Consider the following 56734-nt stretch of genomic DNA (forward strand, 5'->3'; position numbering starts at 1 on the left):
GGGTGTCGTCGTCGCGGCCGCGCAGCAGGGCGCGGTCCTCGAGCTCGTCGAGGAGCGAGCGCAGCTCGCGCCTCGACCACGGCGAGGCGCGCGTCGACGCTCGGCTGCGGGCGGGCGTCGAGACGGGCGTCGAGGTCGACTTCCGGGCGGAGGGTGGCCTCGAGTGCCGTGAGGTGGCTCGCCGCGCGGTCGTGGGGCGAGGCCGGGACGAGGGCGCGCCTCACGAGCGTGCGAGCGAGGGTCGACGCACCGATGCCGAGCTCGTCCGCGCGGGACGAGAGCGCCGCGAACTCCTCCTGCGTCAGCCGCACGGAGAGGACCTTGGTGCGCTCGGGGGCGCCGGCGGCGGGTGGGTGCTGCTGGCTCACGAGTCCTCCTGCGTGTGACGACGTCATGCATTGTCAGTGGTCGACCCTGTCGTGGTCGTCATGAGCACCGCACCGCACGCCGAGGCCGAGCGCTCGGTCGCCGTGCTGGACGAGATGGTCCGCACGGTCCGGTCGCCGGCTCGCGGCTGCCCGACCTGGGCGCTGTCGGAGGGCGAGGTCTGCGCGCTCGTCGGGCGTGCGCAGGAGCTGCGCGAGCTGTGCCAGACGCTCACGGCCGTGCTGGCCCGCGAGGCGCACTCCCGCGGGCTCGGCACGGACGACGGGTTGTCGCTTGCCGACTGGCTGCGGGGTCAGGCCGACGGGCTCGGTGCCGCGCGCTTCGACGGGGCAGCAGCTGCCGCCGTGGCCAGGGTGGGCGCCGCCCTGCGCGACAGCCGGTGGGAGCGCCTGGCCGAGCGCGTGGAGGAGGGGGGTGGGCGTCGGGGCGGCCGCGGCGATCCTGCGGTTCCACGACGACGTGGCGCCGGTCGCCGACCCCGAGCACCTCGCCGGCATCGTCGACGCGATGGTCGAGGCCGCCGACGTACTGACCGCGCGCGAGCTCGCCCGGCTCGTCGCCCACGCGCGCGCCACGGTGAGGCCACCGGCCGAGCGCGACGCCGAGGAGGCCGGCCTGCGCGCCGGGCGTTCGCTGCGCCAGGTGCGCACGACCACGGCCGGGTTCACCGACCACCGGATGCGCCTCGACCCCGAGGGGGCGGCGATCGTCGAGGCGGCCATCGACCCGCTCTCCGGCCCCCGGCCCGACCTGTCGCCCGACGATGTCGACAGCCGGTCGGCGGCCACGCGCCGGGCCGACGCCCTGCTCGAGATCACCGGCCGGGGCGTCGCGGCGCCCGAGGGGGTGACCCGGTCGCCGCGCGCCACGCTCGTCGTCACGATGACCCTCGAGGCGCTGATGGACGCACTGCGCGGGGTCGGGGTGCTCGACACCGGCGGCGTCGTGTCACCCTCCACGGTCCGGAGGCTGGCGTGCGAGGCCGGCATCGTGCCCATGGTGCTCGGAGCCCCGTCCGAGGTGCTCGACCTCGGCTACACCAGGCGACTGTTCAGCCCGGCCCAGCGCCGGTTCCTCGCCGCCCGCGACCAGGGCTGCAGCTTCCCGGGCTGCACGGTGCCTCCGGCGTGGTGCGAGGCGTACCACATACGCTCTAAAAGTGGTTCCATTGAACTGCCGGGAGGAGCAGGGGGACATGACGCAGAAGCGGGCGGCCATCTACTGCCGCATCAGTGACGACCGACGCGGTACGGAGGCCGGTGTGACGCGGCAGCGCGAGGACTGCCTGGCACTGGTCGAGCGGGAGGGGTGGGAGCTGGTCGCCGACGGCGAAAGTGACACCTTCACCGACAACGACATCTCGGCATTCTCTGGACGCAAACGACCGGCCTACGAACGGTTGGTCGAGGCGGTGACCGCTGGTGAGGTCGACTACATCGTCACGTGGCACAACGATCGTCTACACCGACGTCTTGTGGAGCTCGAGGCGCTCATCACGCTGGTGGAGCGCACGCGCGCCAAGGTCGCAACCGTCAAGGCTGGAGATTTCGACCTGGCGACACGGCACGGGATCAGGCAGGCCCGGCTCGCCTTGACTCTGGCGAGCGACCAGTCGATGGCCACCCGTGAGCGGGTCCAGCGCGCCATGCTCCAGCGCGCCGAGCAGGGGAAGGTGCACGGGCGGCTGCGCACCTACGGCTACCGGGGGCGGCGCAACGGCGATGGCAGCCACACGCTGGAAGTCGTGCCCGAGGAGGCGGCGATCATCCGCGAGGCTGCGCGCCGAGCTCTCGCGGGCGAGTCCCTACTGAGCATCGTCAAGGACCTCAATGCTCGTTCCGTCCCGACGCTGTCGGGCGCGCTGTGGTCGCGCCCCACACTGCGCGGCATCTTGATCAGTGCCAGGGTGGCTGGTTGGCGCGAGCACACCCCCGGGCGGAGCAACCGGTCCGACGGATCGCTCTGGCGGGGTGGGGAGTTCGTAGCTCGCGCTGAATGGGAGGGAATCCTGACGCGACAGCAGGTCGAGCGGCTCCGGCGGCAGCTGACGGACCCAGCGAGAGCAGCTCGGGTGAACGGTCGGACCTACCTGCTAAGTGGCGGGCTGGTGACCTGTGGTCTTTGCGGGACGCCGATGCGCGGACGACCGACCAGGGCGGGAAGGCGCGAGTACCACTGCGCGCGTCAACCGGTGGGCAACGGCTGCGGGAGGACGAGCATCAAGGCGGAGGCGCTGGAGGCTTATGTCTTCGACCAAGCTCGGTATGCGGTGGCCGGAGGCGAGCTGGTGGCTCGGCTGAGCCAGGGCAACCAAGACGCAGCTGAGGCGGTGGCACTGGTGGCCGCTCTAGAAGCTGACCTCGCCGGGCTGGGCGAGGACTTCGGCAGCGGGCGGATCTCGCGCGCGGAGTGGATGGCTGCGCGAGAGCCGCTCATGGCGCGGCTGGAGGCTGCGCGGCGCGAGCGCGCCCGGCGCGAGGACGGCGAGGCTCTCGCCCTGGTCGCGGGTGGAGCATCGGCATGGGACCGACGATGGCGGGCGGCCGAGCGCGATGGGCTGCTGGACCGCCAGCGCGCCATGCTGCGCGCTGTGCTGGTGCGCATCGCCATCGGTCCTGGCATCCCTGGGCGCACGCGCTGGCGGGACGCTGACGGTCGAGTCCAGACGTTCGATGCGGACCGCGTCACGCTTGAGTGGAGGGCCTGACGCAAGGCCACTCTCACGCCGCGACCAGCTCGCGCGGCCGCGCTGCCTACGGTGCGGCCACGGGTCTCTGATGTGCCGGAAGACTCGCGAATGCACGAAAAGACCAAGTTTGTGAGGAGAGCACAAACGCGGGTCGCTCCTGGCCGCTCCTGGCCGCTCCTGGCGACCTATGTCGTCTCGGCCGAACCTTGGTTGGCGTCTGGCCACAGTTGGCGGACTTGAAGTGGCAGCCAATTGCTGCCAATTCCACTGTCCTGCAACGGTTTTCGCTTGACCCGCTGATCACCAAGCGCGACAGTTGGTCCCATGGGGACACGTAAGACTGGTGAGGTCTTGAACCCGGGTGATGCACTCAGTGGGCACCTCACGCTGCAGCAAGGTGCGGCCTACCTCAACTGCTCGGTGCAGACGTTGAAGCGCCGTATCGAGGACGGCAACCTGCCCTGCTACTGGTTGGACCAACGGACCCGACTCGTTAAGCGGGCTGACCTCGACACGCTCGTCATCCGCAGGATCGTTCGGCGTTGAAAGCCGCGCCGCATCCACATGACCGGCCCGGAGGGCCCGCGCACGGGCTGACCGCTGCCGAGGTCCAACAACGCTGTGTGGAATCCCGAGCGGCGCAAGGCCTTCCGCCGAAGGTGCAGGACTCGACCGTGCTCGATCGCCTCGTGGCGCTCCTGCATCTCGACCGAGAGGTATCGCGATGACTGACGACCTGCAAGCCAACCGCGACGCTCGTGAGGAGCGCCAGGGTTGGAAGCGTCCGCGCACCGAGCGGAGGCTCCCCATCCGTACTTCGTTGAGATCGATCGGCACCGGGTGGTCTGCCGCGAGTGCACATGGTTCTGGGAGCGTCTCGGCGCACCGTTCCTGGTCCTGAGAGCAGCGGGTCAACGACACCGTGACCGCATGCGCGAGCAGACACGCGCGGGTACGCCATGACCTGGACACGGATCTCGGACGACTTCACGGAACGCCCCCACGTGATGGTGCTGTCCGACGCGGCGTTCCGGTTGCACGTCGAGGCCCTCGTGTACGGCAACCGCAACGGCCTCGACGGGGCGTTGTCGCAGGCTGCTCTGGAACGACTCGGACAACGTGCGACCAAGCGCATAGTCGGCGAGCTTGTCGCCGCCGGCCTCTGGCACGTCACGGAGGGCGGCTGGCAGGTCGAATGGGTGGAGCAGGAGAGGGCGGCACAGGTCGAGGCGCGACGTGCGGACGACCGGGCGCGCACCCAACGATCACGCCTGCACGCCAAGGGCGACCACTCATTGTGTGACCCGAAGCGGTGCTGGGTTCTGATCGGACGTGATCGTGAGGTCACGCGTGACACCACGCGTGAGTCACATCCTGAATCACGCCCCTCCCAGTCCCTCTCCCACTCCCGTCAGGGGAGTGGGAGAGAGGAGAAGGGGCACGACGGGCTCGACGCTGACGCGTCACCCGACGCTCCCCAGGACCACGAGCTGACGGAAGAGCTTCCGAGCCCTTGGAGACCGGTCGGGGACTGTGAACACGTCGGCGGCGGTCGGACGTCGGACGGGTCTCGGGCAAGCCGAAGTGCCAGGAGTGCCGAGACGAAGAACGCGCGCGTCACATCGCGGCGGCGCGTTCGGGGGGTAAGCGAGGCAGCATGCTCGAGCTAATCGGAGGTGTACACGGTGAGCGATCGGACCGCGAGGGCGCAGCGCGTTGAGGTTCTGCGCCGGGCGCTGAGGGAAAACCTCGGAGAGGAAGACGATGGCGTGACCGTGCTCCTGGCGAGCGCTGACGCAGGCATAACCACGACGGATCTGACCGAGGATTACGTGCACGAATACCGGGCGACGTGGATGCCGCCTCCGCATGACGATGAGCCGATCGATGAGTGATCGCGACAATCGGTATCGCCACCAGCGCGACCGATACCGGGCGGTGCTCGTCGAGGTGGTCGCCGTAGCTGTCGTCGGCGGCACCACCGTCGCGCTCGACTTCGTCCCTCGGGAGCCACGCCTTCACGACGACATTCACCATCGCGCACGACAACTGCGCGCGTAACTGGATCGGCTGGTCCGACACCAGGCATGATGTTTCTAGGGCAGAGCTGACCGTAGCCACCCGGCCGGAGCCGCGAGCCGTCGAGCCGTGTGCATGGCGAATCTCATTCGCATGCAAAGGACTTCGACATGACTGACACCATTTCCCGCACCTCGCTCGCCGGCCGCGTCTACCCGCCGGAGGTCGCCGACTTCGTGGCAGACGCCATCGTCGGGGCGCGGCGTTCGCCAACTCGCTGACGCCGCGCCCGAGCCGGGGCAACCTCACGATCCCCGTCATCAACTCCATCCACGGCGCGTGGGTCGAGGAGGGGGCCGACATCCCCCGACGTGGACGTCACCACCGACGCCGAACTCGTCGTCGTGAAGAAGCTCGCGGGCATCCCGATGCTCACACGGGAAGCGTTCGAGGACGCCACCTTCCCCATCGCCGAAGAGGTGCAGCGTGTCGTGCGCGACGCCTTCAGCCACGACCTCGACCTGGGCCTCCTCTATGGCGATGGCACCGGAGCCAACCCGTTGGGCGTCGTAGCCCGAGCCATCGAGGCCACAGGCGCGACCCTCGTGGGTGCCATTGCGGCCGCGAAGGGCGAGATCGGCGACAGCGGCGGACAGGCCACCCACGTGGCGCTCTCCCCGTCGACGGCGGCCGCCGAGGAGGGCCGCGCGGGCAGCGACGGTCACCCGGTCTACCCGAACGGGCTCGGCAACCTCGGTGGCCTGGAGGTCGTCCGGGTGCCCGGCCTGACTGAGCCGCTGGTGTACGACGCCAGCCGCGTCTACCTCGTGAAGGCTCGCGACTGGCGGGTCGAGCAGTCGACGGACTACGCGCCAGCGTTCAAGGGCGACAAGGTGGCGCTGAAGGTCTCCGGCCGTTTCGGCGCAGGGCTGCCGGCTTCAGTCAAGACGATCCGACGACTGAACGTGATGGCAGCGTGACGCATTGAGCCGACCTGCCTTCAGGGGACGGGTCGACGCTGCTCGAAACTTTAAGGACTCGTGGCGCGCGCACTTGCACTGTCGGTGCCGACGTGGAAGATTCCTCTTAGCGGACTGACCCATCCTCGACGATGGCTTAGGCCCGCGCTCACCCCCCGTGCTACGGCGCGGGGGGTTTCACGTTGGCCAGACAACAACGCCCGGTTCAGCTGTGCGCGCGAGGACGCCGGTTGCAAGTTTGTTGGCGTCCGCAAAACGCGCATCTCCCAACTCCCCCCACATGGTCGGGGGGCAAACGGTGGCGCGCTTAGGGTTGGGTGGAAAGACCGTCCGGAACGCGGCGTACGCGCTCAGATCCGCCAACTGGATGAAGAAGGACTGACTGCTGTTCCGGGGCACCGGGTCGTCGAGTATGAGTCGTGCCGGAAGGCTCAGGTGACCGACGCCGAAGGCACTCCCGGGAGTATTCGCACGTCGCGCCTTTCGAGCCAGTCCTCTGATTGCATGGCTGTCCCCCTCGTCATGGATCACCATGATGGGTTCCCCTGATTTGGTGCTCATCCGCTCCAGTCGCTGGAGGAGGAAGCCCCAGGCGATATCGCGGGGGTTGCGCCAGACTTGGATCTTGGTCTTGTCGATGACTACGGCGAAGACCTGCAGCCCCAGTTTTGGTGCGAGCCTCATATGCATGCGGTAGATGTCATGCCGTATGCCCTCGCCAAACCCGAAGCGCTTGAGGTCGCCTCCGCCGCGCAGCAAGTAGTTCGCCTTGATTTCGTCACGCAGAAGGATGCCGAATCTGGCGCGTACGAACCGTCGGAACTGCAGGAAGTTGTCGAAGACGTCTGGCCATGCGGTGTCCCGAACGAGCACGCATCCGAGTGTGTACGTATTCGATCCGTTGGTCTGGCCAGAGTCTCCCGACTCGTCGATGTAGGCGAGTAGCACACGTTAGATAGTGCAGCATCATCGCCTTGTTCGCACGCGAGGCACCTACCCGGGTCGGCGCGGAGACCTCATTCTGCCCTGTCAGTCGGAAAAGCGCCCCAGCGTCCATCCGGAAATCTCCGCCAAACGAAGACGGAGGTAGCCAACGTTAAGGGGGGTGCCTCCACTCGTGATGACACGGGCGTCCCTCATGTGGACGTACAAAACAGGAGTGAGGTCGTCGTCGTCGTCCAAGGCTCCCATCTGAGGGGCGTAGATGTCCTTGAGCGCCTCGCGCACCGGTTCAGGCATGTTCCCGGACGTGATCCTGTTGGTCGTCTCCTGCAGCCACTCTCTGGCAGACATGATGTTGCCGTCGATGACCTGCCCTGACAGGACAAGCACGAGGGGAATGGTCGTGGTGGCGCTCTTCATGTTGGCGAGCGCCTGGAGCAGCCGCAGCGCGTGGTCGCCCCGGACAACCTCAGCGTCGACGGCCGGGTCCAGATCCGAGCCGATGCCGCCGTCGGGGGCGTCGTCAGGAGTCGTCGTGTTTTCATCCATAACAGGCGAGCTTAGAGGCGACGTACGACAGTCGAGCGTTGCCATGGATTTGAACGTCGTTCAGCGCCAGCAACAACTCGCGGCCATGTCGATTCGCTTGACCGGGGGTCCTGTCCAGGCGCGCTGGCTACGGGACCTCCCCACCCCCTGGGACGGCATACCGGTACGCGATCGCGGTGAGGTTGTCATCTTCGGGCGACCAAGGCGAGTGGATACACAGGGTGCCCCCGCTTGCGATAGGAACTGGCCCGGTTCTGTCGAGGTCGATGGTGGTGACGACCGCGAGCATCGTGTGGGGGTGGTTCTCCCTATGAAGCTCGACTTCATTTCGGGTCAACACCACCTCTTCGCCGAGGGAGGTGGTCCCCTTCACCTCGACATACAGGCGATCACCATTCCGCCTCGCATCCAGATCGAACGATGAGGTGGCTCCAACATCTTTCACGGTCCAGCCTTCGGATCGAAGGTGCTGGCTCACGACTGCTACGGCGCGGCGCTCGATAGCCGACTTCTCCTGGGCGGTGAGCCGAAAACCTTGCCCTCGGCCCCGGCGACCGGCCGCCTGGTTCGTGGCGCTGACGGCATCGGCAACTTCTGGGGAAAGTTCGCCAGGCAGGGTGGGGGAATGATCCGCTTCGAAGTAGAGGCGCGCGAGCGTGCGAACCATGTACTCGAGGTCGCTGGCTAGCTGACCCTCGTCGGGGATGTGGTCGATGTCGTAGGCGATCGCCTTCACAGTTCCGGGTCCGTAGCTCCGGCCGAGCCGCGTTGTGGCTTCGAGATCGATGTCGTCTACGGCGTCTGGTCGTTGAGCCAACTCGTGACCAACTCGCCCGCGCGCCCATTCCACGCGGGATCGGAGCATCGCCAAGGGCCTCGGGCGTAGTTCGCTGCCATCCAGCTCCGTCGTGCCTTGGCCCAGGGTGAGGTAGAGGCGATCGCCCTTCGCGCTGAACAGGTACACCACGTACCAGCCTTCAGTGGCCGACGGGGATCGGCTTTCTGAATACACACGAGCCCAAGGGATCTCGGTCTTGCGGCCCATGCCGTCCTTACCTTCTACGGCAAGGTCTCGGACCTGCGGGGGTAGGAAAGGCAGTAACGCGTCTACGCGATCGCGCATCCAAGAGGCGATCTCATGACGGACCAGCACCCCTCGCCGCTCCATGGAAGGCGTGTTGGCAGCACTCCACTCGGTTTGAAGGAGCAAGGTTTCTTCCAAGAGCTCTCGCACAATGCTGGAGCCTAGGACGTTCGGTGACTCCACGCCGTGAGCAACCCGTTGAGCACTCGCACCACCAGGCGCTCGGCGAGTCATCCGCCTGTCATGGCGCTGGTGTGGCACGGTCTGCCACCGTGTCCGAAACAGCAAGCAACATGGCAACCTTCTTCAACGCGCTGGGACCAACGCTCCTAGCACTGGGAGCTGGGATGCAGGCGAAGTTCGCTGCAGACCGCAGTAGAGGCCGGCATCGCGATCCGAAAAAGGGATGGGAGCGGTGGAAGATCACCCTCGGCTGGGGGCTGATTCTGACGGGTTCGCTCTTTGTGGCGGCCGCACCGGTCTGGACGGCCATACGGGCCGCCAGCGCCACGGCATAGGGGCTCCGACTGTGGGCTAGGGAGCTCTGACCTGCGCAAACTCGAACCAGTTTGCGGAAGTGTGTGTCACCACGTGCTGCACTGGCTGTACGGCGGGCGCACCGACGTGGGCAACGGGGCGCTGCTGTGCGGCCGGCGCCACACCGTCGTGCACCGACGACAGCTCACGGCCACGGTCACGGCGACGGGTGTCACCTGGCAACTCTGGCTGCCGCGCCCGGTTCCCGACGCCTCCGTCGATGCGAGGGCGGGAGCCGGCGGCGTGCCGTTGCGACGCCGGCAGGACCGGAGCCGGTGGCGCGCTGCACGTGGGCCCGCCACGCACGCCCGACGGGAACCGGAGCCGGAGTCGCGCTGCACGTGCGGCCACCACGCACGCCGCCCGCCTCCCCACGGGGGAGGCGGGCGGCATACGTCTTCGGGTGCGCGGTGAGGCGTCGGTCAGCCGGAGGCCATGCCGGTCTTGATGAGGTCCATCACCGAGCTGTCGGCGAGGGTCGTCACGTCGCCGACCTCGCGCCCCTCGGCGACGTCGCGCAGCAGGCGCCGCATGATCTTGCCGGAGCGCGTCTTGGGCAGCTCGCTGACGATCATGATCGAGCGGGGCTTGGCGATCGGGCCGATCTCCTTGGCCACGTGGTTGCGCAGCTCCTTGACGAGGTCACCGCCCTCGCCCGGCTCGTCGGCCTCCTCGACGAACTCCTGGCGCAGGATGACGAAGGCGCAGACGGCCTGCCCCGTCGTCTCGTCGTTGGCGCCGACGACGGCCGCCTCGGCGACCTTCGGGTGCGACACGAGGGCGGACTCGATCTCGGCCGTCGAGAGCCGGTGGCCCGAGACGTTCATGACGTCGTCGACGCGACCCAGCAGCCAGATGTTGCCGTCGGCGTCGTACTTCGCGCCGTCGCCGGCGAAGTAGTACTTCTCGCCGAACCGCGACCAGTAGGTCTCCTTGTAGCGCTCGGGGTCGCCCCAGATGCCGCGCAGCATCGACGGCCACGGCTTGGTCAGCACGAGGTAGCCGACCTGCTCGGGCGTCGTGAAGGGCTGGCCCTCGTCGTCGAGGATCTCGGCGCTGATGCCGGGGATCGGCTTCTGTGCCGAACCCGGCTCGAGCGTCGTGACTCCGGGCAGCGGGCTGATCATGATCGCGCCCGTCTCGGTCTGCCACCACGTGTCGACGATCGGGGCGCGGCCGCCGCCGATGTGCTTGTGGTACCAGAGCCAGGCCTCGGGGTTGATCGGCTCGCCGACCGAGCCGAGCAGCCGCAGCGAGCTCATGTCGAACTTCGCCGGGACGTCGGAGCCCCACTTCATGAAGGTGCGCACCGCGGTGGGGGCGGTGTAGAGGATCGTCACCTTGTAGTCCTGCACGATCTCCCACCAGCGACCCTGGTGCGGGGTGTCGGGCGTGCCCTCGTACATCACCTGCGTCACGCCGTTCGTGAGCGGCCCGTAGACGATGTAGGAGTGTCCGGTCACCCAGCCGATGTCGGCGGTGCACCAGTAGACGTCGGTGTCGCGGTGGACGTCGTGCACGACGGCGTTCGTGTAGGCGGCCTGCGTGAGGTAGCCGCCCGTGGTGTGGAAGATGCCCTTCGGCTTCCCCGTCGTGCCGGACGTGTAGAGGATGAAGAGCGGGTGCTCGGCCTCGAAGGCCTGCGCCTCGTGCGTCGGCGCCGCCTTCTCGAGGGCCTCGTGCCACCAGACGTCGCGGTCGTTCCACGCGGTGTCCTGACCCGTGCGGCGGACGACGAGCACGTGCTCGACCGACGTGTCGCCGTGGTCGAGCGCCGCGTCGACGGCCGGCTTGAGCGCCGAGGGCGCGCCGCGCCGGTAGCCGCCGTCGGAGGTGATGACGACCTTCGCCTGCGCGTCGTCGATGCGCGAGTGCAGGGCCTCGGCCGAGAAGCCGCCGAAGACGACGGAGTGCGGGGCGCCGAGGCGGGCGCAGGCGAGCATCGCGACGGCGGCCTCGGGGATCATCGGCAGGTAGATGGCGACCGTGTCGCCCTTGCCGACGCCGAGGTCGGCGAGGGCGTTCGCGGCGCGCTGCACCTCCGCGTGCAGGTCGGCGTACGTGATGTCGCGGGTGTCGCCCTCGGGCTCACCGACGAAGTGGATGGCGACCTTGTCGCCGCGGCCCGCCTCGACGTGCCGGTCGACGGCGTTGACGCACGCGTTGAGCTCGCCGTCGGCGAACCACTTCGCGAAGGGCGGGTTGCTCCAGTCGAGCGACTCGGTGAAGGGGGTGCTCCACGTGAGGTAGGTGCGGGCCTGCTCGGCCCAGAACCCCTCCGGGTCGGCTGCCGCCGCGTCGTAGAGGTCGGCCGTGCCGTTCGCCTGCGCGGCGAACTCGGGCGGCGGCGGGAAGGTCAGTCCCTCGTGGACGAGGTTCTCGAGCGGCTCTTCGCTCACGGTGTCACCCTTTCGCATCGACGATGGTGCGGTCGTGCCGTCCGCGCGTCAGGCAGTCAGGCGCGGCGGTCGCCACAACTCAAACGCAGGCTAGTTCGCGCTTCAAGGCCGGAGTGAGGCGGGTCTCATCCCTACCGGCCAGTAGCCCGTCCAACGGTCCCGCTCCGAGGACGAGCGGTCGGGTGCCCCGGTGACCGTCGCCGTATGCCGGACGCGCGGGCCGCGCTTGCGGCGACGCCCTCGCCCACGGCGGCCGCCTCCCATCCGTGGGCGGCGTCGTCGTCGAAGATGAGGTGTGACCGACCTGACGTACCGCCTCGTCGTCCGGGCAGCCCGGGGCCTCTTCCGGCTGCTCGGCCTGCGCATCGAGGTGCGGGGGGCCGAGCACCTGCCCACCCACGGCGGCGCGGTGCTCGCGAGCAACCACGTGAGCTTCCTCGACTTCCTCTTCGTCGGTCTCGTCGGCACCCGTCGCGGACGGCTCGTCCGGTTCCTCGCCAAGCAGTCGGTCTTCGCGCCCCCGCTCGTCGGCGCCGCGATGCGTGCCATGGGCCACATCCCCGTCGACCGGGCGCACGGCGAGATCGCCCTGCGCCGCGCGGTGGCCGCCGCCGGGTCGGGCGAGGTCGTCGGGCTGTTCCCCGAGGCGACGATCTCGCACGCCTGGACGCTGCGGCCCTACCGTCCCGGCGCCGCCGCGGTCGCCACCTGGTGCGGCGTCCCGCTCCTGCCCGTCGTCGTCTGGGGCGGCCAGCGCGTGCTGACGGTGGGTGGGCGCGTCGGCCTGCGGCGCGGCATCCCGGTGACCGTGCTCGTCGGCGAGCCGCTGCACCCCGCCCCGGACGCCGACCCCCGCGTGGTCAGCGAGCAGCTGCGCGAGGCGACCGCCGCGCTGCTCGAGCAGGCGATGGACGACTACCCGGGGCGCCCGCGGTCCGCGGCCGACCGCTGGTGGCTGCCGGCGTCACGCGGTGGCACGGCGCCGACCCCCGAGGAGGGAGCGCGCCTCGACGAGGAGGGCATGCGCCGGGCCGACCTCGCCGCGGCCGGGCGGGCCAGGCGGCGCGGTCAGTAGCTCATCCCCATCACCGCCCGCACGGTGGCGAGCGTGCGGTCGGCCACGGCCGCGGCCCGGGCGTTGCCCTCGTGCAGCACCGAGGTCACGTAGGCCGGGTCGCGAGCCAGGTCGGCCCGTCGCCTCCGGTGGTCGGCGAGCGACTCGTTGACCGCCTCGGTCACGAGCTCCTTGAGCGCCCGGGCGCCGCCGTCTCCCACCCGCTCGGCCAGCACCGCGGGGGGCTCGTCGAGGAACAGCCCCGCGATGGTGAGCAGGTTGGCGACGGCCGGTCGGCGCTCGGGCTCGAAGGTGATGCGGCGCTCGCCGTCCGTCACGGCCGCCCGGATGCGGGCCGCCGTCTCGTCGGCGGTGTCACGCAGGTTGACGACGTTGCCCCGGCTCTTGGACATCTTCGTGCCGTCGGTGCCGAGCAGCAGCGGCACCTCGCCCAGCAGGGCCTCGGGCTCGGCGAACACGCCCTCGCCGCCGGCATACCTCTGGTTGAAGCGGCGGGCGATCGCGCGGGTCAGCTCGAGGTGCGGCAGCTGGTCGCGCCCCACCGGGACGACGCGGCTGTGGCAGAAGAGGATGTCGGCCGCCTGGTGCACCGGGTAGGTGAGCAGCAGCCCCGACAGGGGGCGGCCACCCGAGAGCGCGAGCTCGTCCTTGACCGTCGGGTTGCGGCGCAGCTCGGCGTCGGTGACGAGCGACAGGAACGGCAGCATCAGCTGGTTGAGGGCCGGCACCGCGCTGTGCGTGAAGATCGTCGTGCGGGTGGGGTCGATGCCGGCCGCGAGGTAGTCGACGACGAGCCCGTGGACGTTGTCGCCGATCGCGCCGACGGCGTCCCGGTCGGTCACGACCTGGTAGTCGGCGATGACGACGAAGGTCTCGGCTCCCTTGTCCTGCAGGCGCACCCGGTTGCGCAGGCTCGCGAGGTGGTGGCCGATGTGCAGGGGGCCGGTGGGGCGGTCGCCGGTGAGCATCCGGAAGCGGGCGGGCTCCCGGGCGGCGTGCGCGTCGATGAGCTCGTCGAGCACGCGGCTGCGCTCGCGGGCCACGGCGTAGGTGGCGCTCGCCTCCGCCTCGGCCGCGTGGGGGACGTCGGGGACGGCAGCGGGGACCGCGGGCTCGGCGGGGGCAGTGGGCGCGTGGGACGAGGCGGGGACGGTGGTGGGCGTCGGGGTGTGGGACACGGGTCTCTCCTGTCGGGTTCGAGAGCCCACGGGAGGAGCCGGTGCCGGCCAGGGCACGCGCACGGAGCCGCCCGTGGGCGGCTCCGGTTGTCGGGTTGGTTCGATGGGCCGCCTCAGCTGGGCAGCCACCACGCTCCGATGAGGGCGGGTCGGGTCATCGAGCTCATGCCGTGAGTGTACTCACGCCCCGCGCGCCGCCCTGCGGTCCCGGAGGGCGGACCGGCGCTCCTAGGCTGGGTCGGTGCCCGAGCCCAGCCCCGCCCAGACCGCGCTCCTCGACCAGCTCGAGCTGCTGCTCGAGCTGCCCGACGTGCGGGCGCGCGCCGACGACGCCCGCGAGGCGTGCACCCGGCTGCGCTTCCACGAGGCGCTGCGGCGACGGATCCCCGAGGCCGCCGCCGAGTCGCGCGTGCGCGGGGCGCGGGCCAGCGCCGCCCTCGACGGTGCCGACTTCCCGGTCGAGCTGGTGCGGGAGCTGATGAGCGGCGCCCGGGACTGGCCGCTCGACCCCGACCCCGGCCTGCAGGTGCTCCGGGGGGCGATCGCGGCGACGGCCGAGAGCGAGCGCGTGGTCTCGCTCGTGCGCACGGCTCCGCTGCAGGCGCTCGCGCGGCTGCACGTCGCGGCCGCGGGGCCCGGCCTGTCGGCGGGGGTGCAGGACGCGGCGGCCCTCGGCCGGCCACGGGTCGGCGACGAGGGCTGCTCCGAGCTCGTCGACCTCGGGCCCGCCCCGGCCGCCGCGACGGTCGCGGCGCGACTGTCCGGCCTCGCCGAGCTCGTCGTCGCGACGGCCGGCAGCAGCCGCGTGCCTGCGGTCGTCGTGGCCGCGCTCGTGCACGCGGAGGTGGCCGCGATCCGCCCGTTCGTCCACGGCAACGGGCTGGTGGCCCGGGCGATGGAGCGCGCGGTCGTGCAGGCGTACGGGCTCGACCCGACGGGGGTGGCGGTGCCGGAGGCCGGGCACGTCGCCCACGGTGGTCCGGCCTACGTCGGCTCCCTGGCCGCCTACGCCTCCGGCGGCACCCGGGGGGTGGGTCTCTGGCTCGTGCAGGCGGGCGAGGCCGTGACGACGGCGGCGGGCGAGGGCGAGCGCGTCAGCGACGCCGTGCGCGCGGGCCGGCTGAGCTGACCCGACGATCCGTGCGGGGTGTCCACCACCATGGACAGTTTCTCGGCGCCGGACAGACCGGACAGCCCGTGGGGCTGTCGCCACGCCGACGGCGTGGAGTAGAACGGAACCAGGAACCACATCGCCGAGAGGCGTAGATCCGGATCCACGCAAGACAGAACGACACGAGAAGAACCCGCGTACCCACGCGAGAGCAGTTCCCTTGGAACCGTCCACCCCCGGGCGCACAACCGGGGCGACACTACGAGATTGCACGCCTGGTAGCACGGTCCTTCTCTGGAGGCCTCCCGACCTCGGTCGGGAGGCCTTCGCTCGGTTCGGACGACGGCCCCGTGAGCCGGATCTGCGGGGTCCATTCGGGCGTGGCGACAATTCCGAAGAAATCACCGCGTGTCGGGACATCTCGGTTTGCAATCTGTAGAGGGAGCGTCCACAGTTGATGGTGGTGCTCCCCGTGAGGGTCGAGCGCCGCGCGATCTGGCTCCTCCCCCCCGGTGCCAGTCTCGTGAGGTGGCCTCCGTCTTCCCCCGGACGGAGGCCACCGCCATGTCCGGATGCGCGCGCTCCACGTAGTTGTCCACACCCCATGGGCTCGACCGCGGGTTGTCCACCGGTGCAGGGCCGTGGCTGTCGCCGCGCGGGTGCCCCGCGCCACCGTGGGCGGCATGGGAAACGTCATGGCGTGCCTGCCCGCCTCCGGGGGTGTCGGCTCCACCACCCTCGCAGCCGCCGTCGCCGTGCGAGCCGCCGCAGCCGGGCTGGGGGTGGTGGCGCTCGATCTCGACCGGGCCGCCGGCGCCCTGGACGTCGTGCTCGGGGTGGAGCAGGACCCCGGCTGGCGGTGGGCCGACCTCGAGGGCGTCTCGGGCGTCGTCGACGGGGCCGCGCTCGCCCGCCGCCTCCCGACCAGCTGCGGCGTCGCAGTGCTGTCGGGCGCGCGTGCCGACGGGTGGCGGCCGCCCGCGGAGGATCCATGGCTCGACATCGTCCCCGACGTGGTGGCCGGGCTGTCCGAGAGCCACGACCTGGTCGTGGTCGACCTGGCGCGCGACGTCGCCGTGCTCGCGGCGATCGGGCTGCTGGTCGACGTGGCTGTGGTGGTGCTCGGCTCCGGCGTCTCCGAGCTGGCGGCGGGAGCGGCCGTCGTGCCGGGCGTCCGGCGGGTGCTCGCCACGGCCCGTGAGGCCGGCCGCCCGTGGGAGGAGCAGCCGCTGCTCCCGATCGAGCCGTGGGTCGTCATCCGTGGACAGCGGGTCGAGCCCGACCTCGAGGACCTCGTCACCGACGAGCTCGACGTGCCTGTCGTGGCGGTGGTCGGTGACGACCGGCGACTGCGGGACGAGCTGGCCCGCGGCCTGCCGCCCGGGGTCCGCGGTCGCGGCGCGGTCGTCCGCGCCGCCGACGAGCTCCTCCTGCGACTGACCGCCCAGCGGGCCGCGGCATGAGCCGGGGACGCGGCGGAATGGGCCGGGGGTGCGCGGTCATGAGCGGGAGCGCGGGGTCATGAGCGGGAGGCGTGGGTCGGACGAGGTGGTCGCGAGGACGGCGACCTCGCCCGGGTGGCGGGGGTGGTCGCGATGACGCTCACCCCGGCGATGTGGCAGCGGGTGCGCGACGGGGTCGGCCCCGACGGCACGGCCGTCGCCGGGGTGGCGGCCGAGGAGCTCGGCCCTCTGGGCGCCCAGCGGGTGGCGGCCTCGCGCGCCGCCCTGTCGTCGCGGGTGCTCGGTGCCGGTCCGCTCGAGCGCTGGCTCGTGGAGACCGCGGTGACCGACGTCGCCGTCAACGGCGACGGCCGGGTCTGGGTCGACCGGGGCCACGGCATGGAGTGGGTGGGCGACCGGCTGGCCCCCGACGAGGCGCGCACCCTCGCCGTGCGCCTCGCCGGCCTCGCCGGACGCCGACTCGACGAGTCGAGCCCCTGGGTCGACGGCCAGCTGCCCGACGGTGCGCGGCTGCACGCCGTGCTGCCCCCGCTCGTCGAGGGCGGGCCGCACATCACGATCAGGGTGCCTCCGCGCCGGCCCGTCGACCTGGCCGAGCTGCGGGCCCGCGGCATGCTCCCGCCCGAGATCGAGGTGGTGCTGCGGGCCGTCGTCCGCCGTCGACTCGCCTTCGTCGTGTCCGGTGGCACGGGCGCCGGCAAGACCACCCTGCTCGCGGCGCTCCTCGGCAGCAGCGACCCGTCGCAGCGGATCGTCGTCATCGAGGACGTCCGCGAGCTGAGCATCGACCACCCGCACCTCGTCCGGCTGGAGGCTCGGCCCCCGAACGTCGAGGGCGCGGGCGAGGTCACCCTGACCACCCTCGTGCGGCAGGCCCTGCGGATGCGCCCCGACCGCGTGGTGGTCGGCGAGGTGCGCGGGGCCGAGGTGCGCGAGCTGCTGGCGGCGCTCAACACCGGGCATGAGGGCGGCTGCGGCACCGTGCACGCCAACGCCCCCGGCGACGTGGTCGCGCGCTTCGAGGCGCTCGGCGCCCTCGCCGGCCTCGGCCCCGGCGCGGTCCGGTCGCAGCTCGGGGCGGCGATCGACCTCGTCGTGCACGTCACCCGGGCCGACGGTGGGCGACGGGTCGCCGCCGTGGCGGCGCTCTTCCGGCGCGAGGGCGAGCCGTGCGTCGTCCCGGCCCTGGAGTGGGACGGCCACGGCCGGTCCGTGCCGGGTGCCGCCTGGCCTGCCCTGGCGGCCCGGCTCGAGCTACCGACCGACCTCGCCCTGGTGCAGCAGGTTCCGGGCGAGGCCGTCTGGCGCGGCGAGGCCGTCGGGAGGGGTGAGGCCGTCGGGAGGGGTGAGGTCGGCGTGCAGGGCGAGGTGGAGGTGGTGCCGGCCGGGCGACGAGTGGGCGAGCCCGGGGTTGCGGATGCGCCGTGGGACTCGGGGTCGACGTCGTGAGGGCGGTCGAGATCGTGGCCGCTGCGCTGCTGGGCGGCTGCGTGCTGCTCTGGCCGTCGCGCCCGCGGCCGTGGCAGGCGGGTTCGCTCGGCTCGCCCGGACCCGTGGCACGGCAGGCGTCGGAGGAGACCCTCGGTGGCTGGCGTCGCATCTGGCACGAGGACCCGGTGGAGCTGTTTCGCCGATGGCGGCTGCGACGTCGCAGCGACGCCGTCACCGATGCCGTCGTCGAGCTGTTGCGTGGCATCGGCCCTGCGCTCGAGGCCGGACTGCCGCCCGCCCGGGCCTTGGCCCTCGCCGCGGAGGCGTTGCTCGGGCCGGGAGCCCTGGCCGGGCCGGGAGCCGTGGTCGGAGTGGTGGCCGGGCCGGGGGCGGGGGCTGGCCCGGAATCAGTAGCGGGGCTGGGAGCGGTGGCTGGACCGGGGGCGGTGGCCGGGCTGGGAGCCGTGGCCGGGCGCGGGGCTCGACCCGTGCCGGAGGCCGTGCCGATGGTCGAGGCCGGGCGAGGGGCGCCGGCGGGCGGCGAGCGAGTGGCGACGAGTCGCCCCGTGGAGGCATCGGTGCGTCTGCTCGTCTCCGAGCTCGTCGAGGCGACCGGTCGCGGTGAGTCGGTGGCCGCGGTGTGGAGCGCGTGGGCAGGCCGGACCTCGTCGCCCTCGCTCGCCCTGGTCGCCTCGGCGTGGCAGCTGACCGAGTCCACGGGGGCACCGCTCGCGCTGGCCGTCGAGCGGGCGACCCGTGGGCTGCTCGATGCCCGGTCCCGTCGTGGCCGTGTCGCCGTCGCCGTTGCCGGGCCGCGCGCGTCGGTCACGGTGCTCACGCTCCTGCCGCTCGCGGGACCGCTCGTCGGCCTCGCGTGCGGCATCGACCCCCGCACGCTCTACCTCGGGTCGCCGCTGACGCTCACCTGCCTCGGGCTCGGCCTCGCGCTGGTCGGCGCCGGCCGCGCATGGTGCACCCGGATGATCCGCACGGCGGTGCGAGCGTGAGCTGGTCCGTTGCTCCGGCTCCCGCGCCCTGGGCTGCGGCTGCGCTCGTCGGCCTGGCCGTGCTCGTGCTGCTCGGTGGCCCGGGCCCGCACGGGTGGCGCCGCGCACTCGGGAGGCAGGGCAGGCACGGCGCCGACGGCGCCGACGGCGCCGACGGGGCGGCGCGGCGGCAGCTGCGGGGCGCCCCGCGGTCGGGGCGCTCGGGAGCCCGGCCGATGACGGACGACGAGGTCGCGAGCGCCCTGGCCCTGCTCGCGCTCGCCTACCGGTCGGGCCTGCCGACATGGGACGTGCTGGACGCGGTGGCAGCGGCGTCGACCGGGCCCGCCCGGACCGACCTGCGCCAGGTCGCCACGGCGCTGCGCTGGGGAGCGACCGAGGCCGAGGCCTGGGACTCCGTCGGGCCGCTTTGGACTGCGGCGGCCCGGGCGCTGGCCGTCGCGCACTCGGCAGGGGTGCCGCCCGGCCCGCTGCTCCTCTCGGCCTCCGACGACCTCCGGGCAGCCGAGCTGGAGCGGGTCGAGGTTGCCGCGGCGCAGGTCGGCGTGCGGCTCGTGGCCCCGCTCGGACTCGTGCTGCTCCCGGCCTTCTGCCTGACCACCGTCGTGCCGCTCGTGCTGGCGCTCGCGGGCGACCTGCTCCGGCCATGACGACCACCGTTCCCGAGGCGACGGGCCCCGGGACAGAGAGGAGAGACCGATGAAGCACGGAATGGCTCGGCTCGAGGCGGCGCTGCGCCGCCTCGGGCGGCGCGATCGGACGGGGCTGCGGCGGCGCCGCGTCGGGTCCGGCGCTCGAGCAGGGCTCGGCGGCGGAGCAGGCCCAGCAGGACGAGGAGCTCGCGCGGGACGAAGAGGTCGCGCAGGACGAGGAGGTGGAGCACGACGGCCGTGGGAAGTGGGCATGACGACGGCCGAGTACGCGGTCGGGATCATGGCGGCCTGCACCTTCGCCCTCGTCCTGCTCGGCGTCGTCCGGTCCGACGCGGTGCGCAGCGCGCTGGCCGGGATCGTCCAGAGCGCGCTCCGGCTGGCCGGCTGAGGCGCGCGGTGGACCGGAGGGCGTCGGTGGCCGTTCGACCCGTCCGCGCCCGTGCCCGGCTCGGGGCGAGGCCGGGGCGCGTCAGGGCGGAGGTCCCGGTCCGGCGTCGCGATTGCGGGATGGTGACGGCCGAGCTGGCGGTCGCGATCCCGGCGGTCGTCCTCGTGCTGGCCCTGTGCCTCGTCGCGGTCGGGGCGGCGGTCGACCAGATCCGCTGCGTCGACGCGGCACGGCTCGCGGTCCGGGCGGCGGCCCGGGGCGACACCGTCGCCCACGTGCGGGCGCTCGCGGCCGAGGCGGCTCCAGCGGGCGCGACGGTCGCGGTCTCCGCCCGGGCGGGCACGGTCCGCGTGTCGGTCCGGGCGCGCACCCGCTCGTGGGCGGGCCTGCCCACGTGGCAGGTCGTCGCCGGCGCCGAGTCGCCCGTGGAGGACGCTGCGTCGGCCGTTGCCGCCGCGCCCGACCAAGGCGGCCGGGCGTGAGAGCGGGGGCGACGGCGGACGGCGCACGACCGTGGCCGGCGGTCGGGCCCAGCCGCGCGAGTCCGCCGCCGTGGCCGTGCGACCGCGGTGCCGCGACCGTGCTGGCCCTCGCCCTCGTGGCCGTCGTCATGGTGCTGGGCATCGGGTCCCTGGTCATCGCCTCGGCCGTGCTGGCGAGCGGCCGGGCTCGACTGGCCGCAGACGTGGCGGCACTGGCCGGTGCGCGGGCTGCCCGCGACGGGGCCGATGCCAGCCGGGCGTGCGCGCTCGCCGGTCAGGTGGCGCGCACCAACGACGCCACGCTCAGCGCCTGCTCGCTCGCGGGTGAGCGGCTCGAGGTCGCCGTCAGCGTGCAGCCGGCGTGGTGGCCGGCCGGCGCGATCGCCCGCTCCCGCGCCGGGCCTCCGAGCTGAGGCGTCTGCGACAGGCCAGCGGTCGTCCCGGGCGTCAGCGGCGTGTCTGGGCCGCTGGTGGTCCCAGAGAGCAGCGGTTTCCCTGGGGTCAGGAGTTCTGTCGGCGTCAGCGGTTGTCCCGGGGACAGCAATGGTCCCTGGGTCAGCCGTTCTGTGGGCGTCAGCGGTTCTGCCAGGCGTCGGGCGTCGTGAGCAGCTGGCGCACGCGGTCGGGCAGGGCTCCGGTGCGCAGGTCCTCGAGCGAGGTCTCGTCGAGCACCTCGCGCAGGCTGGCGCGCACCGCGACCCACAGGCTGGGCAGGTGCGCCGCGACGCCGTGGTACTCGGTCTCGTGCGGTCGCAGGCCCCGCACCTCGGCGAGCGGGCCGTCGACGGCCCGGAACACGTCGCCGACGCTGATCGCGCCGCGTTCCCGGCTCAGCACGTAGCCGCCGCGCGCTCCGCGGCGGCTGAGCACGAGATCGGCCCGGCGGAGGTCGGCGAAGATCGCCTCGAGGAACTTCCTCGGAAGGTCCTGTCGCGTCGCGAGAGCGTCGATGCTGATCGGGCCCGAGCCGTCCGCATCCGCATCGGCGAGGATGAGCATCGCGCGGACCGCGTAGTCGACTCGTGCCGAGATGTCCACGACTGCAGTGTGCCGTACCGCCGTACGCCCGCACGAACCGCCCGCCGACGCGTCGCGCCCCGTCAGATGGCGAGCGCGGCCGTCTCGACGACGCTCGAGCGCCCGATCGCCCGGGCCGCCACGACCTCTCCGGCGCGCAGCTGCAGGTCGGCCGCGTCGCGGCGCGAGACCTGGGCTGCGAAGTGGGCGCCGTCGTCGGTGCGCAGGTCGACCCGGACCTCGAAGCCGAGCGGCACGACGCGCTGGACGGTGGCCGTCACGACGCCCGGGGAGCCGGGCACGTCGGCGTCGAGCGCCAGCGCCGTCGCGAGGTCGCGCTCGATGACGATGTCGTGCGGACGCACGAGCTGGTCGCCGAGGCGCGAGACGGAGCCGAGGAAGCTCATGACGAAGTCGTTGGCGGGGCGTTCGTAGAGCGTCACCGGGTCCCCGACCTGCTGGATCCGTCCCTTGTCGAGCACCGCGATGCGGTCCGCGACGTCGAGCGCCTCCTCCTGGTCGTGCGTGACGAGCACCGTCGTGACGTGCACCTCGTCGTGCAGGCGGCGCAACCACTGGCGCAGGTCGGTGCGCACCTTGGCGTCGAGGGCACCGAACGGCTCGTCGAGGAGCAGCACCTGGGGGTCGACGGCGAGGGCCCGGGCGAGCGCCATGCGCTGGCGCTGCCCACCGGAGAGCTGCGCGGGGTAGCGGTTGCGGAAGCCCTCGAGCCCCACGATCTCGAGCAGGTCGTTCACCTTCGTGTCGATCTCGGCCTTGGGCCGCTTGCGGATCGAGAGGCCGAACGCGACGTTGTCGCGCACCGTCATGTGCTTGAAGGCGGCGTAGTGCTGGAAGACGAAGCCGATGCCGCGTCGCTGCGGCGGCTCGTTGGTGACGTCGCGGCCCTGGATGGTCACCGCACCGGAGTCGAGGGTCTCGAGGCCCGCGATCGAGCGCAGCAGCGTCGACTTGCCCGACCCGCTCGGCCCGAGCAGCGCGGTGAGCGACCCCTTGGGGATCTCGAGGCTGACGTCGTCGAGCGCGGCGAACGAGCCGTAGTTCTTGCGGGCGTGGGTGACGGTGATCATCGGTCGCTCCTCTTCCGGTCGAGCACGGTCATGAGCAGCAGCACGACGAGCGCGATGCCCATGAGCAGGGTGGCGGCGGCATACGCGCCGTAGGTGTTGTGGTCGTCGATGTAGCGCGAGTGCACGAGCAGCGTCAGCGTCTGCGAGATGCCGGCGAAGCCGGAGGAGACCATGATCACCGCGCCGAACTCGCCCAGCGCGCGGGCGACGGTGAGGACGACGCCGTAGGTCAGGCCCCAGCGGATCGCCGGGAGGGTGATGCGCCAGAAGGTCTGCCAGCCGTTGGCGCCGAGCGTCGAGGCGGCCTGCTCCTGGTCGATCCCGATCTCGTGCAGCACCGGCTCGACCTCGCGGACCACGAAGGGCAGCGTCACGAAGATCGTCGCGATGACCATGCCCGGCAGCCCGAAGATCACCTTGAAGCCGGCGTTGTCGAGGGCCCCGAACCAGCCGGCCGAGCCCCAGAGCATGATGAGCGCGACGCCGACGACGATCGGCGACACCGCGAACGGCAGGTCCACGACGGCCTGGAGCAGGCCCCGACCGCGGAACCGGCCGCGCACGAGGGCGAGCGCCGTGGCCACGCCGAAGACGACGTTGATCGGCACCGTGATCGCCACGATGAGCAGCGACAGGTTGAGGGCCGACTGGGCCGCCGGCGTCGACACCGACGTGAGGAAGGCGGGGATGCCGGGGGCGAAGGTGCGCCAGAGGATGACGGCGATCGGCACCCCCACGAGCACGAACAGGTAGCCGAGCGCGACGACGCGCAGGGAGAGACGGGTTCGCCGGGAGACCTTCATGCTGCACGCTCCTCACGTCGCTGGGTGCGGCTCGCGAAGGCCCGCAGGGCCAGCAGCGTCAGGAACGCGATGGCGAGCAGCGCCACCGACACCGCGGCCGCGGCCTGCGGGCGGTCGATCTCGATCTGCTGCTGGATGTACTGCGAGGCGACCTGCGTCTCGCGGGGGATGTTGCCGCCGATGAGCACGACGGAGCCGTACTCGCCGATGGCCCTCGCGAAGGCGAGGCCGGTGCCGCTGATGATGGCCGGCGCCAGGGCGGGGAGCACGATCCGGCGGAACGTCGTCCAGCCGGTCGCCCCGAGGGAGGCCGCCGCCTCCTCGACCTCGCGGTCGGTCTCGATGAGGACCGGCTGCACGGAGCGCACGACGAAGGGCAGTGTCACGAAGAGCAGCGCCACGACGAGCCCCCAGCGGGTGGCGTTGAGCTGCACCCCGATCGGGCTGTTCGGCCCGTAGAGCGAGAGCAGCACGATGCTCGCGACGATGGTGGGAAGGGCGAAGGGCAGGTCGATGAGGGCGTTGACGACGCGCTTGCCGCGGAAGTCGTCGCGCACGAGCACCCAGGCCACGAGCGTGCCGAGCACGGCGTTGACGAGGGCGACGAGCGCCGACACGAGCACGGTCACCCAGAGCGCGGCGAGCGCAGCCGGTGCGGTGATCGCCCGCCACAGGCCGGCGACCCCCTCGTCGAACGCGGCGACCGTGAGCGCCGCCAGGGGAAGCAGCACGATGACGCTGAGCCAGAGGGTGACGACCCCGACGCCGAGTGGCCGGGCCAGACCGAGACGCCTCCGTGGGCGGGACGTCGGTGGGACGTCCGGCCCGGCACCCGGTGCGGGGGTCGAGTCGTCGCGAGCGGGGCTCGCGGCGGGGGAGGCCGCGTCGTGCGACGCCGACGTCGCGACGGCGCTGCGCTCGTCGGTGTGTGCACTCATTGCGGTCTCCGTGTCGGTGTCGGGTTCAGTGCGCGGGGTTCAGTGCGCCGGGCAGGTCACTGGGTGGCCTGGTCGTAGATGACCGCGATGTCGCCGACGTCCTTCTTGAAGAGCGTGCTGTCGACGCTCTTCCAGCCACCGAGGTCCGCGATCGTCCAGAGCTTCGTCGGCGCCGGGAACTTCGACGCGTACTCGGCGGCGACCGTGGCGTCGACGGGCCGGAACCCGGCCTCGGCGACGAGCTTCTGCGCGGCGGGCGTGTAGAGGAACTCGTCGAAGGCGGTCGCGGCCGTGAGGTTCTTGCTGCCCTTGAGCACGGCGGCCGGGTTCTCGATCTTGAAGGTCTGCGGCGGGGTCACGTGCTGCACCGGGTCGCCGTTCTTCTCGATGAAGAGCGCCTCGTTCTCGTAGCTCAGCAGCACGTCGCCGCTTCCCTGGAGGAAGGCCTCCGTCGCCTCGCGGCCCGACTTCGGCTGGATCTTCACGTGCTGGCCGACGAGGGCCTTGATGTAGGCCAGCCCGGCGGCCTTGTTCGTGCCGCCCTCGCTCTTGGCGGCATACGGCGCGAGCAGGTTCCACTTGGCCGAGCCCGACGAGAACGGGTTGGGCGTCACGACCTCGACACCGGGCTTGAGCAGGTCGTCCCAGTCCTTGATGCCCTTGGGGTTGCCCTTGCGGGTCACGATCGTGACGACCGAGCCGAAGGGAATCCCCTTGTGCTCGTTGGAGTTCCACGACGAGTCGACAAGGCTTGCGTCGACGAGGCGCGTGACGTCGGGCTCGACGGAGAAGTTGACGAAGTCGGCCTCGGCGCCGGCGGCGACCTTGCGGCTCTGGTCGCCCGAGGCGCCGTAGCTCTGCTGGAACTGCACGCCCTTGCCGGCGGTCGTCTGCTGGAACGCCGGGATGAGCACGTCGAAGGCGACCTTCGGCACGGCGTACGCGTAGAGGTTGATGGTGCTCGTCGCGGCGGCGGCGGCGGTGGATCCGGGCTGGGCCGCGACGTCGCTCGCGCCACCGCCGGCGCAGGCCGTGAGGCTGAGCGTCCCGGTCACGGCGATCGCGGCGAGGAGAAGAGGTGAGCGTCGCATCGACGGGCTCCTGACGGGTGTGGACGGACGGGCGCGCACGGGGCGACTGGCCCTGGAGAGCGGCTGCTTTCCTACGGAGAGAGTAGGAGTGTTTCCTACTTTCCATATGGGATTTTGAGGAAATCCGTCCGCGGGATCCAGCCGGACCCGCCTGCGTCTCAGACTGTGGGCCCCGGGCCGGCGCAGCGCAGCGTCAGGTCGAGCAGCGCGATCGCGCCCTGCTTGTCGAGCGGCTCGTTGCCGTTGCCGCACTTGGGCGACTGGATGCACGAGGGGCAGCCGGTGGCGCACTCGCACGACGCGATGGCCTCCCGCGTGGCGCCCAGCCACGCGCGCACCCGGCGGTAGCCGCGCTCGGCGAACCCCGCCCCGCCCGGGTGCCCGTCGTAGATGAGGATCGTCGGCAGCCCGGTGTCCGGGTGGAGCGCGGTCGACACGCCCCCGATGTCCCACCGGTCGGCCGTCGCGAAGAGCGGGAGCATCCCGATCGCGGCGTGCTCGGCCGCGTGCGCCGCACCCGGTATGCCGTCCTCGGGCACCCCGACCGCGGCGAGCTCGTCGACGGGCATCGTCCACCACACCGCCTTGGTCGCGAGCGACCGCGGCGGGAGGTCGAGGGGGTGCTCGCCGAGCACCTCGCCGCCGGGCAGGCGGCGCAGGAACGAGGTCACCTGGTGGCGCACCGTCACGTGGCCGAAGGAGCAGCGCAGGGGGCCCCACGCCTCGTGCTCCACCTCGTGGACGATCTGGAAGTCGCTCACCGACTGCGCCTGCGTCGTCCAGCCGGGGTCGCCGCGCACGGCGAAGGCCGCGTGGTCGTCGAGGTCGAGCTCGGTGACGACCCACGTCTGCCCCTGGTGCAGGTGCACGGCGCCGGTGTGCACCTGGCTGTGGGCGGCCGCGTCGTCGACGGTGCCGACGACGCGCCCGGTCCGGGTCTCGACGATGCGGACCGGCTCGCCCGCCCCGCGGAGCGAGAGGTGGTCGGCCGGGCGGTCCTCCCGGCCCCAGAACCAGCCGCGCGGGCGCTTCTTCAGGATGCCGCGGGCCACGAGCACGTCGAGCAGCGCCCGCGTCTGAGGCCCGAAGACCTCGACGTCGGCCTCGGTGACGGGCAGCTCCGCGGCGGCGGCGGCCAGGTGCGGCGCGAGCACGTGCGGGTTGTCCGGGTCGACGACCGTGGCCTCGATGCCGCGGCCGAAGATCGCCTCGGGGTGGTGCACGACGAAGGTGTCGAGCGGGTCGTCGGCGGCCACGAGCACGGCGAGGGAGCGCTCGCCCGACCGTCCGGCGCGCCCGGCCTGCTGCCAGAGCGACGACAGGGTGCCCGGCCAGCCGGCGAGGAGCACCGCGTCGAGCCCGCTGACGTCGACGCCGAGCTCCAGGGCGTTCGTCGCGGCGAGGCCGAGCAGCTCCTTGGAGCGCAGCGACCGCTCGAGCTCGCGCCGCTCCTCGGGCAGGAAACCGCCCCGGTAGGCCGCCACGCGTCCCTCGTCGCTCGTCGCTACGCGCTCCCTGGCGATCCGCGCCACGACCTCGACGCCCGCCCGGGAGCGCGCGAAGGCCACCGTCTGCACCTGCTCGCGCACGCAGCCCGCGAGCAGCTCACCCGTCTCGGTGATGGTGCTGACCCGCTTCGGCTGGCCCGTCTCGTCGACGAGCAGCGGCGGCTCCCACAGGGCGAAGGTCATCGACGCCCGCGGCGAGCCGTCGACCGTGACGGGCGCGACCGGCATACCGAGCAGCCGTGAGGCGTGCTCCTCCGGGTCGGCGACGGTCGCCGAGGCGAAGACGAAGGTGGGCGTCGAGCGGTAGCGGGCGGCCACGCGCCTCAGCCGGCGCAGCACGGCGGCCAGGTGCGAGCCGAAGACGCCCTTGTAGACGTGGCACTCGTCGACGACGACGTAGCGCAGCGCGCGCAGGAACGAGCTCCAGCGCTCGTGCCCGGGCAGCAGCGAGTGGTGCAGCAGGTCGGGGTTGGTGAGCACGAGGTTGGCGTGGTCGCGGATCCAGCGGCGCTCGTCGGTCGGGGTGTCGCCGTCGTAGGTCGCGGGTCGCACCGCCGGGAGCGCGAGCGCGTCGATGCGGCTCAGCTGGTCGGCCGCGAGGGCCTTGGTGGGGGAGAGGTAGAGGGCGGTCGCCCCGCGGCCGTTCGGCGCGCTGGCCCCGGCGACGAGGTCGCTGAGGATCGGCAGGTGGTAGCCGAGGCTCTTGCCCGACGCGGTGCCGGTGCTGACGACGACGTGCCGCCCCGCGTGCGCGTGCTGGGCCACCTCGACCTGGTGCGACCACGGGTGCTCGATGCCGGAGGCGAGCAGGGAGCCGAGCAGGCTCGGGTCGACCCACTCCGGCCAGTCCGCGTGCACGGCCGCGCGCGCGGCGACCTCGTGGACGTGCACGAGGCGCTCCGGGTGGTCGCCCGCGAGGGCCTGCAGCAGGGCCTCGGGCGAGGTCCGGCCGGCCGGGGTGCGCGGGGCGCCGGCGGCTGGGGCGAACCGTCCGCCGTCGGGGCTCCCCGACGCGGTGCCTGTGGGCGTGGGCTCCCCGTTCATGTGGAGCAACCGTATGCCGTCGGGGTACGGTAACCGTTGAGTGGGGCATGTTACCGCTCGGTCAGTCAGGCGGGGGGATCGCGCCGGTCGGGGTTCGACCAGCCGTCGTTCGCGCGCACGGATGCAACCACGGACAGGAAGGGGCGCAGGTGGATCTCTCGATCACCCGGGCCGACCACGGCGACCAGACCGTGGTGCACCTCGGCGGTGAGATCGACGTCTACACCGCCCCCCTCGTGCGCGAGAAGCTCGACGAGCAGATCCAGGCCGGGCGCATCCAGCTCGTCGTCGACCTCACCGACGTGACCTTCCTCGACTCCACCGGGCTCGGCGTGCTTGTCGGGCGGCTCAAGCTGACGCGCACCCGCGGCGGGTCGATGCGCCTCGTCGGCACCGACGACCGCGTGCTCAAGGTCTTCTCCATCACCGGTCTCGACAAGGTCTTCGAGATCCACCCCGACCTCGAGCGCGCGCTCGCGGCGGGTGAGGACGCGTCCCAGACGGGCGCGGGCTCCTGAACGACACGCCCGTCGTCGACGCGGCACGCCTCGCGCTGCTGCGCGCCGACCTCTCCGCCGCCGCGTTCACGGTCGACGGGGTGGCCGAGCGGCTCGGCGCCGTGGCGTCGGCGGCGCTGCACCGCGAGCAGCCGCTGCCGGCCCTCCGCGTGACCGAGGGCGCGACCGACGCGTGCGCCGTGCTCGTGCGCCTCTTCACGCTCGGCCGTTCGGTGCCCGTCGCGGCGCTCGCAGCCGCCCTCCCCACGCTGGGGGTCGACGGGGCGGTGGCCCTCGGCCTCGTCGTCGTCGGTGCGGCCCTGCCCGACGCCGGGCCGACGGCTCGCACCCGAGGCGCTTCGGCTGGCGGCGCTGACGCCGAGGACGACCGCTGGGCGCCGCCCGGCGACGAGGTGCTCGCGACGTGCGACCTGCGGCCCTACGGCGACGACGCGCACGACTGGTGGGTCGCCTCGGACCTCTCCGAGCTCGCCGTCGGCGGGCCGCTGCGCCACGACCACGTGCTCGGCATCGGCGGCGCGTCGACGACGCTCGCCTCGTGGACCGTCCGCCGTCCGGTCGGGCGGGCGCTCGACCTCGGCACCGGGTGCGGCGTCCAGGCACTCCACCTCACCGCGCACGCGCAGACGATCGTCGCGACCGACATCTCCCGCCGGGCGCTCGCGTATGCCGCCTTCAACCTCGCGCTCGCCGCCCACGACGCGCATGGGGCGGGGCCGACGACCGACCTGCGCTCGGGCGACCTGCTGGAACCCGTGGCGCAGGAGCGCTTCTCCCTGGTGGTCAGCAACCCGCCCTTCGTCATCACGCCGCGGGGCCAGGGCCTGCCGCTCTACGAGTACCGCGACGGCGGGCGCGCCGGTGACACGCTCGTGCGGGCGCTCGTGCGTCAGGTCGGGTCGGTGCTCGAGCCCGGTGGCGTCGCGCAGTTCCTCGGCAACTGGGAGGTGCCGGCCGGCCGCTCCTGGCGCGAGGTCTGGGCCGAGTGGCTCGAGGAGCAGGCCCGTGACGGCGTGGCCCTCGACGCGTGGGTCGTGCAGCGCGAGTCGCAGGACCCCGCCGAGTACGCCGAGCTGTGGGCCCGCGACGGCGGTGCCCAGCCGGGCAGCGACGCCCACTCGCGCATGTATGCCGCCTGGCTCGACGACTTCGGGGCGCGCGGCGTCGAGCAGGTCGGCTTCGGCGTCGTCACGCTCCAGCGGCCGGCGACCGACCGGCCCGTGTGGCACGCCCTCGACGAGGTGCACGGTCCCGTGGCCGCGCCGATGGGCCCGGCGGTCGACGCCGGGCTCCGCGCGCGCACGTGGCTCGCCGAGCACTCGGACGACGAGCTGCTCGACGTGGCGTGGTCGTGCGCGCCGGACGTCACCGAGGAGCGCCACGGGCGCCCGGGAGCCGAGGACCCCACCGTCATCGTCGTGCGCCAGGGCGGCGGGCTGGGACGGGCCGTGCGCGCGGGCACCCTGCTCGCGGCATACCTCGGCGTGGCCGACGGCGAGCTGACCGCGCGCGTCGCGCTCGAGGCGGTCGCGACGGTGCTCGAGCTCAACCCGGCGGACGTGCTCGCGGAGGTCGTGCCCCAGCTGCGCGAGCTCGTCGCGGACGGCCTGCTCGTCTAGGACGGCCCCGGCGACCGGCGGGCTGCCAGACCGCGCGAAGTCCGCCAGGGCGCAGTTCGCGCCGGGATATGGGCTGCTGGACTACGCGAAGTCCGCCAGGGCGCAGTTCGCGCCGGAATACGGGCTGCTGGACCGCGCGAAGTCCGCCAAGGCGGGGTTCGCGCCGGCCTGCGGGCTGCTGGACCGCGCGAAGTCCGCCAAGGCGGGGTTCGCGCCGCGATATCGGCTGCTGGACCACGCGAAGTCCGCCAGGGCGTAGTTCGCGCCGCGATATCGGCTGCTGGACCACGCGAAGTCCGCCAGGGCGTAGTTCGCGTCGGGATATGGGCTGCTGGAACGACGCCAAGTGCGCCAGGGCAGGGTTCGCGTCAGGCGGGGACGACGGCGTCTCGGAAAAACGCTTGTGAGTGAGTGCTCACTCATTCACAATGGGCTGGTGGCAGAACGAGCGGGGCGCGCCGCCCCCATGCACCCTGACGACCGGCGGGAGGCGCTCATCGGCGTCTTCCTCGACCTCGCGCACCGCGAGGGTCGCCCGCCGACGACGAGCGAGATCGCGCGGGAGGCGGGCGTCGCCGAGGGCACGATCTTCCGGGCGTTCCCCACCAAGGACGCCCTGCAGGAGGAAGCCGTCCAGGTGGCCTTCTGCCCCGCACCGGTGCGCCGCTCCATCGCCGCCATCGGCACCGACCTCACGGTGCGCGACCGGCTCGTGGCGTTCACGACGATCATGCAGCGCCGGTTCCGCGAGGTCTTCGGCCTGATGGGCGCGCTCGGCCTCTCCGAGCCGCCCAACCGCGGGCCGCACCTCGCCTGCTACGCCGCCGGCCGGCACCTGCGCGGTGCGAGCGACGAGGGGGCCGAGGAGCTCGAGCCGCACCAGCCGCTCCTCGACACGGTGCACGAGCTGCTCGCCGACGCGGCCGAGGGCGACTTCGTCGTGCCGGCCCGGGACGTCGTGCACCGCATCCGGCTGCTCTGCTTCTCCGGCAGCCACCCCGGCATCGCCGACGGCCGCACGCTGACGCCGGAGGAGATCGTCGACACCGTGCTGTACGGCGTCCACGCCCGCGCCACCGACCCGCCCACCTCTTCCCGCTCGACCACGAACCGAAAGGCACCGACATGCTGATCCGGCTGCTCCGCAGTCACCTGCGCCCGTACTCGGGTCAGATCGGGCTCATCGTGCTGGCCCAGCTCGTCAGCACGATGGCCTCGCTCTACCTCCCGAGCCTCAACGGCGAGATCATCGACGACGGCGTCGCCAAGGGCGACACCGGCTTCATCGTCAGCCACGGCGGCCTCATGCTCGCCGTGAGCCTCGTGCAGATCGCGGCGTCGGTGAGCGCGACCTACCTCGCGGCCCGCGTCGCCATGGCGATGGGCCGCGACGTGCGCGGCCGGTTCTTCGGTCGCGTCGTCGAGTTCTCGGCGCAGGAGGTGACGCGCTTCGGCGCGCCCACGCTCATCTCGCGCAACACCAACGACGTGACCCAGGTGCAGATGGTCGTCTTCATGGCGTTCGCCCTGCTCGTGACGACGCCGATCATGATGGTCGGCGGCATCATCATGGCGCTGCGCGAGGACGTCGGCCTCTCCTGGCTCGTCGCGGTGGCCGTGCCCCTGCTCGGTCTCGTCGTCGGGCTCGTCATCTCCCGCATGGTGCCGTGGTTCGGGCGCATGCAGACCTCGCTCGACGGCGTGAACCGCGTCATGCGCGAGCAGATCACGGGCATCCGCGTCGTGCGCGCCTTCGTCCGCGAGGAGCACGAGGAGGCCCGGTTCGCCGACGCCAACGGGCTGCTCACCGATGCCGGCCTGCGGGTCGGGCGGCTCATGGCGCTCGTCTTCCCGATCGTCATGCTGATCTTCAACTTCTCCACCGTCGCGGTGATGTGGTTCGGTGCGCAGCGCATCGACTCCGGCGACATGATGATCGGCGAGCTGACGGCCTTCCTGTCCTACCTCGTCCAGATCCTCATGGCCGTCATGATGGCGACCTTCATGGCCACGATGATCCCGCGAGCGTCGGTGTCGGCCGGGCGCATCCAGGAGGTCCTCGACACCGAGTCGACCGTCGTCGAGTCGGTGCAGCCGCTGCCGCTCCGCTCGACGCCCGCCGGCCTCGAGCTCTCCGGCGTCGACTTCCACTACCCCGGCGCGGAGGTCGCGGTGCTGCACGACGTCACGTTCCGGGCCGAGCCGGGCCGCATGACCGCGGTCATCGGGTCGACGGGTGCCGGCAAGACGACCCTCCTCGGGCTCGTGCCGCGCCTCTTCGACGCCTCCGCCGGCACCGTGCGGGTCGGGGGGGTCGACGTGCGCGACCTCGCGCTCGACGACCTCTGGGCCCGCATCGGGCTCGTGCCGCAGAAGCCCTACCTCTTCACCGGCACCGTCGCGTCGAACCTGCGCTACGGCAACCCGGAGGCCACCGACGAGCAGCTGTGGGACGCCCTGCGCATCGCGCAGGCGGCCGACTTCGTCACGGCGATGGGCGGCCTCGACTCGGCCGTCGCCCAGGGCGGCACCAACGTCTCTGGCGGCCAGCGGCAGCGGCTCGCGATCGCCCGCGCGATCGTCAAGCGCCCGGACATCTACCTGTTCGACGACTCGTTCTCGGCCCTCGACCTGTCGACCGACGCGCGACTGCGCCGGGCGTTGCGGCCGGTCACGGCGCGCAGCACGGTCGTCGTCGTGGCCCAGCGCGTCTCGACGATCGTCGACGCCGACCACATCATCGTCCTCGACGACGGCCGGGTCGTCGGTCAGGGCACCCATGACGAGCTCGTCCGCTCCTGCGAGACCTACCAGGAGATCGTCGAGTCCCAGCGCAGCGCGGAGGAGGCGGCCTGATGGCCGAGGGAGTCAAGACCACGGAGGAGAAGGCGGCCGAGGCGCGCCGCGGTCCGGGTCGCCGGGGCGGTCCGCCCCACATGCAGATGGGGCAGCCGGGCGAGAAGTCGCTCGACTTCGGCCCGTCCGCCAAGCGGCTGCTCGGGCGGCTGCGCCCGCACCGCGCCAAGGTCGTGCTCGTGCTCGTGCTCGCCGTCGTCAGCGTCGTGCTGAGCTCGATCGGGCCGAAGATCCTCGGCCGGGCCACCGACCTCATCTTCGCCGGCATCATCGGCCGCCAGGTGGGGCAGTCCGCTCCTCCGGGCACGACGAAGGAGCAGGTCGTCGAGGGCCTGCGTGCCGCGGGTGAGTCGACGAAGGCCGACCTGCTCAGCAATGTCGCGTTCACGCCGGGCCAGGGCATCGACTTCGACGCCGTGCGCAACGTGCTGCTGCTCGTCCTCGCGCTCTTCGTCGTCTCGTCCCTGCTCATGTGGATCCAGGGCTGGATCCTGCAGGGTGTGCTCGCCCGCACGATGTTCGACCTGCGCCAGGAGGTCGAGGCCAAGCTCAACCGCCTGCCGCTGCCGTACTTCGACAACCAGCCGCGCGGCGAGCTGCTGAGCCGGGTCACCAACGACATCGACAACGTCGGGCAGTCGCTGCAGCAGACCCTCTCGCAGCTGCTCAACTCGCTCCTCACCGTGCTCGCGGTGCTCGGCATCATGTTCTGGATCTCGTGGCTGCTCGCGCTCATCGCGCTCGTCAGCATCCCGATCTCGATCGTCGTGACGAGCCTCATCGCCAAGCGCTCGCAGAAGCTGTTCGTCCAGCAGTGGCGCAACACGGGCGAGCTCAACGGCCTCGTCGAGGAGACCTTCACCGGTCACGGCCTCGTCAAGGTCTACGGCCGCCAGAAGGAGACGGAGCAGACCTTCCGCGACAAGAACGACGAGCTCTTCGAGGCCGCCTTCGGCGCGCAGTTCATCAGCGGCATCATCATGCCGGTCATGATGTTCGTCGGGAACCTCAACTACGTCGCCATCGCCGTGGTCGGCGGTCTGCGGGTGGCCTCGGGCACGATGAGCCTCGGCGACGTGCAGGCCTTCATCCAGTACTCCCGCCAGTTCACGCAGCCCCTCACGCAGGTGGCGTCGATGGCCAACGTGCTGCAGTCGGGGGTCGCGTCGGCCGAGCGCGTCTTCGAGGTGCTCGACGCCGACGAGCAGCAGCCGGATGCCGCCACGGCCGTGCAGATCGACGACCCGCGCGGCGCCGTCGCCTTCGAGGACGTCTCGTTCTCCTACGTGCCGGACAAGCCGCTCATCGAGGGCCTCGACCTGTCGGTCAGCCCGGGCCAGACCGTCGCCATCGTGGGCCCCACCGGGGCCGGCAAGACGACGCTCGTCAACCTCATCATGCGGTTCTACGAGCTCGACGGCGGTCGCATCACGCTCGACGGCGTCGACATCCGGGACCTGTCGCGCCACGGGCTGCGCTCGCGCATCGGCATGGTGCTGCAGGACACCTGGCTCTTCGGCGGCACGATCCGCGAGAACATCGCCTACGGCCGCCCCGGCGCCACCGACGAGGAGGTGCTCGCCGCCGCGCGGGCCACGTACGTCGACCGCTTCGTGCACTCGCTGCCCGAGGGCTACGACACGGTGCTCGACGACGAGGCCTCGAACATCTCGGCGGGCGAGAAGCAGCTGGTGACGATCGCGCGGGCGTTCCTCTCCGACCCGGCGCTGCTCATCCTCGACGAGGCGACGAGCTCGGTCGACACCCGCACCGAGCTGCTCGTCCAGCACGCCATGGCCGCGCTGCGCTCCGACCGCACGAGCTTCGTCATCGCGCACCGGCTCTCGACCATCCGCGACGCCGACCTCATCCTCGTCATGCAGGACGGACGGATCGTCGAGCAGGGCTCGCACACCGAGCTGCTCGCGGCTGACGGCGCCTACGCGACCCTGTATGCCGCCCAGTTCGCGGGTGCGGCAGCCGACCTCGACGAGGTGGCTGGCGGGGCCGCCGGCCCCGACGGCCCGGCTGCGCCGGGGACGCCCGGGGAGGCATCGGAGCTGGCCGGGGTGGGCGCGGCGTCGCCCGGCCCGGCGGGTGGCCCGGGCGTCCCCACCCCCGAGAGCGCCGTGCCGGCCGAGCGTCCCGGGAACGAGTGACCCGAGGCCGCCCACCAGCGACGACGACACCCGACCGGGTTCCCGGTCGGGTGTCGTCGTCGATCGCTCAGATGCTCGGCGGCGGACCGAACGGGCACGGGCCGTTCGTTCCCGGGGCGATGCGCATGCACCAGACGTTGTGGTCCCCGCCGGCGGCCGAGGCGGGCGCGGGCGACGCGACGACCGCGAGCGCGGCAGCGGCGGTCAGGGCGGCGAGGGAGCGGACGACGAGCTTCATGTGTGACCCCTGGGGTGAGCTGGTGTCGGGCGGGCGGGCGGGTCGTCGGTCGACCCGGGCGTTCCCCCCGAGACTAGGCGCCGACGCCTAACGATCGGCTAACAGCGACCGCCGGGTCCGGGTAGGGCGGGCTCGGCAGGCGCAGGGCCTCCGGACCGAGGCGCAGGTCGTGCAGGATCGCGCCGACCTCGCTCCAGGCGGCGTGGGGGCCGGCGTCGCCGCCCTCGGTCCCGTCCGCCGTCCGCGCCCCGACGGAGACCACCGAGGCGAGCCGGGCGAGGTCGGCGGCGAGGTCGAGGGGCACGTCGGCCCGACGCCTGCCGGCCACGAGGCGGGTCGCGAGGGGGGCGGCCCGGTCCCACGCCGCGCGGTGCACGGCCAGGTCGAGCTCGAGACGCAGCACCTCGAGGTCGGCCTCGTCGTCGGCACGCGGGTCGAGCTGCCTCCGTGCCGAGGCCAGCTCCTCGTCGGCCGTGCCCAGCGCCCCGCGGGCGGCGTGCACGCGGGCCAGCGCGAGCCGGCAGTGGGCCTCGCCCACCTCGTCGCGCAGGTCGAGGGCGATGGCGAGGGCCTCGTCGAGGAGCTCCTCCGCCTCGTCGGCGCGGCCGAGGTCGACCAGACCCTCGGCCCGGGTGACGAGCCAGATGCAGCAGTCGCGGCGGGAGCCGTCCCTGCGCGACAGCGCGACCATGGCCTCGAGCAGCGGGTCGCCCTCGGCGGCCCGCCCCACGTTGCGGAGCACGACCCCGCGCCGGGCCTCGGCGAGGGCCCGGCCCTGCACGTCGCCGCGGCGTTCGGCGAGGGTGGCCGTGCGGGCGAAGCCCTCGAGCGCCTCGTCGAAGCGGTGCAGCGCCATGGCCGCCCACGCCGACTGCGAGAGCGCGCGCTGCTCGGCGTCCGGGTCGTCGATGCGTCGGGCGACGGCGAGCGACTCGGCGGCCACGGCGGGCAGGTCGGCGGGGCGGCGCCGCTGGGCGGTCACCGCGAAGAGGGCGCCCAGCAGCTGCAGCCGGCGCGCGTCGTCGACGGTGCGGTCGGCGTCCGAGGCGGGCGACTCGAGAGCCGCGCGCAGCACGCGCTCGCGGTCGTCGTCGTAGGCCCGGACGGTGAGGAAGGGCCCCACGGCGAGCGCGACGCGCGCCGCGAGGAGCGGGTCGCCGAGCCGGGCAGCGGTGAGGGCCGCGCCGACGAGGTTCGTGCGCTCGGACTCGAACCATTCGGACGGGGCCGCAGCCGCGTCGAGGGCGCCGTCACCCTCCGGCTCCGGCACCGGCCGGCCGTCGCCCTCGAGGCGGGGCCCGGCCACCCGCGCGAGGTCGAGCCAGGCGCTGCTCAGGGAGTGCTCGAGCTCCCGGGCCTCGGCACCCGTCTCCTCGGCCTCGAGGTGCTCGGCCGCCAGCTCACCGACGAGGCTGTGCACCCGGTACCGCGGCTGGCCGGCCCCGTCGCGTCCCGTCGGTTCGACGAGGTGCCGGTCGACGAGCTCGTCGAGCGCGTGGTGGGCCTCGATCTCGCGTGACACCCCGTGGAGCAGGCGCCGCGCGACCCACGCCGGCCAGTCGGGGCCGGGGGCCACGCCGAGGCGGCGGAAGAGCACCCGGGCCGCGCGGGGGAGGTCCTGCACCGACGACTCGATGCTCGCGCGCACGTCGATGTCGCCGGCCGACAGCTCGTCGAGCCGAGCGTGCTGCTGCGTGAGCCGGTCACGCAGCTCGGGCAGCTCGAGCGTGGGGTTCGTCGCGAGCTTCGAGCCGGCCACGCACAGGGCGAGGGGCAGGTGGCCGCAGAGCGCCGAGATGTCGGTGAGGGCCCCGTCGGCGTCGGTACGCACGTCGCGCTCGGGCCCGGAGATCTCGGCGAGCAGCGCCAGGCTGTCCTCGGGCGTGAGCGGCTGCACCGTGTGGCGACGCACCCCGACGAGGCCCGCGAGCCGGCTGCGTGACGTGACGATGGCGCCCGAGCCGGGCGAGGTCGGCAGCAGCGGCCGCACCTGTGACTCGGTCGCCGCGCCGTCGATGACGGTGAGGAGGCGCCGGCCGGCGATCGTCGTGCGGTAGAGGGCGATCCGGTCCTCGCGACCCGCGGGGATCGAGGTGCCGTCGACGCCGAGGGCTCGGAGGAACCGGGCCGCCACGTCGTGCGGGTCGACGGCGCCGTCGCGCCCGCCGTCGAGCGAGGCATACAGCGTGCCGTCGGGGTAGGCGTCGGCGAGCGCGTGACCGGCGGTGACCGCGAGGGCGGTCTTGCCGACGCCGCCGACCCCGACGAGCACGACGAGCGCCGGGGGACGGGCCGCCTGGGCGGCAGCCGCGACGACGGAGCGCGAGCCCCTGCCGTCATCGGGAGCCCGCGGGGCGAGCCGGGTCAGCACGGCGCCGAGGAGCGCCTCGCGGCCGACGAGGGTCCACGTCGGTGCGGGCAGCTCGCGCGGCACGACCCGGTGCCGCGGGACGGGTGCGACGAGGGGGCCGCCCTCGAGGATGCGCGTGTTGAGCTCGGCGAGCGACCGGTTCGGCGGCACCCCGAGCTCGTCGATGAAGCGGCGGCGCAACCGTCGGTAGGCCTCGGCGGCCTCCGAGCGGCGACCGGTCGCGGCGAGCGCCCGCAGCCGGTGCTCGAGCAGGCGCTCGTTCCAGGGGTCGTGCTCGAGCTGGGCCCCGGCCACCGTCAGCACGTCGTCGTGGCGGCCGAGCCGGTCCAGGGCGTCGACGAGCAGGTCGACGGCGGCCACGCGCTCGTCGTGCAGCGCCTGCCGAAGCGTCTCGGTCGACGCGTCCGCAGCGGGCGCGACGTCGCCGAGGGCCGCGCCGCGCCACAGCGACACGGCGTGCTCGAGGTCGCGCGCGGCCTCCTCGGGCCGGTCGGCGGCGCGCGCGTCGGCGACGAGGCGCCGGAACTCGTCGAGGTCGAGCGTGTGCGGGCCCATCTGCAGCTCGTAGCCGAACGGGCGGGTCGCGACGAGGTCGGGGTCGTGCGGTGCGAGGCGCCGGCGCAGCGAGGCGATGAGGTTCTGCAGCTGCTGGCGGGCGGTCGGGGGCGGCTCGTCCCACAGCGCGTCGATGAGGCGCTCGGCCGGCACGAGGCGGTCGGCGGAGACGAGCAGGGCGGCGAGCACGTAGCGCTCGCGGGCGCTGCCGAGACGCACGAGGGCGCCGTCGTCGTCGACGACCTCGAGGGGGCCCAGCACGCGAAACTGCACAGGCCATTGATACCCGACGGCAGACGTGCGGGCCCAACGCGGCGTCCGGTCACCCGTCGCACCGGCGCCCCGGTGGGTGTGACCCCCCGGGTCCACGCCCCACTGCGGGGCGTGGACCCGGGGATTCAGGCACCCCTGCGACCTGGAGTCGTCCGCCGGTGGTCGCCCCCTGTCGCGGCCACCGTGCGGACGAGTCCACCGTGTCGTGACCGGCTAACAACCGGCTAACACGCGTCGTGCCGCAGGGGGACCGCCGTCACTTGTGCCAGTAGTACGCCTTGCCGCCCTTGCTCGCCGCGTGCGCGTCGGGGTCGTAGGCGTGCTCGCCGACCGTGTTGTGGCCGACCCAGTTCGAGTCGACGACACGGATCGTGGCCCCGGCGGGGTCGCCGGTGACGATGGCCGTGTGGATGCCGGTCGTGTGGGACGAGGTGTCGGTCTCCTGGATGACGTCGCCCGGCACGACGGCGCTCTTGGCCACGAGGTGGTAGCCGGCGTTGACGTAGGCCGTCCAGTAACCCGTGCCCAGGGAGTTGGCGTGCGTCTCGTTGTACATCCGCTGGACGAACTCCTTGCACGAGCCGCCCTGCTCGCCGATGTGGCTGCGGGCGTGCACGACGATCGCGGGAGCCGCGTCGGCCTGGCCGGCGGGCAGGAAGGCGAGCGCCGAGACGGTCGCGATCCCGGCGGCGGCGAGACGGCGGCGGGTGAGGGTGGTCAGCGTCATGGTGGGTCTCTTCTCTCGGGTGGGTGGTTCGCGTGGGTGGTTCGGGTGGGTGGTCCGGGTGGGTGCTCCGGTCGGCGGGCGGTCAGGCGCCGTACGCCGTGAAGCGGTTGAGCTTGTTCCAACGCACGATGTCGTCCTCGTCGCGCCACACGCCGTTGCGCGAGGAGGTCACCGGGTCGGCGATCTTGTACTCGCCCGCGCGGTAGCCGACGATCGCGATGTAGTGGCCGGAGGAGAAGACCGTGCCGTCGACCTGGTTCATGTTGATGACGACGGGGTAGCCGGCATCGATGCTGTGCACGACACGGCTGCGCAGCCGGGCCTTGAGCGTGCCGGCGGCCGGCTGGCGGAAGTAGTAGCGCGCGCTGCGGCCGCCGATGCCGAGGCGGCTGTTGAGCACCGACGCGATGAGCGTCGCGTCCTGCAGGCCGTGGCCGTCGCGCAGGCCGAGCGAGGCCGCGAGCGACGACTGCGAAGGCAGGTGGTCGCGGGCGCTGAGGGCGATGCGCGAGCTGGCGGCGGAGCACCAGGACTGCGTCTGCTGGACCTGGTAGGTGTAGCCGACCGTGGCGGCCGACGACGGCCGGGCGAGGGCGACGGTGACGCCGGTGCTGAGCCCGAGCGCGAGGAAGCCGCGCCGGGCGAGGGCCGGTGGTGTGGTGGTGCTCATGGGATGCCCCTGGTTCTGGTGGAGGTGGCTGGGGCGGGTCGTCGACCCGTCGCCCCCGACCGTCCTCAGGTGGTCTAACAAGCCGCTAACCCGGCGACGGCGGTGCCGGCTGTTAGTCGACGGTTAGGCGGACGCTCGACGGTCGAGGGGCTGCACGACGCAGCTCGCCGGAGTCGTCCTCCACCAGGGCCCGGCGACCACGAGAAGGAGAGACTGATGACCCGGATCCTGAGACGAGCCACCCTGCCGGTGCTGACCGCGGGCGTGCTGGCCGCCCTCACGGCCGTCCCGTCCGGTGGCGTGACCGGCGCCGCGGCGCCCGCACCGGTCGACGCCCCCGCGAGCACGCTCGTGGCTGTCGCGACGAACCCGTACGGCGCGAGCTCGGCGACGACGGGCTACACGGCGCGGGCGCGGTGGACGATCAACGTACTGAGGGACAACCGGCCGATGCTCACCTCCTGCGCCCACGGCAACGACGGGTCGCACTCGGGCCACACGTCCGACAGCTACCACTACAGCGGCAACGCCGGTGACTGCTACGCGGGCAACACCCCGGGGCAGTACCCCGGACCGATCGACAAGGACCAGCTCCAGCGGGCGGCGAACTTCGCCGTGGCCAACGCGGGGCCGCTCAAGGTCGAGCAGGTCATCTGGAACGGCAGGATCTGGACCTGGCCGCGTCGCAGCGAGGGCTGGCGCACCTACACCGGCGGCACCGGACCCGTCGGCGGCCACTACGACCACGTGCACGTCAGCATCGCGCGCCCCGGCGACGGCCGCTGACGTCGAGCGCGCGCACCGGACACGACGGTGCCCCGACTCCGGCAGGAGTCGGGGCACCGTCGTTCGTGCGCTCAGCGGCAGCGCAGGACCTGGGCACCGTAGAGGCACCAGCCCTCGCCGCCCGAGCCCGGCGAGCACGGCAGGTCGCGGGTGCACCAGAGCCGCGCCTCGGGCGGGGCGCTGGCGGCGGGCGAGGTGATCGCGAGCAGGGCGAGCAGGGCCATCGGCACGACGAGCACGCGGGCGCGGAGCGCCGACCTCACGCGGTCCACGTCAGTAGCACTTCACCGGGACGCCGCCACCCTTGACGCAGAGGCCGGTGCCACCGCCGCCACCGGGGCACGGCACGTCGCGGGTGCACCACAGCTGCGCCTGGGGTGCGGGGCGGCCCGGCTTGGGGGCCTGGTTGGCGCTGGCGGACGAGGCGCCGATCGAGGCCCAGAGGAAGACGAGGAGCGCGACGACGAGCATGGCGCCGGCGATGCCGGCGGTGCGCACCGTCGAGGGTCGCACAGCCGGGGCGCGCAGGGTGGTGGTGGTCATCTTCGTGAGTCCTTCCGATGTGGTTGTCACGGGCAGGACGGACTCTGCGCAGCAGCCCTAACAAGCGGCTAACGAGCCGCTTCCCGCCGTGGTCGACCGCCCGTCGAGCCCGTCACGGCTCGAGCAGCACAGCCCCCGGCCCGCGCTGCGCGAGCGTGTCGGCGGGGTTGTTGAGCGCGCACGACCGGAGGCTGAGGCAGCCGCACCCGATGCACGAGTCGAGCTCGTCGCGGAGTCGCTCGATGCGGGCGATCTGGTCGTCGAGCCGCTGGCGCCAGGTGCGCGAGAGGCGGGCCCAGTCGGCGGCCGTCGGGGTGCGCGCCTGCGGCAGCGTGGTGAGCGCGGCCGCGATCTCCTCGAGGGTGAGCCCGACCCGCTGCGCGGCCCGGATGAACGACACGCGTCGGATGGTGCTGCGGTCGTAGCGGCGCTGGTTGCCGGCGGTGCGCACGGAGGTCAGCAGGCCGAGCTCCTCCCAGTAGCGCAGCGCGGACGTCGCGACGCCGGTGCGGTGCGCCACCTGCCCGATCGTGAGGGCCGCCACGTCAGGCGATCCTCGCCTCGGGCAGCCGGGCGATGATCTCGTCGACGGTCTCGTCCGGCGTCTGCTGCGAGCTGTCGAGCCAGAGACCGATGTGCGGGGTCTCGGTGCGCACCTTGTGGTCGAAGTCGCGGATCGACCAGAGGTCGCCGTAGCCGACCTTGACGCGCTCGGACTCACGCTGCATCACCGTGCCGACGTCGGGCGCGAGCATGACGAGGCTGAGCGGTCGGGCCGTGATGCCGTCGAGGAACGGCTGGAGGCTCGCGCCGACGAAGAGGTCCTGCACCACGACGGTGAAGCCCGCCCCGGCATACGCGTTCGCGGTGTGCGCCGTGATCGCGTGGCGCAGCGCGAGCTGCCGTTCGGCCTCCGGGTCGCCCTGGGGCGTCATGTCGGCGCGACCGCGCACGACGACGCGGCGGAACTCGTCACCGCGCAGGTGCACGGCCCGCGAGAAGCGCTCGGCGAGCAGCTGCGACACCGTCGACTTGCCCGCCGCCATGACGCCGGTCACGACGACGACCTGGGGGATGTCGGTGACGGTGTCGCTCGTCGGGTCGGTCACAGCGACCACCCTAGGCCGCTCGTCGTCCCACGTCGCCGTGGTTCACGTGACGTTCAGGTTCGACCACCCGCGAACCCCGTTCGGGAGAAGGCCGTTCAGGCGTAGGCGTCGACCTCGTCCGGTGTCGCGCGACGGACGACGACGCGCGTCCACGCCCCGACGTAGAGCCGGTCGTCGTCGCCGAGCTCGGTGCGCGGCCCGACGGCGATCGGCTGCTCGGGGAGGGGGCCCGCGGCCGGGCCGACGAAGGTCCCGTTCGAGCTGCCGAGGTCCTCGACGAACCAGCGGCTGCCGTCGGTCGTCAGCTGGGCGTGGCGACGGCTCACCCCCGGGTCGGACGAGAGGTCGATCTCCGGGTGGGTGTTGCGGCTCGTCGAGACCCGGCCGAGCAGCACGCTGCGGTGGCGCAGCGGCATGATCGCCGGCAGTCCGGGCGACGGGCACGGGTCCTCGGCGTGCTGCGTCTGGTACCAGTCGGGGTCGACCCACACCTCGGCGAGCCAGTCGAAGGTCTCGGTCGCGCTGCCGGCCGCCGGTGCGGGGGCCCCGGCCGCGGGTGCCCCGCTCTCGGGCGCTCCGTTCTCGGGGGCGCCGTTCTCGGGTGCGCCGTCCGGCGCGCCCGCGGACGGGTCGTCCCCGGCGCCCCCGGACCCGTCCGGTCCGTCGCCCTCGCCGGCGCCGCCGGCCGCGTCGCGGGGCATCGCGCCGGTCGTGAAGTCGTAGCCGCAGGCCTCGCAGAAGAGCGCGCCGTCAGGGTTCTCGGTGCCGCAGTTCGGGCACTCGAGCGCCGTCGGGACCGTGCCGGGGGTCGACGGCGAAGACGGCGCGGACGCACCCGCGGCGGCGGACGGCATACCTGCTGGGTCGAGGTCGAGCGACGAACCTGCTTGCGGGGCAGGAGAACCCGACCCGGTGGCGGGGGCGGCGGCGAGTGGCTGGGCCGCGGCGTCGATGGGGGAGCCGCACGTGTCGCAGTAGTCGTCGGCCTGGGACGTGTGCCCGTTCGGGCAGACTGCGCTCACCGGCGCACCCGGCTCGTCTTCGTCGACGCCGTGTCGAGCGACATCTCGTCGATCTTCGACGCGCCCTTCTTGAGGCGCACCGTGCCCGTGTCGGCGTCGTCGATCTCGACCACCTTCTTCAGGCGCGTGGTCATCTCGTCGTTGCCCGTCGCGTCGGCGAGCTGCACGGCGCGGCCGAGCTTGGAGGTGGCGACGTCGTCCTGGCCGGCGGCCTTGGCGGCGAGGCCCTCCTGGATGACGGTGGCGAGCTCGGCCTGGCCGGTGTAGGCCGCGACGGCCGGGTCGATGCGGGTCGTCAGGGCGTCGTCGCTGCTCCACTTCGCCTTGACGAGCGCCTGCGCGACGGGGTCGGCGCCGAGGGAGACCTGCACGCGCGCGGCGAGCTGCTCCTGGCCGAGCGTGCGTGCGGGCAGCCGCACGGCGACGTGGTAGTCGCGGCTCTCGTCGGACCACGCACCGGTCGGGTAGGCGCCGGTGAGCGGGTTGACGACGGTGCGGCGGCCGGAGAGGTCCTCCAGCGTGGGCGAGACCTGCTTGACGAAGAGCAGCTCCGCGCCCTGCGGCACCCAGACCCGCAGCTCGACGTTGGCGACGCCGCGCGCCATCGACGCGCGCATCATCGCCTCGAACTCGGCCGCCATCTCCTCGGGTGCGGGGATGAGGTCGACGGTGCCGAGCAGGGCCGAGGCGATGCCGCGCACCTCCTCGACGCGCCACTGGTCGCCGACGCCGCGGCAGTCGCACTGGAAGGCGCCGACGCAGCTCTGCACGGCCGCCGCGAGCGAGGCCGGGGTCTCGCCCTCGTTGACGCCGTCGGTGAGCAGGATCGCGTGGCGCTTCGTCACGTGCGGCACGGTCTCGAAGATCTGGCGCGCCAGCGTCAGCCAGGTGCCCATGGCCGTGCCGCCGTTGGCGCGCAGGCCCTCGATGGCGCGGGTGGCCTCGCCCCGGGTGTGCGCCGACATCGGCACGAGCGCGCCCTGGTGGCTGTAGGGGTAGACGATCTGTGCGGTGCCGTTGCCCGCGACGATGGAGAAGAGCGTGCCGTCGACGATCTCGGCGAGGGCGGCCTTGGCGGCCTCGCCGGCGGCCGCGACACCGCGTCGGCCCATCGAGCCGGAGGTGTCGATGAGGATCACCTCGGCCGCCGAGCCCGGGTCGGTGAGGCCCACCGAGGCCGTCGCCGCGGAGGCTCCGGTCGAGCTCACCCGCACGATCGCGTGCACGTCGGTGCCGCCGTCGGGGAGGAACTCGTTCTGGAACACCTCTGCCGTGAAGTCAGCCATCGGCCTTGTCCCCTTCCACCGGCGCCGCCCCTGCGGCCGCCTCGTTCGTCGTGCTCGATCCTCGCCCAGCCAGTCTGGCGAGGGCAACCGTGATGTTGTCGCGTCCGCCCTGCTCGTTCGCGAAGTCGACGAGCGCCTGGGCGAGCGCCGTCGGGTCGGCGCCCGCCTCGCCGAGGCCGGCGGCCGAGCGGCGCAGCAGGTCGCGCAGCGCCTCCGCCTCGGAGCAGTAGTTCCACAGGCCGTCGGAGCAGACCATGAGCCAGCCGGGCGTGGTCGTCGTCGTGACCGTCGTCAGGTGCGGCGTCAGGTCGTCGGGCGCGTCGCGGCCGAGCCAGCGCGTGATCGAGTGCGCGTGCGGCCCGGTCTCGGCCTCGTGCCGCGGCACGCCGGCCGCCATCTGCTCCTGCGCGAACGAGTCGTCGCGCCCGAGCTGCAGCGCGGGCTCCCCGGAGGCGTCGGGCAGCCAGTAGGCGCGGCTGTCGCCCACGGTGCCGGCGACGACGACGCCGTCCTCGACGACGGCCGCGGCGAGGGTGCACGAGGGCGGGTTGGGCACGTCGTCGACGACGGAGGCGGCGACCGCCTCGTTGGCGGTCGTGACCGCGGTCGTGAGGGCCCGGCCAGCGCCCGCCGCCCAGGAGCCGGGCGTGCCGACCCCGCGGGGCAGCGGCTGGTCGAGCACCGCCCGCGCCGCCTGTGCGGCGGCGAGCGAGGCGATGTGCGAGTCGGTCGCCATCGAGACGCCGTCGCAGACGACGAGCACGGCGCGCGAGCCCGGGGCCGCGCCCGCGCTGAGCGCCATCGCGTCCTCGTTGCGGGCGTGCCGGCGCCCGATGTCGCAGACGCCGCCGACCCAGTCGGCCGGCGACTCGACGAAGTGGTCGCGAGGGTTCGGCGGCGGGGTGCCGCAGTGGTCGCAGTAGCCGTCGACGACGTGGCCCTGCCCGCAGGCGTGGCAGACGGGCTCCTCGACCGCGGCCGGGCCGGTGGGCACGGCCGCGGACGGCACCGCGCCGGTCCACCCGACGTCGAGCGGCGACTCCTCGCCGACCGGGGCGGTCTGGGGCGGGGCGTCGACGGCGGCGGCTGCCGCGAGCGGGGCGGACGGCACGAGGTCCGCGCCGCACGCCTCGCAGAAGCTCGCCTCGGCGGGGTTGGCGACGCCGCACGCCGCGCACGCGCGCTCGCCGCTGCCGGCGGGGGCGACAGGGGCGGGGACGGCCGCGGGTGCGGCAGGGCCGCTGGGTGCGGCAGGGCCGGCGGGTGCGCCGGTCGTCGGCAGGTCGGTCACCAGAGGCTCCAGGGTCGGACGGCGTTGGCCTCGTCGACGAGGGGGACGCGCTCGGACAGGTCGGGGGTGCGCCGGGCCAGCTCGCGCAGGGCTTCCTCGAGACCGAGGCGCATGCCGTGGGGCGTACCCTTCCACGGCCCCAGCCGGACGTCCGCCTTGTTGCCGCTCTTCTCCACGGTCACGAGCGCCTCACGGTAGATGAGCGTCGTCAGCTCGGCCCGGCGCCGCGCCGACATCGACGTGTCGTCGAGGGTGCGCAGGGCCTCGGCGAGGTCGGGCAGCCCGCGGTTGGCCCGCGCGAGCAGCTCGGCGAGCCCGGCGCGCGCCGTGCGGTAGGCGCTCGACTGCGGCGGCACGAGCCGGTATGCCGCCACCGCGCCGTCGATGTCCGAGCGGCCCGCGCGGATGCGGGCCAGGCCGAAGGCGGCCATCGGGACGTACGTCGCGTCGGTGCGTGCGCAGGCGATGTAGAGGTTCTCGGCCACGGGGCCGTCGCCGGCCTGCTCCGACGCCTGCGCGAGCGCGAGCTTCGGGGCGAGCTCGCCCGGGACCTGCCCGTAGACGGCGTTGAAGGCGGCCTGGGCGGCACGCGAGTCGCCGCGCTCGAGCGCGGCGAGGCCCTGGATCCACACGGCCCGCCACTCCCACGGGTCGGCGGCGAGCAGGGCCGTGGCCGTGGCCTCGGCGATGTCGCGCTTGCCGGCGTCGAGGGCCGTGCGGGCTCGCTCGAGCAGCACCTCGGTCGAGGTCTTCGGCGGGTTCATGAGCCGGTCGAGCCGCTCGTCCGGCGTGCCGCTCACCGTCTGCAGCCAGCCGACGAGCGCGTCGTGCGGGTCGCGGCGCAGGGTCGGCAGGTTGCGCCAGTCGTCGGGCTCGACGCCCGGCGTCGGCACGTCGAAGAGCAGCGAGCTGACCGTCGTCGTGGCCGCGCCCGATCCCCGGTCGAGCGCCACGACCTCGCGCAGCACGCCGACCATCTGCGACCGCAGCTCGTCGGCCGACACGAAGCGGTCGTCACGGTTCGGGGCGCAGGCCTTGGCGACGAGCCGGTAGAAGGAGTCGTAGCGCTGGAAGACCGGCACGGTGTCCTGCGCGGGCAGGGTGTTGAGGTAGGTCGTCTGGTAGCCGCGGAACTCCATCGTCAGCACGACGAGGGTGCGCCCGATCGTGTAGATGTCCGACCCGACCGAGACGCCGAGCTCGGCGACCTCCGGGGCCTGGTAGCCCACCGTGCCGAAGATCGCGGAGTCGTCGTCGTCGGCCCTGCGCACGCCGCCGAGGTCGATGAGCTTGACCTCGTCGCCGACCTGGATGATGTTGTCGGGCTTGAAGTCGCAGTAGACGAGGCCGAGGTCGTGGAGGTACTGGAACGACGGCAGGATCTCGAGGATGTAGGCGAGCGCCTGGTCGACGGGCAGCGGGTCGTAGCTACCGGCCGCCTGCAGGCGCTGCTTGAGGATCGACTTGAGCGAGGTGCCGCCGACGTACTCCATGACGATGTAGCCGGCGTCGTCGTGGGTCACGAAGTTGTAGATCTCGACGATGCTCGGGTGCGACACCTGGGCGAGGAAGCGCTGCTCGGCGATGGCCGCGGCGAGCGCGTCCGGGTCGGCCGAGTTGAGCAGGCCCTTGAGCACGACCCACCGGTCGGAGACGTTCTTGTCGCGCGCGAGGTAGATCCAGCCCAGGCCGCCGTGCGCGAGGCAGCCGGCGACCTCGTACTGCCCGGCGACGAGGTCGCCCGCGCGCAGCTTGGGGTCGAAGGAGAACGGGTGGCGGCACTTGGGGCAGAAGCCCGTCGTGCGCCCCGGCTTGCCGTCGCGACCGCGGCCGACCGGCTCGCCGCACTTGGGGCAGTAGCGCTTGCTCTCCGGCACCGAGGGGTCGGCGAGCAGCGCCTTCTCGGCGTCGATCTCGGGGGCGGGACGCACGGTCGTGATGCCGCCGCCGAGGCGCGCGGCGCGCAGGCGCTGGGAGCCACCGGTGCGCCGGGTCGCGACCGAGCCCGACTCGCGGGCACGCTTGGAGCCCAGGGCCGCCGAGGCGAGGTTGCTCGAGGCCGCGGAACGCGTGGAGATCTCGGGGCCGACGCCGCCGGTGGTGGCCTGGGTCGCGGCCGTGGCGCCGCCGTCGGCCGCCGAGCCGCCGGCCCCGGTGGGGTCGCCGGCAGCGCCGGGCGAGCCGTTCGTCCCCGGGCCGGCCGGCGCGTAGGCGGCCACGGCCTGCTGGTGGGCCGGCGTGCCGCACACGTCGCAGTAGCCGGCGTCGATGGTGCCCGTGCAGCCCGGCTGGCGGCACGCGCCGCCCTCGGGCACGGCCGTGGCGGAGCCGGACGGCGTGGGTGAGGGCGGAGCGGGACGCGACGGGGCAGCAGGGCCACCGGCCCCGCTCCCGGTGCCGCCGGCACCCGGGGACACGGCGGGGAAGGCAGGGACGGCGGTGGCGGCGTTCGTGGCGGCGTTCGTGCCGGCGACGGGTGGCGCCGAGCCGGCGGCCATGCCGCAGACGTCGCAGTAGCCGTCGACGATGGTGCCGGTGCAGCCCGGCTGCGTGCAGGTCATGAGGGGCGCCCCTGGGCGGTCGTCGGGACCGTGCGGGGGGAGCCGCCGGTGCGGGTCTGGGGTCGGGTGGCCGCGTCGACGTAGGCCGAGAACGCGGCCGCCAGCGCGCGGGCGCGGGTGAGTGGCAGCGGCCGCGCGGCGAGCGTCTCGTCGAGCCGCGCGCGCAGCTCGGCGACGTCGCCCGCGGCCTCCGGGGTGAGCGCGGTGGCGGCCGCCATCGCCGAGACGGCGCCGACGAGCCCGACGACCTCGTCGCGCTCGGCCAGCCCGGCCGCATACGTCTCGTGGGCGAGGTCGAGGGCGCGGGCCACGCGTTCGAGCCGGCCCCGGTACGCCGCGAGCTCGGCGGGTGCCTGCGGCACCGGTCCGAGGGCACGCACGTTGGGGACGGCGAGGTGCGGCGCGGGCGTGATCGCCTCGAGGCAGGCCCGCTCGAGCTTCCGGATCGCCGCCGCGCGCGCGTCGAGCTCCTCGATCTGCTGCTGCGTGCGCACCCGGCTGCGGGCGGCCGACGCACGCTCGGCGGCGGCGACGATGAGGTCGCGCTCGAGCACGGCCACGTCGATCTCGAGGGGCCCGATGACCCCGCCGACGTCGGCGCCGCGCCGGGCGCGCTCGACGAGGTCGGTCATCCGCCGGTCGAGGCGGGCCAGCTGCTCGCTCGCGGCGTCGCGCTGCACACCCGCGGGCACGAGCGCGAGCTGGTCGCGCGTGCGCTCGATGCCGGCGCGCACCACGGTGATCCGCTGGCTGGCCTCGGCCGCGCCGGGCGCGAGCGAGGCCCGGGCCTGGAGCGTGCGGGTCAGCGAGTCGAGCAGCCGGCAGGCCTCGGGCAGGCTGACCGCGAGCGAGCCCGACGACGGCAGCGAGAGGTGCTCGGTCGTGTTCGAGTCGAGCCGCCCGTGGATGAGCGTCGAGAGGCGCTCGGCCTCGACCGGGCCGACGCGGCCGCCGTCGAAGGTCGTCTCGAGGAGGGTGAGGCGGTCGCTGACGGCCTTCCAGAAGGTGAGCGCGACCGTGAGGTCGGTCGTGATCGCGACCTGCTCGGCCGGGGTCAGCCCGAGCACGGCCCGGTCGACCTCGCCGAGGTCGGCCCGGCGCTGCGCCACCCAGTCGCGGAGCAGGCCGAGGTAGGTCTGGGCCTCGTGCGCCTGGACGGGCACGCCGAGACGGCCCGGCGCCGTGGGGGCGACGGTGCCGGGCTCGGGGTGCGGCGCGGCGGCGGCGGTCATCGGCCGTAGACCGGGGTCGGCGGGGCGGGGGCGGGCCCGAGCGGGGTGGCCAGCCAGCGGTCGTAGATCGTCTTCCAGCGGCCGTCGGCCTCGAGGTCGGCGATGACCCGGTTGACGTAGCGGGCGAGGTAGACGTCGTCCTTGTTGAAGCCGATGCCGTAGGGCTCGGTCGTGATCGCCTTGGCGCTCGTGATGACGGTGTTCGGGTCCTGCGCGGCGAGGCCGGCGAGCACCGTGTCGTCGCCGGTGATGGCGTCGGCCTTGCCCTGCTGGAGCAGCACGAGGCAGCCCGTGTGGTTGGGCGCCGTGACGACGTCCGCGCTGCCGAGGACGCTCTGCAGCTTCGTCAGCGACGTCGTGCCGGTGGGGGCGCAGACCCGGCGTCCCTTGAGGCCGGCCAGGGTGAGCCCCGCCGCGTCCGGCACGTTCTTGCCGACGAGCACCTTCTGGCCGGAGCGGTAGTACTCCGCCGAGAAGGCGATCTTCGTCCACCGGTCGCACGTCATCGACATGTTGCGCACGACCATGTCGACCTGCTTGTCCTCGAGCAGCGGCAGCCGGTCGTTGGCGGTGATGACGCGGAAGGAGATCTTGCCGGGGTCGCCGAACATCGCCTGCGCCACGGCCCTCGCCATGTCGATGTCGAAGCCCTCGAGCTTGCCGGTGAACGGGTCGCGGGCGCCGAAGAGGTAGGTGTCGGCCGAGACGCCCACGGTGAGGTAGCCGCGCTCGACGATCCGGCGCATCGTCGCGTCGCTCGTGCTCGAGGCGTTCGTCAGGCGCGGCGCGCTGGGCAGCGGGTCGTAGGACTGCCGCGCGTTGTCGCACGCCGGCGCCGTCGTGGGCGAGGCCGGGCTCGTCGGCCGGGGTGTCGCCGCGACGGGCAGGGGTGTCTGCTCGTACGTGACGCTCGAGCAGCCGGCCACGAGGGCGAGCGCCGCGACCGAGACGAGGGCGCCGAGCCGGCGCGCGCTGGTGCGGGCGCCGGTGCCGCGGTCGGTGCCGTTGCCGTTGCCGTTGCCGGTGGTGGTGCCGGTGGTGCGTCTCATCGGTACTCCTCGATCCGCTGGCCGACTCCCCGGACGACGAGCCAGGCCGCGACGAGCGCGGCGAGCGCCACGAGCGCGGCCCAGACGCCGGCGCTGCCGGCCGTGCCCTCGAGCGTGCCGACGGCGGCCTTGCGGGCGGTGTCGCGGTCGCTCGCCACCCGGTCGTCGAAGGCCGCGTAGGCGCGGGCGGCGCCGTCGCTGCCGGTGCTCGTCGAGAGGGTGACGGCCTGGTCCCAGCTGCCGTTGTCGTCGAGCCGGCGCACCTGCGCGTGCACGTTCGCGTAGCGCGTCCAGAGGTCCGTCAGCGTGCTGCCCCGTCCGAGGTCGGCCAGGCGCTGGTCGACCCGCTCGCGGTCGACCTTCCAGGCCTTCTCGTTGTCGGCGCCGGAGCCGCGGCTGATGAGGGTGAGCGACTCGTTGGAGCGCGCGTCGTTGGCGGCCGTCGTGATGTCGGCGAGGGTGACGGCCCGCTGGTAGTCGCCGCGGCTCACGTCGCGCGTCGCGGTGGCGACCCCGCTGATCTGCGTGGCGGCCACGACGAGCGCCGCGAGCAGGACGACGACGGCGCCGGTGAGCGACGGGTTGAGGTAGCGGTGCGTGCGCCGCGCGAGCCAGACCGCCAGGGCGACCAGGCCGATCACGCAGACGACGCCGACGAGCAGCTGCAGGCTCGAGTTGCTCCGGTCGAACTCGGCCTGCGCGCGCTGCTCGTTGGCCGAGACGACCTGCTCGACGATCGGGATCGCGTCGGTGCGCAGGCCGGCGCTCGCCTGCTTGAGGTACTGCGCCCCGACCGGCAGCCCGAGCCGGTTGTTCGCGCGCGCCTGCTCGACGAGAGCGGCATACGTCTGCACGCGCTTGGCCAGCTCGCCGAGGGCGTTGCCGTCCGCGGGCTGCGCGGCGGCGGCCTCGGAGAGGCCCGACGCGACCCGGCCCAGGGCCTCGTCGTACGACGAGCGCGACTCGGCGGACTCGAGCCCGCCGACGAGGAACGCGTTCGTCGCGACGGCGTCGGCGCGCAGCAGGTCGACGTGGATCGACTGGGCGCGCACGACCTGGGCGGTGTTGTTGGCGGCGCGCTCGACGGCGGCCTGCGAGGCGAGGAGGGCGTTGGCGCTGACGCCACCGAGCAGCACCGCGGCCACGGCGCCGAGGAGCGCGAAGAGGCGCATCCGGCCGGGCGTGCCGTGGAGCAGGCGCCCGGCGATGCTCCGAGCGCCGGGGAGCGACCCCGCGATGGTGCGGGGCCCGGCCCCGCCCGGGCCGGCGGCGCCCACCCCTGTGCGGGCGCCCGACGACGAGCCCGCCGGGACGGCGACGGGGATGTTCGTCGTGGGTGTGCTCGTCATGCGGGGTCCTCGTGGTCGGTCACGCCGGTCGGCCGGTGCTCGTCCGAGACTGCCTCACCGGGGGCCGGGGAGCCATCAGGGTCTGCCCTGACCGGCACCGGACCCGCGGTCTGCGGGGGAGCGCCGGCGTCAGGGTCGCCCTCGGGCTCGTCCGGCCGGTCGATGACGTCGTCTGCGGTGAGTAGACGCAGCTCGTCGCGCGTGGGATCCGTCGCGTCGCGAAGTCGCCACGCGTGCCGGCCGACGGCGTGCTCGAAGAGGTTGCGCGAGAAGCGGCCGTTGCCGAAGGCGGGCGTGCGGGCCGTGGCCTCGAGCAGGTGCCTGACGCGGGTGCGCGCGTCAGCGGTCAGCTCGTAGTCGTTGCCCGCGGCGATGGCGTCGAGGATATCGAGCAGCTCGTCGTCGGAGTAGTCGTCGAACTCGATGGTCGTCGTGAAGCGGCTCGCCAGGCCGGGGTTCTGCGCGATGAACCCCACCATCGGCTCCGGGTAGCCGGCGACGATGACGACGAGGTCCTCGCGGTGGTCCTCCATCTCCTTGACGAGGGTGTTGACCGCCTCCTGGGCGTACTGGTCGCCCGTCAGGCCGTACGCCTCGTCGATGAAGAGCACGCCGCCGACGGCGCTCGCGACCACCTCGGCGGTCTTCATCGCCGTCTGCCCGACGTAGCCGGCCACGAGCTCGCTGCGGTCCACCTCGACGAGCTGGCCCTTCGGCAGCAGCCCGAGGGCGCGGTAGATGGCGCCCACGAGCCGCGCCACCGTCGTCTTGCCGGTGCCGGGGTTGCCGACGAAGACGAGGTGGCGGCTCATCGCGGCGGCCTTGAGGCCCGCCTCGGAGCGCATCTTCTCGACGGTGAGCAGGGCCACCTGGCGGTGGATCTCCTTCTTGACGCGCGCGAGCCCGATCATCGCGTCGAGCTCGGCCAGCAGCTCCTCGACCGACCGCTCCGGCTCGGCGGGCTCGGCGGGCGGGGCCGGCTCGGCGGGTGACGCCGCGTCACCCTGGGTCGCGCCGGGCGCACCCCGAGCAGGTATGCCGTCCGCACCCTCGGCGGGGCCCGCCGGCTCCGTGCCGGGCGAGGGGGAGAGGCCCCACGCCCGCAGCACGGCGTCGGTGCCGGGGCCCGGGGGGAGCGGCGGCAGCCCTCCGGGCCGGGCGGTCGGTCCGGCCGGGCTCGTCGGGCCGACCGGGCTGCTCGGGCCAGCCTGGCTCGTCGGGCCGACGGCCGCGAGGTAGGTGGCGGACGTCACCGATGCCCGCGCGATGGCGTCGATGGGCGCGGTGCCGAGCATGACGGCCGAGGAGGCGACCTCGGTCAGGGCCTCGGCGTACTCGCCGGCGAGCGAGTGGCGGGCCGCGATGAGGGCCCCGAGCAGGTCGGTCGGCGCGGCGCGCCACCGCCGGCCGCGGGACGCGGCGTCGAAGAAGGCCTCGTGGATCCGGGCGGTCTCGGTGAGGCCGGGGTGCGCCACGAGGGCCCAGCCGGCCGGGGCGCCGGGCACCGACTCCGCGAGGGCGGCCGCCACGCGCAGGCCCTCGTCGCGGGCGGCGGCCGGGTCGAGACCGGCCTCCGCGGCGACGTCGGTCAGCTGCTCGAGGCTCTCGGCGAGGCGGGACTCAGTGGCGCGGCTCATGCATCACTCCGGTGGGGCGAGCGGGTTGACCGACGGTGCAGGGGCGCCCGCGGCTCCCGGCGACCCGGGGGCGGGCGGTGGCGCGGCGACGGGGTCCGGGCCGAGCCCGAGCACCCCGCCCGCCGAGGCCTGGCCGAACTTCTCCTCGAGGAAGGCGCCGTGCACGATGATCGCCTCGGCGTCGGCGCGGTTCACGGCGTCGTAGACCTTGTCCATCGTCGTGCCGAGCAGGTCGAGCTGGTCGACGAGCAGCATGACCGAGCTCTTGCCGGCCGCGATGGGACGGGTGTCGGCCCAGTCACGGGGCAGGCGCAGGTAGTTGCCGATGGCGACCGGGAGGTAGTCGGTGACCGTCGCCATGACGCTGTAGCCCTGGCTGCTGCCGATCCCGAGGTTCGCGAGGCGGGGCAGCGTCTGGCGCACGATGCGCGTGACGCGCAGCAGCCGCGACAGCACGACACCGGGCACGTGGCCCTCCCGGGCCTGCGCCTCGATGGCGCCCAGCGCCTCGAGGAGCGCCTCGGTCGTCGGCGGCCCGGGGCGCGCGGGCTCGGGTGCCTCGGGCTTGTCCAACCCGAACCACGACCGGATTCCCACTGCGATGTCCCCTCTGGTGTCCCACGCGCCGACTGCTGGTCGATCACGTCCATCCTGCTGCACCGGCCGCGGACCAGTGTCGGCGGCTCGGGCGCCGCCCACCGGGACGACCCCCGACCGTCCTCCGGTCGGCCTGGGTCAGCGGCCCGAGCCGAGGTCGAGCAGCCCGGGTGCGACGTTCTCGGCCCGGCGCGCGTCCTGCTTCGACACCCGGTCGAGGTAGGAGCGCGACTTGGCCACCTCCGTCTCGAGGGTGCCGATCGAGGCGGCCATGTTGTCGAGCGCGCGCACCTTGAACTGGTCGATGGCATCCATCGTCTCGTAGATGTTCGCGAACGCCTTCTGCAGCGACTCGATGGAGAGGGTCGAGCTCGCCGACTGCTCCTGGATGCGCGCCGAGTTCTGCTTGAGGGCCTCGGACGTGCGCTCGATGATGCCCGAGGTCGTCGTGTTGAGGGCCGTGATCTGGTCGAGCACGAGCTGCTGGTTGTTGAGGGCCTGGGCGACGATGACGGCGGTGCGCAGGGCCGAGACCGTCGTCGTCGTGGCCCGGTCGACGCCCTTGATGAGCTCGATGTTGTTCTTGATGATGATGTCGATCGCGAGGTAGTTCTGGATCGACACGGCGAGCTGGGTCAGCAGGTCCTGGTGCTTCTGGCGGACGTAGAAGAGGACGTCCTCGCGCAGGGCCTTGGCCTTCTCGGGGTCAGTCGTCTCGAGCGTCGCCACCTGCGCGGCGAGCCGGGCGTCGAGGCGCTCCGCGACGTAGACGTACTGGTTGAGCCGGCCCATCGACTCCCAGAGGTTCTTCTTCTCGAGGTTGAGCGCGACGTTGTCCTTGACGAGCTCGTCCTGGCCGGACTGGAGCGAGTGCAGGATCCCGTTGAGGTGGCTCTGGGCCGACTGGTACTTGCGGAAGTAGTCGGTGACCTTGTCGCCGAAGGGGATCATGCCGAGGAACTTCTTCGCCCCGCTGGCCTGGCCGGGGTCGAGGTCCTCGACGGTGCGGCGCAGGTCGAGCAGGGTCTTGCCCACCTTGGAGTTGCCGGAGAGTCCGCCCTCGTTGAGCGCCTTGACCGGCATCTGGAGCATCCGGTTGCTCGACTCGGCGGCGAACTTCACCTCGTCGTTGCCCATGCTGCGCACGTCGGCGGCCTTGGTCTCCCACTCGGGCGAGCGGACCTCGGCCCTCGTGAGCGAGTCGAGGTAGGTGTCGACCTTGGCGTCGAGGCCGGGCAGCGCCGCCTCGGGCACGGCCGGCGCCATCTTCGGCGCGGCGGTCTCGGCGACCGCGGCCGTCGGCGCGGGCGCGGTGAGGACGAAGGCATCGCTGGGCGGCGCGAGCGGAGCGACCTGCGCGGCGGTGGGGGCCGGCTGGGCGGCGGGCTGGTCGGTCATCTGCGAAGGGTCCTTCCCCGTGCGTGCCGGTCACGTCGGCGACGCGACCGGAGTCCCTCGACCCGACGGTCGTGCACCCGGCCCGCGGTGGCGGTCGGCTGCACGGCACGCACCTGCGGCGCGGTCGTCGGGCGTACGGTCACTCTACGTGCCGTGCCGCTGCGACGGGATGGCCTTTCGGTGGGTTCCGTCGGGTTTCCGGGAGACGAACGACCACGGCCCGGAGCCAGGGGAAACTCCGTGCCGTGGCCGCGTCCGTGGTCGCCCACACCCGCCCAACGAGGCAGGGTGGCACGGGGTTCCCGCGCGCCGTCGCCGGCCCGGGCCCGCGGGTGCGTGGCGGCTCAGCCGAACTGCCAGGACCGCTTGGAGAGGCCGAACCAGAAGCCGTCGATGACGCTGCGGTTGTCGAGCCCGCCGGACTCGTAGGCGGCGCCGAGCGTCACGAAGAGCGGGGCGAAGTGCTCGGTGCGGGGATGCGCCTCGCGGGCGGCCGGCGCCTTGTCGAGGAAGTCGAGGAGGCTGTCGAGGTCCTGCGCCTGCACGGCCTCGCGGGCCCAGTGGTCGAACTCGGCACTGGCCTGGGGCGGGACCGCGTCGGACCCGGCCCGGGGGTCGAACCACCGCAGGTTGTGGGTCGTGAAGCCGGAGCCGACGATGAGGGTGCCCGCGTCGCGCAGCGGCGCGAGCCGCCGGCCGAGCTCGAAGAGCCCGCGCGGGTCGAGGGTCGGCATCGACATCTGCAACACCGGGACGTCGGCGTCGGGGAAGAGCTCCTTGAGCGGCACGTACGCGCCGTGGTCGAGGCCGCGCGCCTCGTCGCGGTGCACCGCGTGGCCCGGCCCGGTCAGCAGCCGGGTCACCTCGTCGGCGAGCGCCGGGGCGGGCGGGGCGTCGTAGGTGACGTCGTAGTAGCGCTGCGGGAAGCCCCAGAAGTCGTAGGTGAGCGGCGCCCCGGTCGTCGACCCGAGCGTCGTCGGCGCGTCCTCCCAGTGCGCCGACACGACGAGCACGTTCGTCGG

The 56734-nt window shown here is 73.2% G+C and carries 53 protein-coding genes (1 of these 53 cut by a window edge); 22 read left to right on the plus strand and 31 right to left on the minus strand.

All coding sequences use genetic code 11. The annotated features are described in order from the left end of the window. On the minus strand, positions 1-368 hold a 368-nt coding region (locus ABT295_RS16035), incomplete at its 3' end, for a hypothetical protein (RefSeq protein ID WP_352395409.1). A 433-nt stretch (positions 369-801) separates the two neighbouring features. Between ABT295_RS16035 and ABT295_RS16040 the strand changes: the two genes are divergently transcribed. The 6 genes from ABT295_RS16040 (at position 802) to ABT295_RS16065 (ending at position 6075) form a co-directional block, all read left to right on the plus strand. Then, positions 802-1623: a DUF222 domain-containing protein gene (locus ABT295_RS16040; RefSeq protein WP_352395410.1), complete on the plus strand. Its 822-nt coding sequence runs from the start codon at positions 802-804 to the stop codon at positions 1621-1623. Then, positions 1583-3094 carry a recombinase family protein gene (locus ABT295_RS16045; protein ID WP_352395411.1) on the plus strand — a complete coding sequence of 504 codons (1512 nt, stop codon included), beginning with the start codon at positions 1583-1585 and terminating at the stop codon, positions 3092-3094. Before ABT295_RS16040 ends, ABT295_RS16045 begins: the two co-directional genes overlap by 41 nt. A 306-nt stretch (positions 3095-3400) precedes the next feature. Then, positions 3401-3622, plus strand: coding sequence for a helix-turn-helix domain-containing protein (locus ABT295_RS16050; protein WP_352395412.1), 222 nt, complete (start codon positions 3401-3403; stop codon positions 3620-3622). A 1139-nt stretch (positions 3623-4761) separates the two neighbouring features. Then, positions 4762-4971: a hypothetical protein gene (locus ABT295_RS16055; RefSeq protein WP_352395413.1), complete on the plus strand. Its 210-nt coding sequence runs from the start codon at positions 4762-4764 to the stop codon at positions 4969-4971. Further along, a complete protein-coding gene (locus tag ABT295_RS16060) occupies positions 4964-5137 on the plus strand; it encodes a hypothetical protein (protein WP_352395414.1) in 174 nt (57 codons plus the stop codon). Before ABT295_RS16055 ends, ABT295_RS16060 begins: the two co-directional genes overlap by 8 nt. A 329-nt stretch (positions 5138-5466) precedes the next feature. After that, positions 5467-6075, plus strand: coding sequence for a phage major capsid protein (locus tag ABT295_RS16065; protein ID WP_352395415.1), 609 nt, complete (start codon positions 5467-5469; stop codon positions 6073-6075). A 177-nt stretch (positions 6076-6252) separates the two neighbouring features. On the opposite strand, the gene ABT295_RS16070 is transcribed toward ABT295_RS16065, so the two are convergent. The 3 genes from ABT295_RS16070 to ABT295_RS16080 all read right to left on the minus strand — a co-directional run bounded on the left by ABT295_RS16070 (position 6253) and on the right by ABT295_RS16080 (position 8800). Continuing rightward, a complete protein-coding gene (locus ABT295_RS16070; RefSeq protein ID WP_352395416.1) occupies positions 6253-7023 on the minus strand; it encodes a DUF3800 domain-containing protein in 771 nt (256 codons plus the stop codon). Between the two features lie 81 nt (positions 7024-7104). After that, positions 7105-7611, minus strand: a complete 507-nt coding sequence (locus tag ABT295_RS16075; RefSeq protein WP_352395417.1) for a GvpU-like protein — start codon at positions 7609-7611, stop codon at positions 7105-7107. Between the two features lie 82 nt (positions 7612-7693). After that, positions 7694-8800, minus strand: a complete 1107-nt coding sequence (locus ABT295_RS16080; RefSeq protein ID WP_352395418.1) for an MrcB family domain-containing protein — start codon at positions 8798-8800, stop codon at positions 7694-7696. Positions 8801-8943: 143 nt separating this feature from the next. On the opposite strand from ABT295_RS16080, the gene ABT295_RS16085 reads away from it, so the two are divergent. Next, positions 8944-9168 (plus strand): hypothetical protein, encoded by a 225-nt coding sequence (locus tag ABT295_RS16085; protein ID WP_352395419.1) that lies wholly within the window; start codon positions 8944-8946, stop codon positions 9166-9168. 441 nt (positions 9169-9609) lie between these two features. On the opposite strand, the gene acs is transcribed toward ABT295_RS16085, so the two are convergent. Beyond that, positions 9610-11604, minus strand: coding sequence for an acetate--CoA ligase (gene acs, locus ABT295_RS16090; RefSeq protein WP_352395420.1), 1995 nt, complete (start codon positions 11602-11604; stop codon positions 9610-9612). A gap of 277 nt (positions 11605-11881) precedes the next feature. On the opposite strand from acs, the gene ABT295_RS16095 reads away from it, so the two are divergent. Continuing rightward, on the plus strand, positions 11882-12661 hold the full coding sequence (locus tag ABT295_RS16095) for a lysophospholipid acyltransferase family protein (protein ID WP_352395421.1): 780 nt from the start codon (positions 11882-11884) through the stop codon (positions 12659-12661). On the opposite strand, the gene trpS is transcribed toward ABT295_RS16095, so the two are convergent. Beyond that, the gene (trpS, locus tag ABT295_RS16100) at positions 12655-13839 is read right to left on the minus strand and encodes a tryptophan--tRNA ligase (protein ID WP_502991182.1); all 1185 of its coding nucleotides are present in this window, start codon (positions 13837-13839) and stop codon (positions 12655-12657) included. The genes ABT295_RS16095 and trpS overlap by 7 nt on opposite strands. A gap of 241 nt (positions 13840-14080) precedes the next feature. Here trpS and ABT295_RS16105 point away from each other — a divergent pair, with 241 nt between their 5' ends. From ABT295_RS16105 to ABT295_RS16140, 8 genes are all read left to right on the plus strand, one after another. Next, positions 14081-14968 (plus strand): hypothetical protein, encoded by an 888-nt coding sequence (locus tag ABT295_RS16105; protein ID WP_352395422.1) that lies wholly within the window; start codon positions 14081-14083, stop codon positions 14966-14968. Between the two features lie 665 nt (positions 14969-15633). Beyond that, a complete protein-coding gene (locus ABT295_RS16110) occupies positions 15634-16413 on the plus strand; it encodes a nucleotide-binding protein (RefSeq protein WP_352395423.1) in 780 nt (259 codons plus the stop codon). A 132-nt stretch (positions 16414-16545) separates the two neighbouring features. Beyond that, a complete protein-coding gene (locus tag ABT295_RS16115) occupies positions 16546-17862 on the plus strand; it encodes a TadA family conjugal transfer-associated ATPase (protein WP_352395424.1) in 1317 nt (438 codons plus the stop codon). Next, the gene (locus ABT295_RS16120) at positions 17838-18851 is read left to right on the plus strand and encodes a type II secretion system F family protein (RefSeq protein WP_352395425.1); all 1014 of its coding nucleotides are present in this window, start codon (positions 17838-17840) and stop codon (positions 18849-18851) included. Before ABT295_RS16115 ends, ABT295_RS16120 begins: the two co-directional genes overlap by 25 nt. Then, complete coding sequence (locus tag ABT295_RS16125; RefSeq protein ID WP_352395426.1) at positions 18848-19501, plus strand: type II secretion system F family protein; 654 nt, start codon at positions 18848-18850, stop codon at positions 19499-19501. Before ABT295_RS16120 ends, ABT295_RS16125 begins: the two co-directional genes overlap by 4 nt. Positions 19502-19754: 253 nt before the next feature. After that, complete coding sequence (locus ABT295_RS21190) at positions 19755-19892, plus strand: DUF4244 domain-containing protein (protein ID WP_502991183.1); 138 nt, start codon at positions 19755-19757, stop codon at positions 19890-19892. Positions 19893-20011: 119 nt separating this feature from the next. Beyond that, positions 20012-20374: a TadE family type IV pilus minor pilin gene (locus ABT295_RS16135; protein ID WP_352395427.1), complete on the plus strand. Its 363-nt coding sequence runs from the start codon at positions 20012-20014 to the stop codon at positions 20372-20374. Continuing rightward, positions 20371-20787 carry an Rv3654c family TadE-like protein gene (locus ABT295_RS16140; RefSeq protein WP_352395428.1) on the plus strand — a complete coding sequence of 139 codons (417 nt, stop codon included), beginning with the start codon at positions 20371-20373 and terminating at the stop codon, positions 20785-20787. The genes ABT295_RS16135 and ABT295_RS16140 overlap by 4 nt, the downstream gene beginning before the upstream one ends. Before the next feature lie 160 nt (positions 20788-20947). On the opposite strand, the gene ABT295_RS16145 is transcribed toward ABT295_RS16140, so the two are convergent. The 6 genes from ABT295_RS16145 to ABT295_RS16170 all read right to left on the minus strand — a co-directional run bounded on the left by ABT295_RS16145 (position 20948) and on the right by ABT295_RS16170 (position 27866). Beyond that, positions 20948-21412 carry an RrF2 family transcriptional regulator gene (locus ABT295_RS16145; RefSeq protein WP_352395429.1) on the minus strand — a complete coding sequence of 155 codons (465 nt, stop codon included), beginning with the start codon at positions 21410-21412 and terminating at the stop codon, positions 20948-20950. 62 nt (positions 21413-21474) lie between these two features. Next, positions 21475-22482, minus strand: coding sequence for a sulfate/molybdate ABC transporter ATP-binding protein (locus ABT295_RS16150; protein WP_352395430.1), 1008 nt, complete (start codon positions 22480-22482; stop codon positions 21475-21477). Beyond that, complete coding sequence (gene cysW / locus ABT295_RS16155) at positions 22479-23285, minus strand: sulfate ABC transporter permease subunit CysW (RefSeq protein WP_352395431.1); 807 nt, start codon at positions 23283-23285, stop codon at positions 22479-22481. The genes ABT295_RS16150 and cysW overlap by 4 nt, the downstream gene beginning before the upstream one ends. After that, positions 23282-24223, minus strand: coding sequence for a sulfate ABC transporter permease subunit CysT (gene cysT / locus ABT295_RS16160; RefSeq protein ID WP_352395432.1), 942 nt, complete (start codon positions 24221-24223; stop codon positions 23282-23284). The genes cysW and cysT overlap by 4 nt, the downstream gene beginning before the upstream one ends. A gap of 56 nt (positions 24224-24279) precedes the next feature. Continuing rightward, positions 24280-25314 (minus strand): sulfate ABC transporter substrate-binding protein, encoded by a 1035-nt coding sequence (locus tag ABT295_RS16165; protein ID WP_352395433.1) that lies wholly within the window; start codon positions 25312-25314, stop codon positions 24280-24282. 158 nt (positions 25315-25472) lie between these two features. Continuing rightward, entirely contained in the window at positions 25473-27866 is a 2394-nt protein-coding gene (locus ABT295_RS16170) for a DEAD/DEAH box helicase (protein WP_352395434.1), read from the minus strand. A 149-nt stretch (positions 27867-28015) separates the two neighbouring features. Here ABT295_RS16170 and ABT295_RS16175 point away from each other — a divergent pair, with 149 nt between their 5' ends. The 5 genes from ABT295_RS16175 (at position 28016) to ABT295_RS16195 (ending at position 35018) form a co-directional block, all read left to right on the plus strand. Beyond that, on the plus strand, positions 28016-28384 hold the full coding sequence (locus ABT295_RS16175) for an anti-sigma factor antagonist (protein WP_352395435.1): 369 nt from the start codon (positions 28016-28018) through the stop codon (positions 28382-28384). Beyond that, complete coding sequence (locus ABT295_RS16180) at positions 28381-30003, plus strand: DUF7059 domain-containing protein (protein WP_502991212.1); 1623 nt, start codon at positions 28381-28383, stop codon at positions 30001-30003. The genes ABT295_RS16175 and ABT295_RS16180 overlap by 4 nt, the downstream gene beginning before the upstream one ends. Positions 30004-30439: 436 nt before the next feature. Then, on the plus strand, positions 30440-31135 hold the full coding sequence (locus ABT295_RS16185) for a TetR/AcrR family transcriptional regulator (RefSeq protein WP_352395437.1): 696 nt from the start codon (positions 30440-30442) through the stop codon (positions 31133-31135). Next, a complete protein-coding gene (locus ABT295_RS16190; protein ID WP_352395438.1) occupies positions 31129-32859 on the plus strand; it encodes an ABC transporter ATP-binding protein in 1731 nt (576 codons plus the stop codon). Before ABT295_RS16185 ends, ABT295_RS16190 begins: the two co-directional genes overlap by 7 nt. Further along, entirely contained in the window at positions 32859-35018 is a 2160-nt protein-coding gene (locus tag ABT295_RS16195) for an ABC transporter ATP-binding protein (RefSeq protein WP_352395439.1), read from the plus strand. Before ABT295_RS16190 ends, ABT295_RS16195 begins: the two co-directional genes overlap by 1 nt. A gap of 67 nt (positions 35019-35085) precedes the next feature. Here ABT295_RS16195 and ABT295_RS16200 read toward each other — a convergent pair whose 3' ends face one another. From ABT295_RS16200 to ABT295_RS16215, 4 genes are all read right to left on the minus strand, one after another. Continuing rightward, positions 35086-35256: a hypothetical protein gene (locus ABT295_RS16200; RefSeq protein WP_352395440.1), complete on the minus strand. Its 171-nt coding sequence runs from the start codon at positions 35254-35256 to the stop codon at positions 35086-35088. Between the two features lie 73 nt (positions 35257-35329). Beyond that, positions 35330-38443 (minus strand): AfsR/SARP family transcriptional regulator, encoded by a 3114-nt coding sequence (locus tag ABT295_RS16205; RefSeq protein ID WP_352395441.1) that lies wholly within the window; start codon positions 38441-38443, stop codon positions 35330-35332. 268 nt (positions 38444-38711) lie between these two features. After that, positions 38712-39182: a hypothetical protein gene (locus ABT295_RS16210; RefSeq protein ID WP_352395442.1), complete on the minus strand. Its 471-nt coding sequence runs from the start codon at positions 39180-39182 to the stop codon at positions 38712-38714. Positions 39183-39264: 82 nt separating this feature from the next. Then, on the minus strand, positions 39265-39852 hold the full coding sequence (locus ABT295_RS16215; protein WP_345508165.1) for a C39 family peptidase: 588 nt from the start codon (positions 39850-39852) through the stop codon (positions 39265-39267). A gap of 216 nt (positions 39853-40068) precedes the next feature. Here ABT295_RS16215 and ABT295_RS16220 point away from each other — a divergent pair, with 216 nt between their 5' ends. Then, entirely contained in the window at positions 40069-40638 is a 570-nt protein-coding gene (locus ABT295_RS16220; RefSeq protein ID WP_352395443.1) for a VldE C-terminal domain-containing protein, read from the plus strand. Positions 40639-40709: 71 nt separating this feature from the next. Here ABT295_RS16220 and ABT295_RS16225 read toward each other — a convergent pair whose 3' ends face one another. From ABT295_RS16225 to ABT295_RS16295, 15 genes are all read right to left on the minus strand, one after another. Beyond that, a complete protein-coding gene (locus tag ABT295_RS16225; RefSeq protein ID WP_352395444.1) occupies positions 40710-40901 on the minus strand; it encodes a hypothetical protein in 192 nt (63 codons plus the stop codon). A gap of 10 nt (positions 40902-40911) precedes the next feature. Further along, positions 40912-41181 (minus strand): hypothetical protein, encoded by a 270-nt coding sequence (locus tag ABT295_RS16230; RefSeq protein ID WP_352395445.1) that lies wholly within the window; start codon positions 41179-41181, stop codon positions 40912-40914. A gap of 112 nt (positions 41182-41293) precedes the next feature. After that, complete coding sequence (soxR, locus tag ABT295_RS16235) at positions 41294-41725, minus strand: redox-sensitive transcriptional activator SoxR (RefSeq protein ID WP_352395446.1); 432 nt, start codon at positions 41723-41725, stop codon at positions 41294-41296. Position 41726: 1 nt separating this feature from the next. Further along, positions 41727-42290, minus strand: coding sequence for an AAA family ATPase (locus ABT295_RS16240; protein ID WP_352395447.1), 564 nt, complete (start codon positions 42288-42290; stop codon positions 41727-41729). A gap of 95 nt (positions 42291-42385) precedes the next feature. Then, the gene (locus ABT295_RS16245) at positions 42386-43312 is read right to left on the minus strand and encodes an FHA domain-containing protein (protein WP_352395448.1); all 927 of its coding nucleotides are present in this window, start codon (positions 43310-43312) and stop codon (positions 42386-42388) included. Continuing rightward, the gene (locus ABT295_RS16250) at positions 43309-44598 is read right to left on the minus strand and encodes a VWA domain-containing protein (protein ID WP_345508172.1); all 1290 of its coding nucleotides are present in this window, start codon (positions 44596-44598) and stop codon (positions 43309-43311) included. Before ABT295_RS16250 ends, ABT295_RS16245 begins: the two co-directional genes overlap by 4 nt. Next, entirely contained in the window at positions 44591-45889 is a 1299-nt protein-coding gene (locus ABT295_RS16255; protein WP_352395449.1) for a PP2C family protein-serine/threonine phosphatase, read from the minus strand. The genes ABT295_RS16250 and ABT295_RS16255 overlap by 8 nt, the downstream gene beginning before the upstream one ends. Further along, positions 45886-48450, minus strand: a complete 2565-nt coding sequence (locus ABT295_RS16260) for a serine/threonine-protein kinase (protein WP_352395450.1) — start codon at positions 48448-48450, stop codon at positions 45886-45888. Before ABT295_RS16260 ends, ABT295_RS16255 begins: the two co-directional genes overlap by 4 nt. Then, positions 48447-49682: a hypothetical protein gene (locus ABT295_RS16265; RefSeq protein WP_352395451.1), complete on the minus strand. Its 1236-nt coding sequence runs from the start codon at positions 49680-49682 to the stop codon at positions 48447-48449. The genes ABT295_RS16260 and ABT295_RS16265 overlap by 4 nt, the downstream gene beginning before the upstream one ends. Continuing rightward, the gene (locus ABT295_RS16270) at positions 49679-50731 is read right to left on the minus strand and encodes a glutamate ABC transporter substrate-binding protein (protein ID WP_352395452.1); all 1053 of its coding nucleotides are present in this window, start codon (positions 50729-50731) and stop codon (positions 49679-49681) included. Before ABT295_RS16270 ends, ABT295_RS16265 begins: the two co-directional genes overlap by 4 nt. Further along, positions 50728-52080, minus strand: coding sequence for a GlnX family signal transduction membrane protein (locus tag ABT295_RS16275; protein WP_352395453.1), 1353 nt, complete (start codon positions 52078-52080; stop codon positions 50728-50730). The genes ABT295_RS16270 and ABT295_RS16275 overlap by 4 nt, the downstream gene beginning before the upstream one ends. Next, the gene (locus ABT295_RS16280) at positions 52077-53717 is read right to left on the minus strand and encodes an AAA family ATPase (RefSeq protein WP_352395454.1); all 1641 of its coding nucleotides are present in this window, start codon (positions 53715-53717) and stop codon (positions 52077-52079) included. Before ABT295_RS16280 ends, ABT295_RS16275 begins: the two co-directional genes overlap by 4 nt. A 3-nt stretch (positions 53718-53720) precedes the next feature. Beyond that, complete coding sequence (locus ABT295_RS16285; RefSeq protein WP_352395455.1) at positions 53721-54314, minus strand: hypothetical protein; 594 nt, start codon at positions 54312-54314, stop codon at positions 53721-53723. Positions 54315-54452: 138 nt separating this feature from the next. Further along, a complete protein-coding gene (locus ABT295_RS16290) occupies positions 54453-55712 on the minus strand; it encodes a toxic anion resistance protein (protein ID WP_345508180.1) in 1260 nt (419 codons plus the stop codon). A 344-nt stretch (positions 55713-56056) separates the two neighbouring features. After that, positions 56057-56734 carry the 3' portion of a dioxygenase family protein gene (locus ABT295_RS16295; RefSeq protein WP_352395456.1) on the minus strand. 102 nt of this gene lie beyond the right edge of the window, so 678 of the gene's 780 nt are visible here — the last part of the coding sequence; its start codon lies off the right edge, out of view; its stop codon occupies positions 56057-56059.

The organism is Terrabacter sp. NPDC000476 (assembly GCF_040300125.1).
In the GTDB taxonomy this organism is placed as follows: Bacteria; Actinomycetota; Actinomycetes; order Actinomycetales; family Dermatophilaceae; genus Terrabacter.

What these genes read in the sequence shown, in the direction of transcription:
- ABT295_RS16165 (WP_352395433.1), bottom strand. Translation starts at nt 25,314, where the DNA reads ATGCGACGCTCACCTCTTCTCCTCGCCGCGATCGCCGTGACCGGGACG.
- ABT295_RS16195 (WP_352395439.1), top strand. Translation starts at nt 32,859, where the DNA reads ATGGCCGAGGGAGTCAAGACCACGGAGGAGAAGGCGGCCGAGGCGCGC.
- ABT295_RS16265 (WP_352395451.1), bottom strand. Translation starts at nt 49,682, where the DNA reads ATGACCGCCGCCGCCGCGCCGCACCCCGAGCCCGGCACCGTCGCCCCC.
- ABT295_RS16115 (WP_352395424.1), top strand. Translation starts at nt 16,546, where the DNA reads ATGACGCTCACCCCGGCGATGTGGCAGCGGGTGCGCGACGGGGTCGGC.
- cysT (WP_352395432.1), bottom strand. Translation starts at nt 24,223, where the DNA reads ATGAGTGCACACACCGACGAGCGCAGCGCCGTCGCGACGTCGGCGTCG.
- ABT295_RS16085 (WP_352395419.1), top strand. Translation starts at nt 8,944, where the DNA reads ATGGCAACCTTCTTCAACGCGCTGGGACCAACGCTCCTAGCACTGGGA.
- ABT295_RS16215 (WP_345508165.1), bottom strand. Translation starts at nt 39,852, where the DNA reads ATGAGCACCACCACACCACCGGCCCTCGCCCGGCGCGGCTTCCTCGCG.
- ABT295_RS16170 (WP_352395434.1), bottom strand. Translation starts at nt 27,866, where the DNA reads ATGAACGGGGAGCCCACGCCCACAGGCACCGCGTCGGGGAGCCCCGAC.
- ABT295_RS16220 (WP_352395443.1), top strand. Translation starts at nt 40,069, where the DNA reads ATGACCCGGATCCTGAGACGAGCCACCCTGCCGGTGCTGACCGCGGGC.
- ABT295_RS16060 (WP_352395414.1), top strand. Translation starts at nt 4,964, where the DNA reads ATGAGTGATCGCGACAATCGGTATCGCCACCAGCGCGACCGATACCGG.
- ABT295_RS16230 (WP_352395445.1), bottom strand. Translation starts at nt 41,181, where the DNA reads ATGACCACCACCACCCTGCGCGCCCCGGCTGTGCGACCCTCGACGGTG.
- ABT295_RS16190 (WP_352395438.1), top strand. Translation starts at nt 31,129, where the DNA reads ATGCTGATCCGGCTGCTCCGCAGTCACCTGCGCCCGTACTCGGGTCAG.
- cysW (WP_352395431.1), bottom strand. Translation starts at nt 23,285, where the DNA reads ATGAAGGTCTCCCGGCGAACCCGTCTCTCCCTGCGCGTCGTCGCGCTC.
- acs (WP_352395420.1), bottom strand. Translation starts at nt 11,604, where the DNA reads ATGCGAAAGGGTGACACCGTGAGCGAAGAGCCGCTCGAGAACCTCGTC.
- ABT295_RS16135 (WP_352395427.1), top strand. Translation starts at nt 20,012, where the DNA reads ATGGTGACGGCCGAGCTGGCGGTCGCGATCCCGGCGGTCGTCCTCGTG.
- ABT295_RS16290 (WP_345508180.1), bottom strand. Translation starts at nt 55,712, where the DNA reads ATGACCGACCAGCCCGCCGCCCAGCCGGCCCCCACCGCCGCGCAGGTC.
- ABT295_RS21190 (WP_502991183.1), top strand. Translation starts at nt 19,755, where the DNA reads ATGACGACGGCCGAGTACGCGGTCGGGATCATGGCGGCCTGCACCTTC.
- ABT295_RS16050 (WP_352395412.1), top strand. Translation starts at nt 3,401, where the DNA reads ATGGGGACACGTAAGACTGGTGAGGTCTTGAACCCGGGTGATGCACTC.
- ABT295_RS16110 (WP_352395423.1), top strand. Translation starts at nt 15,634, where the DNA reads ATGGGAAACGTCATGGCGTGCCTGCCCGCCTCCGGGGGTGTCGGCTCC.
- ABT295_RS16075 (WP_352395417.1), bottom strand. Translation starts at nt 7,611, where the DNA reads ATGGCAACGCTCGACTGTCGTACGTCGCCTCTAAGCTCGCCTGTTATG.
- ABT295_RS16275 (WP_352395453.1), bottom strand. Translation starts at nt 52,080, where the DNA reads ATGACGAGCACACCCACGACGAACATCCCCGTCGCCGTCCCGGCGGGC.
- ABT295_RS16150 (WP_352395430.1), bottom strand. Translation starts at nt 22,482, where the DNA reads ATGATCACCGTCACCCACGCCCGCAAGAACTACGGCTCGTTCGCCGCG.
- ABT295_RS16270 (WP_352395452.1), bottom strand. Translation starts at nt 50,731, where the DNA reads ATGAGACGCACCACCGGCACCACCACCGGCAACGGCAACGGCAACGGC.
- ABT295_RS16200 (WP_352395440.1), bottom strand. Translation starts at nt 35,256, where the DNA reads ATGAAGCTCGTCGTCCGCTCCCTCGCCGCCCTGACCGCCGCTGCCGCG.
- ABT295_RS16210 (WP_352395442.1), bottom strand. Translation starts at nt 39,182, where the DNA reads ATGACGCTGACCACCCTCACCCGCCGCCGTCTCGCCGCCGCCGGGATC.
- ABT295_RS16045 (WP_352395411.1), top strand. Translation starts at nt 1,583, where the DNA reads ATGACGCAGAAGCGGGCGGCCATCTACTGCCGCATCAGTGACGACCGA.
- ABT295_RS16280 (WP_352395454.1), bottom strand. Translation starts at nt 53,717, where the DNA reads ATGAGCCGCGCCACTGAGTCCCGCCTCGCCGAGAGCCTCGAGCAGCTG.
- ABT295_RS16250 (WP_345508172.1), bottom strand. Translation starts at nt 44,598, where the DNA reads ATGGCTGACTTCACGGCAGAGGTGTTCCAGAACGAGTTCCTCCCCGAC.
- ABT295_RS16260 (WP_352395450.1), bottom strand. Translation starts at nt 48,450, where the DNA reads ATGACCTGCACGCAGCCGGGCTGCACCGGCACCATCGTCGACGGCTAC.